The organism is Caproicibacter sp., from assembly GCF_046707225.1.
Lineage (GTDB): Bacteria > Bacillota > Clostridia > Oscillospirales > Acutalibacteraceae > Caproicibacter.
Map to the genome: position 1 here is coordinate 114,587 of NZ_JBJKOP010000008.1, position 51,819 is coordinate 166,405.

The following is a 51,819-nucleotide window of genomic DNA, read 5'->3' on the forward strand; positions in this document are numbered from 1 at the left end:
GAAGCAAAAAAGCGTGACCACCGCAAGCTGGGCCGCGACCTTGATCTGTTCGACATTTACGACGAGGGCCCCGGCTTCCCGTTCTTTCTGCCGAAGGGCATGGTCCTGCGCAATCTGCTTGAAAACTTCTGGCGCGAGGAGCACGCGAAGCACGGCTATCAGGAGATTCGCACCCCGATCATCCTGAGCAAAGACCTCTGGCTTCGCTCCGGGCACTGGGATCATTATAAGGACAACATGTACACGACAAAGATCGACGACGGGGATTACTGCATTAAGCCGATGAACTGCCCCGGCGGAATGCTGGTTTATAAGCGCAAGCTGCATTCCTACCGCGACCTTCCGGAGCGCGTGGCGGAGCTGGGGCTGGTGCATCGGCACGAGCTTTCCGGCGCTTTGCACGGCCTGATGCGCGTTCGCTGCTTTACCCAGGACGACGCTCACATCTTTATGACGCCGGAACAGATTGAAAGTGAAATCCTCGGCGTGATGGACCTGATCGACAGCTTTTACAAAGTGTTCGGTTTTGAATACAATCTGGAACTTTCCACGCGCCCGAAAGATTCCATGGGAACCGACGAACAGTGGAATATGGCGACGGACGCGCTGATTCACGCCTTGAAAGCGAACGGAAAGCCCTATGTTGTCAACGAGGGCGACGGCGCGTTTTACGGCCCGAAGATCGATTTCCATCTGCGTGACTCCATCGGAAGAACCTGGCAGTGCGGTACGATTCAGCTTGATTTTCAGATGCCAGAGCGGTTCGACCTGACCTATACCGGCGCCGACGGCGAAAAGCACCGCCCGGTTATGATTCACCGCGTTATTTTCGGAAGTATCGAGCGGTTTATCGGAATTTTGACGGAGCATTACGCAGGAGCGTTCCCGCTGTGGCTGGCTCCGGTTCAGGTCAAGGTGCTTCCGATTTCGGACGGCACGCAGGAATATGCCCGGAAGGTGGCCGATGAGCTGGCCGCGGCGGGCCTGCGGATGGAACTTGACACGCGCAATGAAAAAATCGGCTACAAGATTCGCGAGGCGCAGCTTCAAAAGATTCCTTACATGCTCGTAATCGGTGAAAAGGAAGCTCAGAACGGGGAAATTTCCGTTCGCAGCCGCAAGGGCGGCGACCTGGGCGCCATGAGCCTCTCGGAATTCGTGAAAAAGGCTTCAGAAGAAGTTGCGACAAAAGCAAAAGACTGATTTCCAGAATAATGCAGCGAGAGGGCCGTATCCGCATAAACGGATACGGCCCTCCTTTTGCAGCCTTAACCTTAGCTTTTCCTCTTTGATTTAATCCACTCAGCGAAAAGATATATCAAAAAACATGCGGCGTAAGCGAAACTGAAATTTAATAATGCATGAATCCACAGGGGCGGATAGGTGTTGTTGTAAAACCATGGGCGCAAAAGCCTGGGCAGAACGGTGCCGCCAATCGCTACCCCAAGGCTGACGCCGATGGCGGATTTCAGGGCTCTTTTGACCACCAAATCCCTCCTCAGTAAAATTGACCGTTTCGGTTGTTATCAGCAAGTTTTGGCTGTCCGTCTTGACGACGAGATTAAAACCTCGCGAGGCTTTCTCATTTGGCCGGATGTAATTCACGATGATGTTGATCATTGGGTCGTCGTTACAGTTTGCGTCAGTTACTTATGTTCCTCCCCGCCGTCGGCGGGGGAGGAACATGTCCATATTCGCAATCTTAGATGATATCATACCATAAATTTTGTTTCACAGCGTTAAGTTTTCGCAGATTTTAGGCAAAGGGCCGGCAGGATGGACCGGAGCCCTTGGGCTTATACGGCAGAATGTCAAACTATATATAGATTTACTATTGACGATTCAGTCAATATATTGTATGATATGAAAACAGATTAAGAAAGAAGGCTGTTTGAAGATGCAGACGAATGTAACGGTTACCGGAAATGGATTGGCAGAATCAGAGGTCAATAACTATATTCAGTATGTCAATCAGAAGAATCCGGGCAGAGTCATCAAATCTCTACAGATTGAGCCGGACGGCGAGTATGTGAACCTGTCCTATGAGCTGGAGCCGGTTCCGTTTGAGAGGATCCGCCGGATCACAGGGTATCTGGTCGGAACAATGGACCGCTGGAACAACGCAAAACGCGCTGAGGAGCGGGATCGCGTCAAGCACGGCATGTAATACTTTCATTTTAGGAGGGCGATTGCTCCGATTTATGGTTTTTCTCTGAAGAAAGGGAAATGCTAATCGACGGGGTGATCGTGTTTATGACTGAAATTGACCCAAAAATGAAAGATCGATTTAATTCTCTGTCTGAGGGTTTGAAATCGGAGATCATGAAGCAGAATGTTCAGATCCGCAGCCTTCAGGACCTGATTCACTGCCTTGAGAAAATCGTAAAAGAAGGCTGACGAAGAGAACGCCGCGCGGCTGTAGCCGCGCGGCGCCTCCTTGTTATATGGAAATTTAGAGTTCGTCCCTGTTTTTCAGCATGTTGTCCAGCTCATCCGCTAGATGGACGATCTGCTGAACCGCGTTGGAGACGTCCTCAAGTGCTTTTGCCTGCTCGTGAGATGTGCTCAGGGTCACTTCGGAGTGGGTTACCGTCTCGCTGATGGATTTTTTAATTTTTTCCGTCAGCAGAGAAATTTCATTGGCTGTTTCTTTGGAATTATCCGAAAGGTTTTTAATCTCTCTGGCTACGACCGCAAAGCCTACGCCCGATTCGCCCGCGTGGGCCGCCTCGATGGAAGAGTTAATGCCGAGGATTTTCGTATTCATCGCTATTTTATTGATCAGCGCAAGAATATTTCCGATTTCGGTATTAAATTTCCCAATCTGTGTAATTTCCTGATTTAAATCTTCCTGCTCGCCCATAATACTCTGTGAAGACGACGCGAGTTCTTCCAAAGTGGCGGAGATTTCAACAAATTTGCCGGCAAGCCTTTTTGCGATCGCTTCCAACTGCAGTCTTGCGTATCCGCTTTGCGCGAGGGAATTTACGACAATAAAGAGAACTTCTGCCGCCGCCGAGATGCGTTCGGATTTGGTTGCTTCAATTTCATGAACGGCTTCCACCAGCCCGGATTCGCTAACTCCGATTTCCTGGGCGGTCTTTCGGTATATTTCTTCCTCCGGGCTGCCGGCAAGGCACTGCCCTCCGAGCACGGTGCCGACAAGCTCGCCGCCCACCATGATGGGAGCCGCGAAATCAATCAGTCCGGCGTGGCAGTTGCCGATAAAGGGCCGTCCGGTTCTGGCGGCTTCTAAGCCCATTCGATGATGCGATTCCGCACACCGGCTGTCTCCGATTGTGGATTTATGTATAAATTCGGTGCAGAACTTTGTGTAAGAGCTGGGCTGGGTGACCGGATTCCCGTTGCGGTCAACCGTGACGCTCGCGCAATTCATTCCTTTGGCAAAATTATCCTGAAATTTTTGCAACAGGACAAGATCCACAATATCTGTGATTTCCAATGCCTTTAAATCTATTTTTTCATGGTCCAGAAGCTTAATCACAAGTCCATCCCCTTTTTAAACTATTTTATCATTTAATGGAAAATGTTATCAGTTGAAAGGAATTATAAGGAATTAATCGGAATGGTAATAATTTCCTGACTTTTAATTAAAGGGATTTTTATGGAACAATTTAAAAGAATACCCGCTCACATCGGTATCATTCCCGACGGAAACAGAAGATGGGCCCAAAGAAACGGATTTAAGAAAGAAGACGGGTATCGGTACGGCATTCAGCCGGGGTTTGAGCTTTATCGTCAGCTGCTGGAATGCGGTGTGAAAGAAGCGACTTTTTACGGCTTCACCAAAGACAATAATAAAAGGGCAAAAGAGCAGCGCGACTCATTTACGAAGGCCTGTGTGGATGCTGTCGAACTATTAAGCGGCAAAGACGCCAATTTGCTGGTCGTGGGAAATGCGGAATCGCCTGCTTTCCCAACGGAACTGAAAAAATATGCAAACCGAAGGGTTTGCTTTGGCAAGGGAACAATCAATTTGAATTTTCTGGTGAATTATGACTGGGAGTGGGATATAAACGGCCTTGCACAGAACGGGCGGATCAAATCGTCCGGAATTCCAAGAATGGATCTGATCATCAGGTGGGGCGGGTGCAGGCGTTTAAGCGGTTTTTTGCCTGCCCAGTCGGTTTATGCGGATTTTTACATCATAGACGACTTCTGGCCTGATTTCAAACCTTCACATTTTTATGAGGCGCTGCGGTGGTATCAGAGCTGTGATGTAACGCTGGGCGGTTAGCTCTTCAAATGTTCATAAAAAATTCATAATTTTATGTTATTATGTAAACAATACTTTAAGATGAAATTGAATTACGGGAGGTCTAAAATGAAAGTGAACTCTAAGATTGCGCTGCAAAGCAAGTTAAGGGTGTTCCTGGCTTATTACCATACGGCCGAAAAAGAAAATGATCAGGAACGCAAGGACAAGCTGGAGCCATATATTGAAGACCTCCGGGAAGAAATTAAAAATACGGAATAAGCAGGCAGAGGCTCCGTTTGGGAAAACCCAAACGGAGCCTCTGTTTTTTTGATCAGGAGTTGTCATTTCGGCCGTAACCTGCGCCGAAGCATCCCCGTCCGCCGGCGTAGCCGCCGCCGAAACCTGTCCCCGTGCCGCCGCAGGATTCCTGCCGCTCTTCCATTTCATTCAGAATTTCGTCGGCTCTTTCCTGCGTGATGGTTCCGTTTTCAACCTGCTGGTCGAGAATATCTTTTCTATTATGCAGCCGGTCGTCCTTGAATTCATCCAAAACCCCCGCTTCGCTTGCAATCGCTCCATAGGTTTTGCCGGTATTCAGTCTTTCCTCGGTTACGCTCCCAGAGGTTCTTCCGGTTAATGCTGCAACGGTCTCGGCAGGAGATTGGTGATTCGACGCGGCGTACGCGGAAATCGAAACGGTACCCGCCATAAGTGCCGTCACGCCAATCACAACAGCTTTCTTCCAACTTTTCATTGAAGTCTTCCTTTCTGCATTTCAATTTTTACTGCATTGACATGATACCGCTGCTCTGTGGCGAAAATATGTTTTTTCTTTTTTATTTGTCGAACATTTTCAATTTGAATTTTACAAACACGATCAGATATTATAAAATCAATTAACAATGAAATTGTAAAAAGGGTGATTCTTTTGCAGACCCTGTTAATTGCAGACGACAACCGCCAAATTACGTCTATTTTGGAAGAATACGCAAAAAAAGAAGGCTTTTTGCCTTCGGTTGCTCTGGACGGACAGCAGGCGCTGGAATTATTTCACAAGCTGCAGCCTGACCTTGTACTTCTCGACGTAATGATGCCGAAAATCGACGGGTTTGAAGTATGCAGGGAGATTCGGAAGACCTCGAACATCCCGGTCATCATGATCACCGCGAGAGGTGAGGACTTTGAGAAGATCATGGGTTTGGATATCGGCGCGGACGATTATATTGTAAAGCCGTTTTCCCCAGCGGAGGTAATGGCCAGAGTGCGGGCAGTGATGCGGCGGATTTCAAATGCCGACGGGCAAAAACAGCAGGCGGTTTTTGTTTTTGATAACCTGAGTGTCAATCTGGAGCAATATGCCGTTACAATCGGCGGGCAGGATGTTTCGCTGACGAAAAAGGAAACAGAATTGCTTTGGACTCTTGCAACCAATCCGGGAAAAGTGTTTTCACGGGATAACCTCCTGAACAGTCTTTGGGGGTATGACTACTACGGTGACAGCAGGACGGTCGATTCCCACATCAAACGGCTCCGTGCCAAATTGGACGCATTTGCTCATGAAAACTGGGAAATTAAAACGATCTGGGGCGTTGGTTATAAGTTTGAGGGAAAATCATGAAGAATAAAATTACACGCAAGCTGACTCTTTATTTTTCGTCGGTTTTGCTCCTGTTCTCCGTGATTATCGGCAGCGTTTTTTTTATACTGTTTCAGAATCACACGATGACGCTGCAAAAGTCGGAATTGCAGAAACGTGCTGAAACAATGGCGGGGACGATTTCTAAGTATTTGAGCGGTTCCGGTGGAGCAGGCGGAGGAATGATGGGGGGAGGGCAGATGGGGTACGGCGCTTACCTGCATTTTCTCGACGATATTGCCATGACCGATGTCTGGGTTGTCGATGAAAATCTGAATTTGCTGACCAGCGGAACGATGGGAGAAGGAAACTATCAGTATTCCGATCTGCCGCCCGACGCCGAGGCCGTGGTAAAAGAAGTATTCCAAAACCGGATAACCTTCAGCGAGGGCTTCAGCGGCCTTCTGAACAAACCGACTCTTACGGTGGGGACTCCGATTCGTTCCGGGGGCAGGGTAGTCGGCGCGCTTCTGCTCCATTCTCCGGTGGAGGGGATTAACGAAGCGGTTTCACAGGGATTTCTGATTCTTGCTGCCAGCATACTCACCGCGCTGCTGCTGTCCCTGCTGCTGTCGGGAATCCTCGCGGTAAGTTTTACAAAGCCGCTCAGAAAAATGAAGGATACGGCTCTGAGCCTTGCAAACGGGGATTACAGCGCCAAAACGGAAGTGCGCCAGAAAGACGAAATCGGCGAGCTGGCGGGCGTGATCGACGTGCTGAGCGAACGGCTTGAGGCGGCCAGACGGGAAAGCCAGAAACTGTATCGCCTCAGGCAGGATTTCACGGCGAATATTTCCCACGAGCTGCGAACTCCCGTTACCGTGATCCGGGGATCGCTGGAAGCTCTTTGCGACGGTGTGGTGACGGACCCGGAACAGATCGGCAGCTATCACCGTCAAATGCTCAGCGAAAGCATGTTTCTGCAAAGGCTTGTAAACGACCTTCTGGATCTGTCGCGCCTGCAGAATACGGATTTTCAGATTGAAATGCAGTCGGTAAATTTATGCGATGTTCTCAATGATGTGGTGCGAAGCGTGCAGCATTTGGCGGAGCCGAAAAATATTGAAATTATTTTGCAGGAAAGCTCGCCGATCTGTACCGTGACGGGTGATTACGGCCGGCTGCGTCAGATGCTTTTGATCATTTTGGATAATGCGGTCAAATTTTCTCCCAACGGCAGTGCCGTGACGGTAAAATCAGAGGATCAGTCCGTTTCCATCCGCGACTGCGGAATCGGAATTGCGCCGGAAGATCTTCCTTATATCTTCGACCGTTTCTACAAGACAAGGTCGGAAGAAAATAAAAGCGGTTCGGGCCTTGGGCTTGCGATTGCCAAACAGATTGCGGACAGACACGGCATTCAGGTTTTTGTCGAAAGCGAACAGAGGAAAGGAACCGAGTTTCGGTTTCAGTTTCCGCAGAATTACGGCAGGAGCCGTCGTTAACCTCTTTTTCTTTGCGTTCGGATGTCTCGGCGGGGTTACGCCCATCAGTTTTTTAATAAACCGGTTTTATGTGATCTCCTTTCGCATATATTTTGAAACAGAAAGGGGAAATAGACTATGCGTGTCATTACCGTAACCCGTAAAAGGATTCTCACCGTTCTGTTCTGCGCTTTGGCCGTAGTAGTGGCAGCCGCCGTAGGAGTTCGCAGCGTGCAGGCCGTACAGGCCTCGTCTACCAAGCGGCTGCTTCCGATTTACAATGTAAAGACGGAGGAAAAGAAAATCGCCATTTCTTTTGACGCGGCGTGGGGAAATGAGGAAACACAGACCCTGATTGATATTTTAAAGGAATACAATGTGAAAACGACCTTTTTTGTTGTCGGTGCATGGGTCGATAAATATCCGGACTCTGTAAAAGCTCTGGCGGCGGCGGGGCATGAAGTCTGCAACCACTCCAATACGCATCCCCATATGCCGAAGCTGTCGGAAACCGATATGAAAAATCAGATTGTTTCCTGTAACGATAAAATTAAAGCGGTTACAGGCGTCAGCCCGATTCTTTTCAGGCCTCCATACGGCGATTACAATAATGCAGTGGTAAAATCCACCCAGGATTTAAATATGTATCCGATTCAATGGGACGTTGAAACATAAGATGTTAAATTAATGTGGCTTATGCATTGCCGTGCTGCCCTAAAATATAACATCAGCCGCCCGTTAGGGCGGCTGATCAGTCGGAATCGATACATTCTGTAGTTTCACTTTCCGGTGAGTCATTTTTGAGTTGCTCTTGCCATTCAGCAGCGAGCGCTTCCTGAATTTTTTTAAAGTCAGGCGTGTCCTTTTTATAACTTTTGATTTTCACGGAGATATTTCCCTTTCAGCTAAAGCTAAAGCATAAATAAACAAGGCTCCTACTGCAACAGTAGAAGCCGAAGGTTTACTCTTCCAAAATTCCAATCTCATTTTGGAGGTCGCTTATGATAGGGGCAAGAAGAATCATACGTTTTAGGTCTTTGGTTCTTTTAGCTTCTTGATAACAGACCGTATACACGGTAAGTTTGCTTTTAAGAACCACTATATTGTTTCGATCCATGTTCGACCTCCGTTAAGATTCTCTGTTTACATCCTAGTAAAACAGCAAACAGTTTGGTGAAAATTAAACGACCTAAAATAAGAAAAGAACCGCCCATATAGGGCGGAACGAAGGTTTACGCGATACGTACATTTGACGCGCGCAGTTTTCCGTTGCGGGAATCTGTTTCAGTATCGTAAACTACTTTCTGGCCTTCTTCTAATGATTTATAACCGTCAGACTGGATAGCAGAGAAATGAACGAAAACATCCTCGCCGCCATCATCGTTGGAAATAAAGCCATAGCCTTTATCTGCGTTAAACCATTTTACTGTACCGTTATTCATAAACAGGTACCTCCATTAAATTAATTTGTATCCGCCGCGTAAAAAAAACTCACATTTTGTGTAAATCTTCACAATGTGAATGACTTACAAAAAATGTGAGACATTTCGTACATTTTAGAATACTCATAGAGTATACCACAGCTTTGTAAAAAAATCAATGACATTATATGGAAATAATAAGCTTTTGTTGGGCAGCTGAGTGCCCGCCCGGGCCAGAACCGGATGGAGGCGGTGTGTTATAAAAGGAAAAAGAGCAAAAAAATACCCGTAACGTTATCGTCACGGTTTCTTGTGTTATTTGCCGGCCCCTACTTTTGGACTCTTGATTTTTTCAGGATTAAATTTTTTAAATGCCTCCTGATTGATGATCCCTTCAAGAAATTTTTTCTTATCTTTTTCCGGAAGTTTCATAACTTCATAGATAACGCCCATGGTTTTTCTCCTTTCTGTAGTCCATCATATGCTGAAACACGTGCAAGTGCAAGCAAGGTTATGTAAATTTTAAGTTGATTTTTGTTAAAATGCAAATTTTAATGCCACTCTTTCCTATCCACAATTTCAACCGAGTTATCAACATATAGCATTCAAAGATTGAAATGGATCAATATCATGTGGACAGCCTTCGTCCGTTTCTTTTTTTATTTGACAAAAGCAATGAATCGTGCTACACTACAAAAGTTGGAAATATTCAACAAGCCTAACTTTTCATGCCAAACCGAAGGCTTTAATTTCGGCGTTGGAGTCATTTTAAACTGTTTTAAGGACTAAACAACAAAAGCAAGGATAGCAGTCGATAACCCGGGCGTAACACGGGACAAAAAATTATAGGGCATCCGTTTTGAACGGGTGCCTTTTTCGCGCCTGTTTTTAGGGAGAAAATGGTTGTACTTACTATTTAAATACAACTTTCACATGCTCAGGTCCCGCCTCTACACGGGAGACAAGCATGTGCGCAATAGCCTTTTTCGCGTCAAAGTCCAGCTCCGCGAACGGCACATCCGGAACATTCGGACGGGGACGGTTCGGGGCGGAATTGATGATGCTCAGCAGCTCGCTTCTCCGGGAGTCCAGAGTCGCGATACGCTGGTTCAGATAATGCATGGTAATTTTATTTGACTCTTCCAAACGGTCGATCAGGCTTTCAATCTGGCTGTCGATTTTGGCGACTTCTATTTTTTCAGCGTTGTGGCGGTCGAGCGGCTCATCCTTTTCCGGTGCGTCTGCAAGGCGGTCCAGTTCCGCCTGAATTTGTGCAGCGGCTTCATTTTCGACTTCCCGGACGCTCTCCGTGTGCTTTGCATCGCATATGTGCAAATTGGATTTGCCGGAGCAATAAAAATATAAATATCCGCGCGCATGGATCACCCTGAGCGAATAGCCGCATTGGTCGCATTTGACCAGACCGGAAAGCCAGGTGTATTTCCCGCTTCCGGTTCGTTTCAGCTGCCGATTGCTGTCCAGCTTCTGCTGGCAGGCGAGGAAGGTTTGGGAATCAATGATTCCGTCATGCGCGGTTAGGGCAATGAGCTGCTCGTTCAGATTTGCGTACTTGTTAGCGCCGCGGCTCCGTTTGCCCCATAGGAACAGGGCCTTCTCACCAGTGAATTCGTCGATTTCATTAAAGAGGACAAGGCCCTTTTCACGGTAAAAGTAATACACGTCGGCGTCAGCCTTGACGTAAACGGGATTGTGAAGAATCCTGCTGATGGACACATTGTCCCATGCTTTTCGTCCGATTCCGGTGATTCTCTGCTTGACCAGCCAGGCGGCGATGCTGCCAAGCGAAACCCCGGAATAGGCGTAACGTTCAAAGACTTCTTTCACCGTTTCAATGTGTTCGTCGGGAACGAGGACAGAGGCAGCCTTTTCATCCAATACGGTGCGTTTTACAGAGAATCCAAACGGAGCCGGTCCTCCGGGGTATACACCGCGTTTTGCGCGCTGGTAGTAATTATCCTTGATTCGCTCCGCGATCGTTTCACGCTCAAGCTGGGCGAATACCATGATGATATAAACCATTGCCCGGCCGACGGGGGTGGAAGTATCGAATTTTTCGTTAACCGACACAAATTCCGTTCCGTGTTCTTTCAGCATATCCCATACTGCCCCAAAGTCGGTGATGGAACGGCTGATCCGGTCCAGGCGGTAAACGATGATTTTGTCAACTTCTCCCCGCTTGACGGCTTTCATCATTTTTTGGAACGCCGGTCTGTCCGTGTTCTTGCCGGAATATCCGCGGTCGGCGAAAACCTTCGGCTCTTCACTGCATTCTTTGCGGCATAGCTCGATCTGGCCGTCAATGCTCAGCGAATCTTTTTTGTCAACGGACTGGCGGGCGTAAATGGCGATCATAAGCAATCTCAATCCTTTTTTATCTTGAAATTTGCAGGAGTGAATGATATACTTTACGAACAAGGCGGTGTTATAATGCTGGACAAAAATGATTTGCAGGCAATTGCCCAATTGATGGACTTGAAATTGCAGCCTATTAATGGGCAACTGGATTCTATGGGAAAACGTTTCGATTTTATGGGGAATCGTTTGGATTCGATGGGAACACGTTTGGACTCCATGGAAAAACAGTTGGGTTCCATAGACGATCGCCTTTCCAGCGTGGAAGTAGACACGAAAGTTACCCGCAACGCGGTAAATAACCTGATTGAATGGGCCGATGATGCCAGCATTCAAATTGTTCCGTTGTTCAAGAAGAGCAAATAATCTGAGCAGTAATCCACCGCGCCGGGTTTGCGGCGCGGGTTTTTTATCGCCCTCTCAGGCGGCCGCTAAAGGGTGGGGCCCTGGTTTATACATAGTAACGGTTTAAGACGCTGTTTCGGAAGGTTTCCCTTGATGCTCGACCAGATAGCGAATGGAGTCGGGCACCTGCTTTTTCTGTCCATCGGCAACTTTTTAAAAATCTCTATGTTATCTTTCAACAGCCTGTCACGATCTGTGACGGGCTCTTTTTTGCTCATTTTCTCACAGGGAATCAACTCTAACAAAAGCTGCGATTTCGCACAGACTTTTAATGGCTTTTATCTTATCATTAACGGCATGGGTAAACGAGAATATTTTGCGATTTTTTTAATTAATTTTTTAATGGCAGTACTCTTCGGCATCAATCATGGCGTCGAACTGTGCCAAAGCAAAGCCGGATTAAATTTATTGGAAAGATGTACAACCAGATAGGCATAAAAATAATTCGGGGGTGATAGGATTGCCGCTGAAATGTGAGGTTGTACATAATCCGAACCGAACGCCGGAAGACGACCGGATCGCGTACCGGCGGATCTGCGAAATTTACAAGGAGTTTCACGAAAGGGAGGCGGCCCGCAAGGTGGCGGAACAGCAGGAAAAGCAATAGGTTAAAACGCAGGACGTTGAATTCTGGAAAACAGGGACAGGACAATGACAGCCGTGTCTGCGGATTCGCACAAAATCAAAGAGCCCAAATGTTACTTTTATATCTTTTGCTGATTCTCTTGATTGGAAAAATCCCACTCCGCAGCAGATTATTGACCGCGTAACAAAAAAAGTAAAACCCGGTTCCATTGTCCTGTTTCATAACGGAGCAAAAAACACGCCCGCGGCGCTGCCGACTGTTTTAAAAACGCTGCAGTCGGAGGGATATACCATTGTTCCGGTTTCTCAGTTAATTGCAAAGGATCATTACACGATTGATTCGGCCGGAATGCAGATTCCAAATTCACCGTCAAAAAAATAAATACTTCCAAGAACATATGGGGGCAATTACCTTACATATTTCAGCGGAGCAGGTAAATACTGTTTTCAGAATTTTGAAAACAGGGGCGTATGATTCATGGTAAACATTTTTTTATGCGGGGACCTGAACGACACGTCCGTATCACAGGCGCTGATTTCTGCACTTCCACAGTACGGAGGTGTAAGATATTCCGGCCCGAACCGTGTTTCAGAATACGGTTCTTCCCCGGAATATTTTTTATATGAATATGAAAAATTACCTGAAATCGGCCTGAAAAGAGGGATGGTACTTTTCAAAAATGGATTTCCACCCCAAAAACCGCTTCCGTGTCCTCCGGGCTTCCTTTATGTTTTAGAATCAAAAAACGTCAATGCGGCCACACTGCTGAAAGGATCCGAAGCTACCGCGGTTACGTGCGGCACAAGCCCAAAGGACACCCTCAGCATTGCGGGGCTGGAAGACGGCACAGCGACTCTGAGTCTTCAGAGAACACTGAACACACTGGACGGGCAGGTGCTGGAACCGCACGATTTTAACGCAAAATTCAATACGCTCATCAGTCCCCATCAGCTGCTTATGGTGTGCGCCGCTTTGCTGATTGCGGGCGTGGATTCATTCAAGGAATACAAACTTTAAATATTGAAAAAATTTACATTCATAAAAAAGACATCACAACGCAAAATAGTAAAGCAAACGCAAGGGAAATGAAATAAGATTTGAATGAAGGAGTGTTGCTTTTATGTCCAGTAACAAAAATGTTGTTCCGGAAGCTCGTGAAGCTTTGGATAAGTTTAAGATGGAAGCTGCGTCCGAAGTCGGTGTGAACCTGAAACAGGGTTACAACGGAGATCTTTCCACGAAGGAAGCCGGTTCTGTCGGCGGCCAGATGGTTAAGAACATGATCAAGAAATACGAGGAAAGCATGAAATAACTTTTCGCAATTCTTCATCCCGTACTTTGATCGTCACCCATTGGGGCTGACGTTGTAATTTTCAAGGGCCGTCTCAAAATAGCTGGTAAGGCTATGGCGAGGCGGCTTCTTTTTATGGATTTTTAAAAGCCGGTTCCGTTTTTGGCGGGACCGGCTTGGAAATTTCGACTTAGGTTTTATTTCCGCCGATTTTATGGTGGCGAAGAGGCTTCTTTCTGATTTCCGGGTCGTCTATTTGCCTTGGCGTGGGGACTGAATAGATATTGGAATAGTTTTCGGCTTCGTCTTCCGTCGCGGGAAGAGACGGCATCAGGCCGGTACACTCCATGGAGGAGGCAACCGGCTGTTCATTCATGAAAGAAACATCGTCTTCCAGCTTCAGCCTTGGTTCTTCGTTTTCTTTGGTCAATTTATTCTGTTCCATTTCATACTCCTTTCTTTTTCGTTAGTTTCTCCGGCTTGCGGCACATTAAACGGAATTTTTAATTAAGATTCAGTTTGACAAAGAACGGGTTCTATGTTAAAATAATTACCGTCTTCTAAATGTGCCAATGGAACTCACATCTTTATGTAAGTCATTGAACGTTTAATGATTTGCGCCGGATGTGAGTTTTTAGTTTCACATTAGGACATACTAATATCGGAGGTGCTTTTCGAAATGAATAAAGGCACAGTAAAATGGTTTAATGCGGAAAAGGGCTATGGATTTATTTCCAACGACGACGGCGGCGAAGATGTGTTTGTACATTTTTCCGCTATCCAGGCTGACGGATATAAAACTCTTTCCGAAGGTCAGAAGGTTTCCTATGACACTGAAACGGATTCCCGTAACGGCAAGCTGCGCGCTGCTAATGTCCAGGTGATCGAGTAAGACCGAACATCAAAAAAGCCGCCTCCTTCGGGAGACGGCTTTTTTGACGTTTTCGGGCCGTCAGGAGCGATTTTCATGATTCGTTTTGAGGTGCTTCATACGGCGGATTTCGTGAAATTCATTCAATCGGAGTTCAAAGTCCTGGCGGTTTTGCTGGGCCAGAACGTCCAGTATCGCCCCGCAGAAAATGGAAAGCAGCGCCCCCAGCGTCAGAAAACCGCTGACAATCAGGGTGGGAATCCGCGGGACCAGGCTTGTTCTGACATATTCGATGAAAACGGGCGTGATCAGAATGACGCCGAGCAGAAACATCAGGCCGCCGAGGAATCCGAAGAATTGAAACGGACGGCAGTTTTTATACAGCCGCACCACGGTTCGCAGCACTTTGATCCCGTCGGAATACGTGTTCAGCTTGGATTCGCTGCCCGCCGGACGGTCCCGGTAGGGCACGACGACATTTTCAATTCCCAAATTTTTATCCAGAGCGTGAATGGTCATTTCCGTTTCGATCTCGAATCCCTTAGACAAAACCGGAAACGTTTTGACGAACTCATAACCGAAGGCGCGGTACCCGGTCAAAATGTCGCTGATGTCCGTGTGGAACAGGAAATTAATGGTTTTTTTCACCATCGTATTGCCAATACTGTGGAACGGCCTTGAATTTTCCTCAAAGTAGGTAGCGGAGAGCCGGTCCCCGATTACCATATCCGCTTTTTCATTTAAAATGATGTTTGCCATCTGCCGGGCACATTCGGCAGGATAGGTGTCGTCCCCGTCGGCGATAATATAACACTCGGCGTCGATGTCGCGGAACATGCTGCGGATCACCTGGCCCTTTCCCTGGCGATATTCGTACCGCACGACCGCGCCCGCCTCTCTGGCGGCAAGGTCCGTTCCGTCCGTCGAGTTGTTGTCGTAAACGTAAATAACGGCCTGCGGCAGTGTGCGCCGGAAATCCGAGATCACCTTCGCCACGGTCCGTACTTCGTTGTAACAGGGGATCAATACTGCAATTCTGTCCATGTGCAACCTCCAATTCGCGATACCATTTCCCGAAAAACGGGAGCATTCAAATGTTTCATCAGTCATTCATTCTTACTTTCTTCACAGATATTTCTTATTTCATTTATATTCGATTCACTTCACGGACATATTGGGGCCTTATACTAAAATTATTCCGAAAGGGAAGAGAACATAAGACCGATACGGATTATAAGTTTCCCCGCGAAGGGGATGAACCAATTTTTTTCATAATACTTCCTCTCCATTTGCCGCCCCGAAAGGGGCGGTATTATTTTTGGGGATAGGGCTTGCCAAAAAGGCTAAACTATGAGAGGTTAAGCCGGCAGAATCTGTCCGGAAAAACAAGTGAAAGGATTGATGATTTTGGCAGAGATCAAAAGCACCTATCAGAATGCCCCGGCGGCGACGCCGACGGATTTTCCGGCCCAGCATCAGGGCAAACAGCCGGGCTGCCAGCAGCAGATGAATCCGCAGCCGGTCACCGATAACCCCGCCTACCGGGGCTGCCAGAAGCTGCAGAACCGCGTCGCCGTCATTACGGGCGGAGACAGCGGAATCGGGCAGGCGGTGGCGGTCGCCTTTGCAAAGGAGGGCGCGGACATTGTATTCGCCTTTCTGGACGAGCAGGAGGACGCGGACAAGACTTTCCAAATGGTAAAGGCGGCGGGAAGACAATGCACCGCGGTGAAATGCGATCTTCGCAAGGAATCCGGCGCGAATCAGGTCATTGAAAAAGCCATGGCTGTTTTTGGAAAAATAGATGTTCTTGTCAATAACATTGCGGTGCAGTTTCCGCAGAACGGCATAGAGCAGATTCCCTGCGAACAGCTCTACAACACCTTTGAAACAAATGTGTTCAGCTGCTTTTATATGACGAAGGCCGCCTTGCCTCATATGAACCAGGGCGGTTCCATCATCAGCACCGCTTCCGTCACCGCGTATCAGGGAAGCCCGTCTCTGATTGACTACTCCGCGACCAAAGGCGCGATCGTTTCATTTACAAGGTCGCTGTCCCAGTCAATTGCGTCCAAAGGCATCCGCGTCAATGCCGTGGCGCCGGGGCCGGTATGGACTCCGCTGATTCCATCCAGCTTCGATGAGCAGAGGGTTTCAGCCTTTGGCAAGGATGTGCCGCTCGGTCGGGCGGCGCAGCCGTTTGAGCTTGCGCCGGCTTACGTCTATCTGGCCTGCGAAGACTCAGCCTGCGTAACCGGTCAGGTCATTCACGTGAACGGCGGCGTGATTACGGAAAGCTGAACAGAAAAGGGACGGGCTAAATGCCTGTCCCTTTTCTGTTGTCGGGTTCACGAAAACATTACTCAATTCCAAGCTCGTTCATTTTATCCCGCAGCTTTAGAAAATCCTCGAAGGTGCCCGGCTTGTTGTTAGGGTTACGCAAAAGCGCCGCGGGGTGGAGCGTCGCGGTCATCAAGACTCCGTTTTTTTCGGTGAACAGTCCGTGCTCCTTCGTGATTTTAAAATCCGGACGAATCAGCTTCATCGCGGCGATACGCCCCAGACAGACGATGATTTTCGGCCTCATCAGCGCAACCTGGTTCCGGAGCCAGCCGATGCACTGCTCCTGCTCCTCCGGCAGCGGGTCGCGGTTTTTCGGCGGCCTGCATTTGACGATGTTGCCGATATAAATGTTTTTGTCACGGCTGAGGTCCACCGCGTCCAGCATTTTGTCAAGAAGCTGTCCGCTGCGCCCGACGAACGGCCTGCCCTGCAGGTCCTCCTGCTCGCCCGGTCCCTCGCCGACAAACAGGACTTTCGCTTCCCGGTTTCCCATTCCGAATACGACGTTGGTACGCCCTTCGCACAGCCCGCATTTGGTGCAGTTCAGACACGCGTGCTCCAGTTCTTCCCATGTTTGATACAACTGTAATCGCCGCCCTTTTTGTCGTTTCCTGTCTCTATTATAACATACGAAAAGGCCTTGGAAAAGGGCAGATCATGCGCTTTCGTCTGTCAATTCTTTCTTCTGAAACGCCGGACGCATTTGAAATACAAGCCACAGGCCGGCCGCGCCGACAATGCCGACGGCAAATTCGCCGGCCCATGCAGTTCCGTATTTCATGAGAAGCGGGATGACCGAATCCGTCAGGGTATGAGCGGCGAGCGCATACAGCCAGAAGCGGAATTTTCCTTCTCTGACGCCGAGAAACACCAGGACGGATGCGAAAACATGAAACAGGACGGTAAAGATACGTTCCCAGACAGCCATGTAAGCGGTGTACGGCGCAACGGCCAAAAGCGCGTCGGCAGCCGGCTTTAGAGCCGGGGCGGATGCGGGAAGAGTGCCGTTGTTCAGCATCAGACAGAAAATCAGGTTGGAAACTTCCGTCAGACCGACCAGCAGCACGGTTTCGCACAGACCATGGCCCAACCCGAACGCGACCGCGTCCCGGAAGGCCCGCTGCTTTTTCAAAAGATAACGAGCGCCGAGATAACGCGCGCCCTCTTCAAACAGCCCGGCGGTGAATGCGAGCGCAATCACATAGGGGATAAAATTGTTTTTCGCAAAGGCTTGAAACCACCCCTGTTTGCCCAGTGCGGACAGAATCGGCAGGCGCAGGCAGATTTGAGAGACAAAAAACGCCGCAGCGCCGATCCACATGGGCTTTTGGCTGATTTTGCGCTTCAGGCAGAGCACGAAAAGCAGGATTGCGGGAACAATCAGCGTGCAGACCGCCGCAAAGGCAAACGCCAATAAAACGGACAAAGAAATCATGAATATCATCTCTGGTTCTTTAAAATTTTCAATCCTCTCAGTTTCCGCGCCTGAAAATCGCGTAGGAATAAATCATCGGCACAACAACCATGATAATGAGTGAGAGATAAGACAGCCACATCCGACTGAAAATACCGGAAAGCGCAATCAGTACACCGCCCGCCACCCAGATGGGCCCCGCCATGCGGTGCGTTTTTTCCCAGTTGCTTTCGCTGGCAAGCGTCCACGGGACCCGGATCCCCATCGTATAATTGAACTTGCATTTCGGAAGGTAATTTCCGATGACGGCGATGCCGATTCCAACCAGGGCAGTGACGATCATGTTCATGTTAAAGCGAACGTCCAGAGCACTTAGGATAACAAAAATATCCATTGCGTTTGCGAGGATGACGACGAACCACAGGGAGATGCCTCTCATTTGCGGAGAGCGATCAATATTTTGGCTTCGCGGGTCAATCTTCAGCATGATTTTGACAAGCACGGCAGCCGCGAGAATGATCGCCGGAAGGGCGAACAGCCCGAATGCTTTGGAGGCATAGCCGTCCGCAGCGCCGGCGCTGTTCCAGTGGACCGCGATTTGATCCGGAACACGGGAGTAAAACGCAGCTGAAATCAAAAATGGCAGAACGGCGAAAAACCAGTAAAACAAATCACTTTTTTTCAGCTTCTTCATGGGAATCTCCTTTTTGATCCAAAAATGTTTGAAACCAGTTCAAGACTTCTTCAAAGACGGAGAGGTTCAGCTCATAAAAAATATACTTTCCCTCGTGCCGGTCGAAAACAAGTCCCGCGTCTTTCAAAATTGCCAGGTGATGGGAAACCGTTGCCCCCGTCATGGAGAAATGAGCGCCGATTTCCCCGGCGGACAGCGGCCGCGCCCGCAAAAGATTCAGAATTTCGCGCCGCGTTGGATCTGAAAGTGCTTTGAAGGTGTTTGCAAGAGCCAAGCGGTCACTTCCTCTCGTTTAGATGCTCATCTAAATGAAACAATACCATGTACTTATCAGCTTGTCAAGGTTCATATACTGCCATGATTTCACGACCTTCCGCGCGGACTTGCCGGTTGGATTTCAATGTGGTATGACAGCGGAAAGCAGTACGAATCACTGCGGGAACCTAGGAAAAGCTCCTTGAAGCGGATTGTGGCCGGAGCTTCGACAGACTTGAAAACATAAAATACGGGTTGTCTTTTCAGGAAGGATAGGGTATAATAGCAACGTGATCTTTAACACACGCAGGAGAAAGCAAGGCAGAAATGCGTGCGATGGGATATGCGGCCGGGCGGGCTCTGTGCGGCGGGGCGCCGTGAACCATGTCAGACGGGGAACCGAGCAGCATTAAGCGGAGTTGCTCCGTGCGACGCAGTTAAGTCTGTTCGTCCGCATATCCAATCGCATGAGCGCCGCGGCATCGCGGCCTGTCTTGCTTTCCGTTTTGGAGGGCGGTGATTTGGCATGTATCAGGTGCTTTACAGAAAATGGAGGCCGAAGTCCTTTTCCGACGTAGTCGGCCAGCCGCAGGTCACTGAGACGCTGAAAAACGAACTGACGTCCGGCCGTGTCGCTCACGCGTATCTTTTTACCGGTTCCCGCGGAACCGGTAAAACCACCTGCGCGAAAATTCTGGCAAAGGCAGTCAACTGCCTGGACCCGAAGGACGGGGATCCCTGCGGGGAATGTGAAATCTGCCGCGGGATCGACGACGGGTCGGTCATGGATATCGTCGAAATCGACGCGGCTTCCAATAACGGAGTCGACAGCATCCGCACCCTGCGCGAAGAAGCAAATTTTACGCCTGCCGCGGCGAAATACCGGGTTTATATTATTGACGAGGTGCACATGCTCTCCGTCGGCGCGTTTAACGCGTTGCTCAAAACGCTGGAGGAACCGCCGGCACATGTGATTTTTATCCTCGCCACCACCGAGGTTCACAAGCTGCCGGCGACGATTCTGTCAAGGTGTCAGCGGTTTGATTTTCACAGAATACCGCCGCAGGAGATTGCCGAACGGCTTACCTATGTCGCGGAGCACGAGGAAGCTTCCATTGAACCGCAGGCGGCGCTTCTGATTGCCCGTCTGGCCGACGGCGCGCTTCGCGATGCGCTTTCAATTTTGGATCAGTGCTTCGGCCGCGCCAAAACGGTGACAGAGGACGTTGTGGTGGAAACGGCCGGACTCGTCGGCCGGAATCATCTGTTTGAGCTGGCCGACGCGGTGCGCCGTCAGGATTCCGCCGCCGCGCTTGAGATGATCGACCGCCTGCACGCTTCTTCTAAGGATATGGCGAGATTGTGTGAGGAACTGTCCTCCCATTTTCGCAGCCTGATGCTGATTAAAACGATGAGAGAGCCCCGGTCGCTTCTCGCGGTGACTGATTCCGAATACGGTGAGCTGACGGAGCAGTCCAGGGCAATTTCGATTGAAACGACATTGCACGCGATTGACGCGCTGCAGGCGACACTTGAAAAAATGTTTCACGGCGGAGACCGGCGGGTTGAGTTCGAGCTTGCGATGATGCGTCTTTGTTCGCCGCAGCTGGATACTTCTGCGCAGGCGCTGCTGCGGCGGATTGAGGCGCTGGAGCATGGAGTGCCCACGCAGCGGACAGCGGCGATGCCGTCCCGGCGCGCGGCGGCACCGGCACCGGCAGCTCAAAGAGAAGAGCCGGAACCGCCCGACGCGAGCGGATGCCCTGAAGCACCGGTGCCGGGGGACATGGAAACGCCCCAAAAACGGCCTGTCTCTTCGGCGGAGCCGGAGCAGGTTATCGGTGAACTGAAAGCGGGCGCGGAACAGCTGGCCGAATGGCCGGAAATCGTACAGGCCCTGAAAAGCTATTCTCACACGGTCGCGGCGGCGTTCACCGGTTCCACCGCTTATCTCAGCGGGGAGTACGTTCTGATCGACGCCCCGAATGAAATTGCATTTAAATTACTTCGGAAACCCGAACAGCGCGAAAATATGCGTAAGGCGATTCAGCAGGTGACAGGCCGGACTTACAATCTCGGTCCATACCGGAAGCCGAAGAAGGACAGCCCGGAGGACGACCCGCTCGCACAACTGGCGCAGAAAGCGGAGAATCAGGGGATTCCGGTTGAAACGAAATAACAGGAGGAGATCACAATGAAAGCAAGATTGCCACAGGGATACGGCGGAGGCGGCGCGTCCAATCTGCAGCAGATTGCGCGTCAGGCGCAAAAGCTGCAGGAGCAAATGGCACAGACGACCCAGGAACTAGAAGAAAAGGAATACACGGCCTCTTCCGGCGGGGATGCGGTGCGCGCGACCGTGACGGGGAAGATGGAAGTGAAATCGGTTGAGATCAAACCGGAGGTTGTGGACCCGGAAGATGTTGAAATGCTTTCCGACCTGATTCTTGCCGCGGTGAACGAAGCGCTGCGTTCCGCTGCGAACGACAAAACGGAACAAATGGAAAAAATCTCGGGCGGGCTGAATGTTCCGGGGTTCTTTTAAGCGATGCCGGCCTATCATATTCCGCCCCTGTCACGTCTGATCGACCAGTTTGAGCGGCTGCCGGGCATCGGCGGCAAAAGCGCGCAGCGGCTTGCCTACTATGTGCTCGGCCTTTCCGACGACGGCGTCAAGGAATTGTCGGACGCGATTCTGGAAGCGCACAAAAAAATCCATTACTGTAAAGTATGCTGCAATCTGACGGATGAGGAGCTTTGCCCGATTTGCCGCAATCCCGCGCGCGATCATTCCGTGATCTGTGTTGTGGAGGATCCCCGCGACGTGATCGCTCTGGAGCGCACCCACGAGTTTAACGCGGTCTACCATGTCCTTCACGGCGTCATCTCCCCGCTGAACGGAATCGGACCCGATCAGTTGTGTGTGAAAGAACTGCTGGCCAGAATCGGGAAGACAGACCCGAAAGTCACAGAGGTTATCATGGCGACCAATCCGACCGTTGAAGGCGAGGCAACCGCCATGTACATTTCACGGCTTTTAAAGCCGCTCGGCGTGAAGGTTACGCGCCTTGCCTACGGAATTCCCGTCGGGGGAGACCTGGAATACGCGGACGAATTTACGCTGACCCGCGCGCTGGAGGGCCGAAGCGAAATCTGAATCCCGCCGGTTTACATAACTCTTGACAACCGGCGGGAAATATGATATTCTCTAATTCCCGGGGAAAAGGGGCTTTTTATGCAGAAGGATTCTTTCAAAACGATTGCGAAAAATAAAAAAGCCTATCATGACTACTTTGTAGAGGAGAGCATGGAGGCCGGCATCGAGCTTTGCGGGACAGAGGTGAAATCCATGCGCAATGGTCAGGTGAATCTGAAGGATGCCTGGTGCGCGGTCGACAACGGGGAACTGCAGCTCAGGGGAATGCATATCAGCCCGTATGAACACGGAAATATCTTCAACCAGGATCCGATGCGGGTTCGCCGTCTGCTGATGCATAAAAAGGAAATCCTGAGACTGTTCGGACTGGTCAAGCAGGACGGATACGCGCTGATTCCTTTGTCCGTCTATCTGAAGGGCTCGATGGTCAAGGTACAGGTTGGCCTTTGCAAGGGCAAAAAGCTGTATGATAAACGTGCCGATATGGCGGCAAGAGCGGCCAAACGCGATATGGAGCGCGCCATCAAGGACCGTAACCGTTAATCTTCATAACATGGGGATGTAAAGGCTTCGACGGGGATTGTCAACCAGGGTAAGCGAGTAGCGACGCGGAATGCTTTATTTTCGCAAAGCAATAATAAATGACAAAACTGAAAACGCTAACTATAACTACAATTATGGGATGGCGTACGCAGCCTAATTAGACTGCCGTTCTTACCGGGAGCACCGCGGCCCGGATAAGAGCGTCGATTAGCGGTGAACGTGAACCGGGGAACGCCTTTACCCCGGTCACGGCTCAAAGGCTACCAAAGCGCGAAGCCTGCCGTTGGGCGCCGCGCTGAGGGAATGTTAAATCACCGGCTACACTCGTAGAAGGCCCTGGCAAGCAATTCTCGGACACGAGTTCGACTCTCGTCATCTCCACCATAGAAATAAATAGCACAGATTCCTTTGTTTGGAATCTGTGCTATTTCTATGCAATACCGCTATGCGTTGCATAGTCACTGTAGCGGTCTCTAGACATCCCGTAGCTAGTATGGAAGAGTATACCAGGGGGCCCTCTGTTCCAAAAGTGCGTTCAACGGAAGCTTCCCTTCCGCCGTGTTTTTCGTATGTTTTTCTTTCCAATCTAGGTTTCGGAGCTCTGCTTCCGCTCCGTTTTATTTTTGAACTTTGAATCCGTCTTCGGCTTCCTGACCGCCAGATGGATTAGAAGAATCCCGGAAGCGACCATCACGATGCCTCCGAAGATGGGATTCAGCGCGAAACAGATGAAAGTGACGAGGAGCGCCACTAAGATACTGCTCAGCACACGGAGCGCACTGACCGGCGACTGGCCCTTGACCTCTCCCGACTGGCCGTTGATCATGAACTTATACGTTTTGTTTTTGAATTGATAGGAAGAGACCCAGGCGGAAGCAAGACGCTCTTAAATGTCACGTTGCTGAAAGCCGTCTGATAGCTGAGGTTCCTCACCTCGTCCGCATGGAGCGACCGCGTAATCCTCGTCCTCAGTTCTCGGTCGATCTCGCCCTGAGCGGTTTTCCAGCAATCTTCCTTACTGATGCTGTTGTTCTCCGCCAGAAAGGAGTAGAGGTATTCCTTTTGATAAGGGACAAGCTCCGTCAGATTGTACTTCAGTTTGATCAGCTTATCGTCGATGTTTTTGGAGGCGGGAATCAGGACGTCATCGAAGCTGTCGTCATAATGCCCGCTGACGGGGATCCAGCGCGTCTTCATTACCTGGCGCTCCTCCATCACCTGTTTCCCGTCGCGGTTGACCGAAACCATCTCCGTCACGAAATAATGTTTCCCGGCCTCAGCGGTGTAGTTTGAGCCTGTCGTACAGTCGTATGTAAAATGCGGGACGTAGACGCCGTAGATTCGCTGAAGGCGGTTCTGAACTCGCAGTGCCTTAGGAGCGTAGAACCGGCTTTTCACCCAATCTTTGAAATATTGCTTCGCGGTATCCGAGGAGATTTTGAACGGAAGCACGGCTTCTGGTGCCACCTCGTCGGGATTTTCGCTCTCCGTCACCAACGGGGAGCCGCAGTAAGCGCAGACCTGTGAAGTGGCATTCGCCTCCGCGACCATACTGGAACCGCAGTTGCCGCAGTGAATGACCTTGGTCGCGACTCCCCAGTCCTTTCCGCTGCTGTGGGAAGCCAGAAAGATGCGCTCCTCAACGGTTGCGCCGGCTTTCCTCACGATTTCCTGATGCGCGCCACAGTAGGGGCACACCAGCATATTATCCTCCGGGCTGAAGACCATCTCTCCTCCGCAGGAGGGACATTTGATGTGCTCTCCGCTCACATCAGCCCCGTTGTTCGTTATGTCCATATATGATATCACTCCACCTTATTCCCGCATGCCGGGCAGAATTTCGCTCCGCTTTCCAACTTTGCGCCGCAGTTCTTGCAAAATATCTCCGCCGCCTGGGGCGCACCGCACTCAGGGCAGAACTTCGCCTTTGCGGCGATCGCCGCCCCGCATTTTACGCATTTTCCCCCGGTCGGCTGGGCCTGCTTTCCGCACACGGGGCAAAATTTAGACCCTGCGGGAGTCTGCGCGCCGCAGTGAGGACACACCGAGCCCTGCTGCTGCGGCTGGGCGAAGGCCTGCGTGAAGACGGAGCCCATCGCTGCGCCGGCGCCAAGGCCGACTCCCGCGCCGGCGAGCCCACCCGGATTTTTCGCGGCGTCTTTGATGGAATCCGCAGCCTGAAACTGGGCATACTGCTGTACGTTCCCGAACATGTTCACCGCCGTCCTCTTGTCCAGCATAGCCTCCACTTCCTGTGGAAGTGAGATGTTTTCAACGTAGAAGGAGACGAGTGTCAGTCCAAACTCACTGAATTTGTCGGCCAGCTTCTGCTGCGCTTTTTCGCTGATCTCGTCGTAGTTCGCTGCGAGATCCAGCGCCGGGATCCTCAGCTCGCCCAGAAGATCCGTTAGGCCCGAGACGATCAGGCGCTTCAACTGTCCGGTGATACCCTGCGTCTCTGCCAGCCCGGAGGTGCCGGACACCTGCTTCATATAGTTCAGCGGATCACTTACCTTAAACGAATAGATCCCGTAAGCCCGCAGGCGCAGCATCCCAAATTCCGCGTCCCGAAGCATAATCGGGTTTTCGGTTCCCCACTTCTGGTCGGTAAACTGCTTTGCGTTAAAAAAGTAGACCTCAGCTTTGAACGGGGAATTGCAGCCGTAAGGCCAAGACCTCAGCTTCGTAAGAACCGGCAGATTTTCCGTGGAAAGAGTGTAAAGACCAGGGCCGAACACGTCGGCGGCTTTTCCCTCGTTGATGAACACGGCTGTCTGAGATTCCCGTACTGTCAGCTTCGCACCCATCTTGATCTCTTTGCCTTGGACTGGGAACCGATACACCATTGTGTCTTCCGAGTCGTCGACCCACTCGATCACCTCGATGAACTGGCTCTTTATAAAGTTCAGAATTCCCACACCATCATCTCCCAACAAAATTCACGCAAACATCCTTTTTATTTCGATTGCTATTATAATCCTTTTCCATTTTTCTGTAAACTCGATTTTGCTTTTTCACTGCCCGGCGAGCCCCGGAGCCGCTTTCCATAGTACAAAACAGGGGAGATAAGCACCGGTAATAATTTGCGATAGATCCTGCTCCTTCCATTGTGTCATCCTGCAATGCCAACATCTACCGGTTGTTTTCATGCAAGCCGGTCAACTATAATAAATGGGTATTCTGCCTAATTATTGAAGGAGCGTTACCATGGCTTGCATAAAATGCGGCGGCCCCACGGAAAACAACAGGACGCTATGTGAAAAGTGTTCTGCGGAAAAGGAAAATAGAAATCGGAAAAGCCCTAAATGGAGGCCAGCGATCATTGCCCTCGCATCGGTTTTTGTTGTTCTGATCGGTGCTGCCGCGGTCGGCAGATTCTTTTTTGCCCGCGACGTTATGGAACTGATTCAAGGCAAGACCAGATATGCCCAAAACATTGAACTGGCAACGGCAAAGTCAAGCGTCGGGCAAATCGTTTCCGGCCTGGACAAAGGCGTCGGTCTGTTTAAGAGCTACAGCAAGCCAAAAACAATGGATTCCGATTTACAGCTTAAGATGAAAGCTGAAGATCAGCTTTTGAAAGGTATGAATCTGCCGGAGAAAAATTTTGCACCGGTTCAACAGGCACTGAGCTATCTCAACAGCCTAAAAGTGAACGTGAGAACCATTGTCGATGAAAAGGGCACGCAAACCAGCTTCACCGTGACCGACCCCTCCGCGCTGAAACTGACCGTGGATTCTCTGACGTACAGTGATGGGAAAATGTATCTCCATATGCCGGAACTTCTGGGAAAATACATACAGGTCGGGAATCAGCAGGGCTCCGGCATCAGTCCGTACAGTTTCTCCACGATAAAATACGACCCGGCAAAGCTGCGCGCTAGTCTGGAAAAGCTTGCCGCCGTCTATGTGGATTCCCTTTCCGCGGCGAAAATGAAGGCGGAAAACAATCAGAGCGTCACCGTTGACGGCGTAACGGTTCAGGGACAGAAGCTGACGGCTTCCCTGACGGCGGAACAGACAGCGAAGATGGCAAAGGCAATCGCTCAGGCGGCCAAAAACGACGGTGACCTTTATGCTTTTGTATCCGATAATTACAGCCTGTTTTCGGCGGTTGCCGGAAATCCGGAGCCTTCGCAAAAGCTAACCAAAGATGGTTACGGCAAGCTGATTGACGAGCTTTTGTCAAAATTGGATCTGGAAAAGGACGGCTCAGCTTTTTCGGCGGTTGCCTATCTTTCCCAGAACGGGGATCTCCTGGCCCATTCCTATGAATTCCAGACGACAACAGACAAAGCGCAGCTGAATTATCTGATTAGCGACAAAAAATATGCAATTGAGTTTCTTGTGAATCAGAAAGAAGGCTTTGCTTTTACAAATACACAAACAGGCGACGGGGCCGGGAAAATGCAACTGAAGATCAAAAACGAGCAGGAACCGAAAAACATCGGTGTTACCGTGAATTATTCCGGCTGTAAAACGGTATCGTTCCTGGGCTCCGATACGATGGCCGGAAAATTAGTCGTTTCGCTTTACGACCCGGATCACGAAATAGGGAAGTACATACAGCAGGCGGGTCTGCCGGAAGCCTTCAATCAACTGGATCAGTCAACTCTGACGTTGGAAAGCGTCCCGGATGGAGATAAACTCAACAGTACGGTTCAGCTTTCCATGCCCGGCCTTCTGTCGTTCTCTCTGACCGGAAAAACGAGCGGAGTTTCCGGCGGCGCATCCGTACAGACCCGGCCGGAACCGAATCAGGTAATTGACCCCGCCAAGGATGAATCCGGTGAGGCAATGAACGAGCTTCCCATAAACGGAATTAAATTTCTGGCTCAAACACTGAAAAAGGACCCGGAACTTGCCGCGGTGCTGTCCGGATTCGGAATTTCCGAGGAGCAGATCGAACTGCTTGCCGCATTCGCTCAGGGGTAATGCCGCACCACGCGCAATAACGAATAGACATAGAAGGACGGAATTATGAAAAGAATTAAAAAATTGGGTTCTCTGCTGATGGCGCTTCTGATTCTTGTGAACCTCTTTAACGGCATGCCGGTTTTCGCTGCATCCGGAGATTTTACCATTGACGGCAGCGGCGTACTTGTAAAATACACCGGAACAGACTTCGACGTCGTCATTCCGGACGGCGTTACCTCCATAGCGGCCAACGCATTTGCTTACAATCGCACTTTGACTTCCGTAACACTGCCGGACAGCGTTACCACCATAGCGGCCGGCGCATTCCGGCAATGCAACAATCTGACCCGCGCCGCGCTCGGCAGTGGGCTGAAGAGCATCGGTGACAACGCCTTTACCGACTGTGCCTCCCTTTCGGACCTCACTTTTCCCCCGACGCTCACGGACTTTGGGCGGGAGGTATTCGACCGTACCAAATGGCTTCAGGATTACCCCTCTGAGCTCGTTGCCATAAACGGAGTTTTAGTCGCTTACAAGGGGACCGGAGGAGACGTTACCATCCCGGGCGAAATACATACGATCGGCGCTTACACGTTTTCCAGCAACCTCAGTCTGACGCACGTCACTCTCTCCGAAGGGGTAACGGAAATCGGGAACAACGCATTTGAGCGCAACCCCAACCTCACCGGGGTTACTTTCCCGGAAAGCCTGACCAAAATCGATAGCAGCGCCTTTTCAGACTGCGGCCTGACCGCCGTTACGCTGCCGAATCGCCTCACAAGTCTTGGGAGCCATGCTTTTGAGTACTGTGACGCCGTCGAAACCTTATCCATTCCCGCAAGTCTGAAGCAAATTCCAGAAAATGCTTTCAACGGCTGCTCCGCCCTGCAAACCGTGACGGTTCCCAAAGGGGTGGAAAGGCTAGGAAATTACGCGTTCGGAGCCTGTGCCGCCCTAAAAACGGTAACACTGCCGGACAGCCTGCAAACCGTGGGCGAAAATGCGTTTTCCACCTGCGGCAGCCTGACGGAGATTACCCTCCCGAATTCGGTGACCACTCTGGGGCAAAACGCTTTTCTCAAATGCTCCCAACTGAACAGCGTGACACTTTCTTCCGGGTTGACTTCCATCAATACCTGGACCTTTTTAAACTGTATCGCCCTGCATACGATTGTGATCCCGAACGGTGTGAAGCGGCTGGAATCCTGCGCTTTTCAGAACAGCGGACTGGAGAGCATCACAATTCCGGCAAGCGTTACCTACATTGACGCCGACGCGTTTGACAGCGGATTGGCGCTTACTGTTTCCGGCTATGACAACACTGCGGCACAGTCCTTTTCCGCCGCGCGTAATCTCCGCTTCATTTCTCTCGGTCCGGTGCTGAACCCGGCGGCAAGCTTCAGCCTTGACACCACCGGAACCTATCATTTCGGCAGCGGAAGCACCTACTGCTACCTGGTACGAACAACCTCCGCGACGGTGCCGACCGCGTATTCCAGCGATCCGTCGGCAGTTTCCGTCAGCAATGCGCAGAAAACCGCCGGCGGCTATCTGTTCCGCATCACGCGGCTAAAGCAGGGAACCGCCGTCATCACAACGCGAATCGGCAGCGAAGGGGCTTCCTTTACGGCGGTGGCCGGTCCGTCGGTTCGTTTAGACACGACGATTCCATTTGCGCTGAAAGAAGGCGCTTCCTATACTTTCAAGCTTACCGTGCTCGGCGCCAGCGCCGCCGCGCCGCGGTTTTCGGTGGAAAACGGCAGCGTTCTCAAAGCTCAGTACGTCGGAAAAAGCGGCCGTGACTACTTTTACAAAATTACGGCAATTGGCGGAACCGGCGATTCCTCGCGGATTTACGCATCCCTTCCCGGGGAAGAAAACGTTTCCTGCATCGTCACGGTCGCCCCTACAAACGAATTTGTCATTGACGGCAACGGGGTCCTAAAAAAGTACAAAGGTCTCAGCAACGCCGTTGTTGTACCGAAGGGCGTTACAGCCATCGGCAGCGAAGCGTTTGAAAGCACGGCGGTCACCAGCGTGGTGATCCCTTCCACAGTCACCCGGATTGAAGATCATGCTTTCGCTGACACCAAACTCCAGAGCATCACGATCCCGGACAGCGTAACCAGCATCGGCCCATTCTCCCTTTGCAGCGAGAGCCTGACCCAGGTGACGCTGCCCAAAAATATGACCGAGATTTCGGATTACGTGTTTTACCACTCCGGGGTCAAAAACCTTGTCATTCCGGAATCCGTCACGAAAATCGGCGCACACGCGTTCGACGGCTGCACCGCGTTGACCGCCGTCACGCTGCCAAGCCACCTGACGTCTGTTGGGGACAATGCCTTCGCGGGCTCCGGGCTGACCGCGGTTTCTCTGCCGGGCACTGTAACTTCCCTGGGGAACGGCACGTTCAGCGGCTGCTCTAAACTCTCGCAGGCCGTTCTTCCGAATCAGCTCAAAGAAATCGGCAGCAAGATGTTCTTCGGCGACCCGATTACGGAAATCGTCATTCCGGACGGAGTGCGGAAAATCGGCGACGAAGCGTTCCACTCCACCCAAATAAAAAGCGTCGATCTTCCAGATAGTGTAACCGACCTTGGCGAGGGAGTGTTTTCCGATTGTAAATCCCTTTTCAAAGCGGTTCTGTCAAAGCAGCTCCGGGAAATCCCGGACAATGCCTTTTTCGGCGCGGCCCTGACTCAGATCTCGATTCCGGACGGCGTGGAGAAAATCGGCGTCGAAGCATGGAAGGGAAATATGCTTCAGACGGTCTCTATACCGGACAGCGTGACGGAGCTGGGCGACAGCGCGTTCGATTCCTGTTCGAACCTGACCGAGGCGGTTCTGCCCAAACACCTCACCCGGATTGGAAACGGGCTGTTTCAAAACACGAAGCTTGCCGCAGTAACCATCCCCGACGACGTTACGGAAATTGGTTTCAATGCGTTCAGCGGCACCCCGCTGACCAGTCTCACGGTGCCCGACTGTGTGACCAAGATCGGCGAACGGGCTTTCAGCGGCTGCTCCAAGCTGACCTCCGTAACGCTCGGCAGCGGACTGACCGATATCGGGAACGGGGCCTTCCAGGGCTGCACCTCCCTGCCTGAAATTGTTCTGCCGGACGGCGTCACCAGCCTTGGCACGCAGGTTTTCCGAGGCTGCGCCAGCCTGACCTCCGCGGTGCTTCCTAAGCATCTGACGGAAATTCCGGATTTCACTTTCAACGGCACCAAGATTGCCGGCTGCACGGTTCCGGATGGCGTTGTGCGAATCGGGGCCTACGCCTTTTCTTGCAATTCGTTAAAGGAAATATCTCTGCCGGACAGTCTGGAAGAGATTGGTGATTATGCGTTTTTAGATGATCCTCTGACGGAGATTCATCTTCCGAAGAATCTGAAAAAAATTGGGGACAACGCATTTTTTGGTTCCGGTCTGAGTTCGGTAACCCTGCCGGGCAGTCTGCGCGAAATCGGCGATTACGCGTTCTACGCCTGCAGGGGGCTGAATTCCGTCACCTTCGAGCCCGGGGTTTCGGGGCTGGGCAGATTCCTCTTTGATCTTACCCCGTGGTACCAGAATCTTTCCGGAGATATGGTCATTGTAAACGATATTCTTCTGGTTTACCGCGGAAACGCTTCTTCCGTAACCGTTCCCACCGGAGTCACGCAAATCGCCTCGCAGGCCTTCAACTGCAACCGGTCACTTTCGCGGGTCACTCTGCCGAACGGGCTGACGGAAATCGGGAGGGAGGCCTTCAGCTCCTGCGAAAACCTCTCAAACATCAATTTTCCCTCCAGCCTGAAAAAGATCGGAGACAATGCCTTTGAGAGAACCGCTCTTTCGATTGTCCAGCTTCCCGAAGGTTTCACAGACCTGGGGAACGGTGCGTTTACGTTCTGCGATTCGCTCAAAACGGTCTCGATTCCCTCCAGCCTTGAGCAGTTCGGGAACGGGGCGTTTGAAAACTGCAAGAATTTAACTGCGGTTTCGCTTGCAGACGGGATCAGAAGCATCGGCGATAGCGCGTTCGGTGTGTGTCATAAACTGGACGAAATCAATCTTCCGGACAGCATTATGAAAATCGGCGGTTCTGCCTTCTTCGGCTGCGAGAGCCTGAAAAGCGTTCATGTCCCGAACCGACTGCCATGGATTGAGGATTCCACCTTTGCCGGCTGCCATTCTCTTTCCTCCGTAACGATTCCGGACACCGTGACCAGCATCGGTGAAATGGCGTTCAGCGAGTGCTATTCTTTGGGAACCATCACCATTCCAAAAACCGTTGCCTCGATCGCCGACACCGCGTTCCTGGCTTCCTTTGTCCCGAATCCGGGTGAGTTCGGCCGCGGCCTTTTCATTCAGGGATACGAGGGCACCGCGGCCCAATATTATGCCAACAACAACGGACTCCCGTTCGTCACCCTCGGCGTTGTCGGTCATCCCCTAAAACATTTCACACTGGATACCACCGGGACTTATAATTTCGGTGACCGAAGCACCTACTGCTACATGGTGCGGACCGCCTCCCCCAACGAGCCGCTGGTGCGCTCCAGCGACCCGGACGTCGTATCCGTGAAATTGGAAAAGAAGGTGTCCGGGGGATATATTTTCCGTATCAACCGTCTGGCACAGGGAACCGCCGCGATTACCACGACGGTCGACTACTTTGAAAGCCTTGCCTTCCTCGCAAAGGCGGGACCTTCGGTCCGGGCGGATACCACAATGCCGTTTTCACTGAAGCAGGGCGCAGGCTACACCTTCCGGATCACCGTGCTGACGGCGGGCGCCCCCAATCCGCAGTTTTCGGTAGGCAACGGCTCGGTATTTCAGACGCAGATGGTGAAACAGAACGGCAGGGATTATTACTTTAAAATTACAGCCATTGGAATCTCCGGGCAGGAGACCGGAATCTACACAAAAATGCCCGGAGAGGATGCGGTCCGGCACTGCATCGTGAAAATTGCTTAAAATTTGAGACGGTGAAGCCGGACATTTTCCGGAAAGTAAATCACGCGGTACCTGAATGGCAAAAGGATGTCGATTATCCACTCGACATCCTGATTGCTTGTTTCGGACGGGAAAACCACCGCAGTCAGAAGACGGGTTTTCCTCCAAGAAAGCCGCCGAAAGGCAAAAGGCGCCGGTCACGGCGCCTTCTGCGGACGCACGGTATTTTTCGGTCGAATCGGGGCCGGAAGATACCGTGCGTTTGGCCGGAAGGACAACCTCAAGGACCTTGAATGGATTCATATGGAACACATCGCGGAACGGCCAGTTCCACGCGGCGGCCGGGGCTATCTATTTTGTTTCCTGTGTGCTATAATGACGGAGAAATATCAGGGAAAAAGGAGGCGCTTCTCGTGGCGGTGGAAACGGAAAGATTGATTTTAATTCCTTTATCGGCGCGCCGGTTAAGGCTTTGGCTGGAGGATTTATCCGCGCTGGAAAAAGAACTTGGCTGTGTTTATGATGCTGAACCGCTGAAGGATCATCTTTATGAGATTGTGAAAGGGCAGCTGCCGATTACCGAACAAGACGAACCGAATTATCCCTATCACAGCTTTTGGCTTCTTGTCCGCAGGGAAGACCGCGTTGTGGTAGGTTCCGCCGATTTTAAAGCGCCCCCCGATCAAAATGGGGAAGTGGAAATCGGGTACGGGTTGGGAAACAAATACGAACACCACGGCTATATGACGGAAGCGGTTCAGGCGATGTGCGAATGGGCTTTCAAACAGGAAGCGGTAAAGCATGTAACGGCTGAGACGGAAATCGGCAACCTTCCGTCCCAAAAAGTCCTGACCCGCTGTGGATTCAAACTGATTAAGCAGGGTGATACTTACTGGTGGAAACGGTAAATACGGCGATTGTATTTAGGAGGATGAGCAATGAAAGAAGCATTTTGTACGGACGGCAACTGGTACAAAGGAAATTTACATATGCATACGCTTCGTTCCGACGGGCACCTTTCTCCGGAGCAGGCCGTGAAACGCTATCAAAAGGCCGGGTATGATTTTGCCGCCCTGACGGATCACTGGATTCAAAACGAATGTGAAACGACGAAACGCTTTCTGCTTTTAAACGGGTGCGAATGGGATACGGGAGATATGGTAACAACGCCGGTGTTTCATATTGTCGGAGTGGGAATGGACTCTAAAGTTTCTTTGGAACGGTCGCTTCCGCCGCAGAAAATCATTGATGCGATCAATGCGGCGAACGGAATCGCGATTCTTGCGCACCCCGCGTGGTCGGTTACCAATCCCGCGGACTGCCTTGGCCTGACCGGTCTTGGCGGAGTGGAAATCTACAATTCCGTCTCCGGCCTGCCATGGAACGGCGAACGCGCGGACTCCGGCGTTTATATCGACATCTGGGCTTCCATGGGGAAGTTCTTTCCCTGCATGGCCGCGGACGACAGCCATTTTTATCAGGGCGAGGAAACCCGTTCCTACATTATGGTGAACGCGCGGGAGCTCACGCCGGATTCCATAAAAAGCTCCATCAGAAACGGAAACTTCTATGCTAGCCAGGGCCCGGAGTTTCATTCCTTAAGATTCAGCGGCGACACGGTGAGCGTCGAATCCTCCCGTGTGGATACAATCATCTTTAACAGCAATACCGTATGGTGTCAGGACAGGGTCTTTACCGGGGGCGTAACCGGCGCGGCCTACCGGATGAAACCCACCGACAAATACGTGCGCGTCATCCTGATCGATTCACAGGGCAGAAAAGCCTGGTCTTCCCCGATTCCGGTCAACGGAGAAGCTCATTGATTCCGGATTTTTCTCGGCGCGGCGATCAATTCCCGGTCGACAAACACGGACCCGTCGTCCTTGGTTTTCAGCCCCCATTTCATCAGTGAAATTTCAGAGTGAACGATTTCGATGCAGGTAATGCAGTCCGGATGGATACAGCTGCCCGTGTTGAAGTAGGGAACCTCGTCCTCATCCGGGCAGGTCGGCCTGTGGGTGTGGCCCGCAATTACAATCTGATGACGGTCGGCGGCCCAGTCGATGATCTTCCTCTCCACTTTCTTTTTCTTGTCATAATTTTTCGCGGCGCTGGTTGGGTCCTTTAAACCGAAGAATTCGAGACGTCTCCAAACATATCGGGAAAGAAATCTCCCGACTCGCCAAAAGATGTCGCTGACGATGTCGCCCTGATGACCGTGGACCAGAAACAGCTTTACCTGGTTGTCGATGTCCTTTAAAATCAGGCCCTCGTGAATTTCAGCATTTTCAAAAAGGCCTTCAAAGGTGTCCGTGTTCGTGTTGTAGTATCGGTCCAGATTGTTTTTGCGAAAGGCAGGATACCTTTTCACAATATCGTGGTTTCCGTAAATCATGTAGTACCGGTTTTCGGAGTAGAACTGATGCAGCAGTTCAAAAATATCCGCGTAGATCGTACAGATGCCGGAAAAATGACGGTTTTTCCACAATTCGTCGCTGTCCCCAAGATCAATATAGGTAAAACCGTTCCGGTAATAATATTTGATCGCGCAGTAGTAAAGGCTCTGGTTGTGGCTGAAGTCGTCAACCCAGCTTCCGTCGCCGCGATGGCAGTCGCTGATCAGAACGATTTTTGAAGTCCGGTCAAACGGCAGCTCCGTCGCTTTTTGATATACTTCCGTTAATCGGTGATAAGTTGAAAAAGATGACATTCCCATTTCCTTATATGAAATATTTTAAATGGATTGATTCCTTTCTTTTTATGGTATCCTAATTTCAGAAAATTTTGCGCGCATCCCCACGAAACTTACAGAATCAGGAGGAAACAGGAATGGCTTTTTGCTGGACTTCACTGCATGTAAAGGATTTAGAGGAATCTTTGAAATTTTATCGGGAGATTGTCGGACTTCGGGAAAACAGGAGGTTCGAGGCCGGGCCGGATACCGAGCTTGCCTTTTTGGGAGAGGGAGAAACAAAGGTCGAATTGATCTGCAACCGGGAGAATCGCGAAATCAACATGGGAGCGGATATTTCTCTGGGGTTTACGGTTCCGTCCGTTGATGAAATGATGAATTTTGTGAAAAGCAAAGGAATCAAGATTCAAAGCGGACCGTTTCAGCCGAATCCTCATACCAGATTTTTCTTTGTCCTTGACCCGGACGGCTTGAAAATTCAGTTTGTGGAGAATTTGTAAAAGTTTTCAGGTTGAATAAGAATAAAACGCAGCTGCTGATTTTGAATCAACAGCTGCGTTTTTATTTTGTCCCGAAGCCATCGGCGGTGCACTTTTATGTGTGCAGGATGGGGGGCAGGGGTGAGCATTCATTTTCAGGAATCCGAATTTTTTCCAGAACCTCCCCAATGCTGCCTTTCAGAGTGAGGTCGGCTTTCGCATCCATCGGGGTGGTCGTTTTGTTAATCAGCACCAGACGATTGCCGCTGTAGTAGTCGATCAGTCCTGCGGCAGGGTAGACCGAGAGCGACGTTCCGCCGATGATCAGCATATCCGCGTTTTGAATGGCTTTTACCGCGCCGTAAATCGTGTCCTGGTTCAGCCCTTCCTCATACAGAACAACATCGGGCTTGATAACGCCTCCGCATTCGCAGATGGGAATCCCCGTGCTTTGCCGGATAAATTCCGCATCGTATTGTTTGTGGCACCGCTGACAGTAATTGCGGTGAACGGAACCGTGAAGCTCATAAACCGTTTTACTCCCGGCTTTTTGGTGCAGTCCGTCGATGTTCTGCGTTACCACGGCGGAAAGCCGCCCCGCCTGTTCCAACTGCGCCAGCTTTTTGTGCGCCGGATTTGGCTCCGCTACCAGATAAAGCATTTTATTCCGGTAGAACTCAAAAAACTCCTTTGTGTGGGACCGGTAAAAACTGTGGCTCAGCATGACTTCGGGCGGATACGAATAGTGCTGATTGTATAATCCGTCCACACTTCGAAAATCGGGAATACCGCTTTCCGTGGAAACACCCGCGCCGCCGAAAAAAACAATGCGGCTGCTTTCGTCGATCATCCGCTGAAACTTTTCCGTGTCTGTCATAAACCGTCCCTCCCCATAAATAGCCCGCGCTTTTCTTTTATCTTAGCCTCAAATCAGAAAAAATGCAAGAATTCGCGGCAAGAAAAAAGCATCAAAGGTTCGGCAAAGCCCCCGGCGGCGGCCGGGGGCTGAAAGTGTGACGGATTAGATTAGCCGATAAACTGCTGGGTCCAGTAATAGCGGCCGCTTGAGTTCTGGGCGACTCCGATGCCGATCTTTGTAAAGGAAGAATTCAGAATGTTGGCTCTGTGGCCTTCGGAATTCATCCAGCCGTTCATGACCTGCGTCGGGGAGGTCTGTCCCATGGCGATATTTTCACCCGCGGTACGGTAGCTGATTCCAAACTGTTTCATCATATCGAACGGAGAACCGTAGGTGGGAGAGGTGTGGTCAAAATAGCCGAGTTTTGCCATATCCTGTGACTTCAGCGTGGCGGTCTTGTTCAGCGCGCTGTCCATGGAAAGCGCGTTCAGGCCGCGGCTGGTGCGTTCCTTGTTTACAAGCTGCAATACCTGATTCTGAAAATCCGCGTATGTTCCGGTTGCCGTGCTTCCCGAAGATGCAGGGGTGCCGGAAGAACTGCTCTTGGAAGGAGCGGACGTTGCCGGCTTGGAGGAGGCGCTGCCGGACGGGGTCTGATTGCAGCTTTTGCCGGTGAGACGGCTGATCACATCGTTCAAATAGCTACTGTAGTTTGTACCCGTCTGACCGCAGTTGTAGTTCGGTGTGCAATACTGGTAAGTACCCGGGGCGCAGGAATTCTGTACACAACCGCTTTGCGTGGACGCACAGGTGGAGTTTGTGTTGCAATAAGTGTTCTGGTTGCAGGTGCTGCCGGAAGCTGTCGAGCTTTTCTGGGATGAAGCCGCGGAAGAAGAAGCCTTCGAAGAGGTATCCGCTTTGGTTGCCGGGCTGTAGGAAGTCGGGCAGGAAGAATTCTGTGTGGAAACGATAGTGCTGCCCGACTGAACAGCAGACGATTCCTGAGAGGAGGGCGCAGAAGCTGCTTCGCTCTGCGGGGATACCGCTGTCACCGCTGAACTGGCGGCCGGTGCTGATTGATCGGATGTTTGCGCGGCATTTTTTGCATAAAGGCCGGCTGTACCGCTGACGATCAGGCTTAAAAGCAGAGCTAATAATCTACCTTTCATAAACTACTCCTTTGAAAACAAATTTAAAAATGTTACAAATATGTAATTAAGGCGGTCAAGTATTACAAATTTGTAACTTTTCTTGTCCATATCGTAACACTCACCTGAGAAAAAGACAATCCCTCAAATTCTTCCAGTATTTCAAAGAAACGCCTTTTTCTCCGACTATCCACATGAAAAATTGAATATAGATTTACAAGAACAGTAAGAAAGGGCGATTGCCATGAACAACCATTATCCGTTTGAATTGCCTCCGCTCCCCTATTCGTACAATGCTCTGGAGCCATATCTCGATTCCGAAACTCTGAAATTTCATCATGACAAACATTTCAAAGCATATGTAGACAACCTGAATCAGGCGCTTGAAAAACTGCCGGCTTATCAGAACTGGACCCTTGAGCGGCTGATCCGCGAAAATTACCGACTGCCGTTTCAAGTACAGACGGCGGTATGGAACAATGCGGGCGGCGTTTATAACCACAACCTGTACTTTAATTTGATGGAACGCCCGGGCAATCAGGAACCCGAGGGGAAACTTAACTCCGCCATTCAGTCGGTATTCGGCTCAATGGACAAATTCTATCAAAAATTCAAAACCTGTGCGCTAAGCCAGTTTGGCTCCGGCTACGGATGGCTTGTGGCGGACTGCCGGGGGAGGCTGAAAGTTTTGAATACGCTGAATCAGGATACCCCGCTGCCCCGCGGATTCTGCCCGGTGCTGCTGGTTGATGTGTGGGAGCACGCCTATTATCTTCAATACCAGAACCGAAGGGGCGAGTATCTGGACGCATTTATGCGTCTGATTAACTGGGCGGCAGCGGAAGAAAATTACCTGCGCTGTTTTGGGCGGCCGATGCAGCGCCCGGGCAGAAAGTAATTGCTCACTCATTGTTTTGAAACAAAAAGAGTAAAAAAACCGCATAAATTCGGAAAAATGTTCCACCTTTTCTTCCATATTTCTTGAAATCATTTCCCGCCCAAGGTATAATTTAGAAAACGGGGACAAATGGAATTCATAGTTCCAGAATATACCGGACCCGAAATCATCAGGGGGGAAGACGATGAAGAAATGGACGGCCGCACTGCTGTCGTTATCACTTTTGATCATGTCCTTGCCGCCCGCGTTTGCGGAGGCGTCGTCATCGGCGGCAGTCATCGATATGCACGGCACAAAGACATATCTGGGCCTCGCTTCCGATTGGGGTAAGACATGGGACAAGGACAATTTTGAAGATGTAACAAGGGAAGACGTTACCTATGACGGAAGCCTGACGGTGAAAAGCGGCGAAGTAGCCGACATCACCGTAAGCGGAAGCAGCTCGAAGCTCACGGTTCAGGGCGGCGTGATGGATTCAGTTTCCTGCGACGGCTCCGCCGTGATTAAGGACGGGGATATGAAATCCGTTGACGCGGGCGGAGATTTGAGGATTTCCGGGGGAAACATCCGCCATGACGTGCGCTGCGACGAAGAGGCGTCCCTGAGCAGCACCGTAAAGATCGGCGGCAGTTTGGACGCAAACGAAATCACCTTATCTTCAGGGGCCAAGATAAACGTCGCAGGGACGATGACTGCCGAAAGCAATCTTAACCTGAACAATTGCACACTGAAAACCAGAGGATTCGACGGCGACGATACGGCGACCCTGAGTATCAACCAATATACGGTAACGCTGCCGCCGCTGGAAAACATGAAGGAAATCGTTGTGAAAAACAAGACCAATGCAACGGCGGATGAAAAGATTCAAGCGGGGGAGCTTTATATTACGGACGGCGCTGAATTTTCGACCAGCTCTTCGCTGGAGCTGAATCAGCTGACGGGGCCCGGCACCCTGTATTTCCATTCGGGAAAGCTGACCGTACATGACTCCATCGAGGGCAAACCGCTGCTGATCTTCAGCGACCATGTCGGCAAAGGGGATACGGCGTTTTACGCGGACAGCGACTCCGTCTCCGACGACGACGTGCGTCTTTATGACTACGGCGTTGAAGCGAAGGACGACAGCGGCCCCGAGGACAGGTTCGTGCTGACCAATGCGGTTTCGGACGGAATTACGCTCAGCAACCAGAGCCTTTCGATAAATCCCGGGGAATCCGCGACCGTAAAGGCCCATGTGAAGCCGGACTTTTCCAAGTTTGCGACCGGCACCAAACTGGTATGGGAACTGTATGGAGATACCTCCGCGTTTTCCAAATCGGTAGATTCCGGCGGGCTGTCCTGTAAAGTATCGGTTTCTTCTTCGGTCAAAGGAATGTATAAAGGAACGCTGATCGCCTACCTGGTGGACTCGCATGGAACCCGCCTCAATGATTACAAGTCGGACTCCTGCGTCCTTTCAACCGGGTACTCCGGCGATCCCGGCAACAGCGATTCCGGGAACGGCACGCTGGACACTTCCACGGTTTCCATTCTGACGGGGGACCGGTATTGGGTGCTCGCACGGATATCCTCATCCGCTGCTCCGCATGCCATGTCTTATAACTCCGCCGTCGCAACCGTCGGCGAAGGAAAAGCAGTAAAGGACAGCAGCGGAAATCCGGCCTGGATTTATCCAATTACCGGAACGGGCAAAGGTCAGGTAACGATTGAGATTGACGGACAGAAAGTGATTGCCAAGGTTTCCTCCGGGATCACGATCGATACCTCGTCTTATACCATGGCACCCGGCGGGAAATATGTTATCGGTGTGACCACAAAAGGGGTAGAAGCGAATTCAATCTGGGCGTCTTCCGATCAGTCCGGCGTTTCGGTTCAGTACGTTGGAAAAAGCGGAAGCATGTTCCTTTATCGAATTTCCGGCCAGAGTGCCGGAAACGCGACCGTTACCTTTTCTATTACGGGGGGCGAAAGCGTGTGCACCGCCGTCTCGGTGAGAAACGGCGCGAGGGCCGGCGGCGTCAGTGCCAGACTCGTTGCATTGGCATAAAGTTACGAAAACAAAAAACTCCTGCTGATTTCGGTCACGCAGGAGTTTCTTGCTGTAATAATGCCGCTTTCGGTGTACCTTCCGGAGGAGGAAACGGCTCCAGACCGGAAAATGGAGGCAAGAGATTTACTGACTTTGACGGGAGAAACCAAAACAATTACGATTTCGGATGAGAGTATTTTGTCGACGCAGCAGATGATGGGAGGGCAGGCTTCCCGGTCGGCCTCTTCCGGGGACACTGTATCGCAGCAGACTGAATCGGGCGGAGCATCGGCGGCGCTGTCTGACATTCAGGACGGTACCGTATGAAAAGTAACCTATCAGTCCGATGGAGAAACCCTGTCCTCCGTGGTGATTCTTGGAGGCAAAAAAACGAACTGACGGAAAGTCTTGCGCCGGAGCCTGTTCCGCGGTAAAATAAACAAGAGGTGATTGCATTGTCGAAGGGACTCAGTATATCCGGGCTTGTGATCGGAATTGTGGTTACCATTTGCGGAATCGGGACAATCGTCCTGAACGCGGTCGGTTTGAACAAGAGTCATTGAACGCGGCAGATCTTCGGCCCCGTCTTGAAAGACGGGGCCGTTTCCCGCTGTGGACGAACCACCGGCGGTGCCGATGGGAGCAAAGCTAAGGGAAAAAGCAAAAAGCAGCTTCCATAAATGGGAGGAACTTTGGGAAGGGGAGGGCGCAGCCTTCTCCCGCCTCGGTTCCCCTTCCGCATTGGGATTGTTTTCTGTTCTTGCCTGGGTGAAGGGGCAGGGGGTGAATATGCCCTGCAATGGAAGAAACCTATTTGCCTTTTAATGTCGCGCCTTTGGCGCCGCGGAAGTACCGCCGGCTTGTCGGTTGGTATCCATTCGGCGCTTGTGGAAAAAAATAAAACGGTGTATCATAGGGCAAAGGAGGTAGATCATGGAACTGTTTTCCAAATGGTTTTCCGGGATTCACCGCCCAAGGCTGACCGCAATCGATTTCATCCGGTATATCGGGCCGGGAATGCTTGTTACGGTCGGCTTTATCGATCCCGGAAACTGGGCGTCCAATATCGCGGCGGGGTCGGGGTACGGATACGCCCTGCTGTGGATGGTTACGCTGTCGACCCTGATGCTGATTCTGCTGCAGCACAATGCGGCGCACCTCGGCATTGTAACCGGAAAATGCCTGTCGGAGGCCGCGACGGAATACCTTCCGCCGAAGCTGAAAAACGTGATTCTGATCAGCGCGATGGGCGCCGCGGTTTCTACGGCAATGGCCGAACTGCTGGGCGGGGCGATTGCGCTTCAAATGCTGTTCGGATTGCCGATAAAATTAGGGACCGTTTTGGTCCTCCTGCTTGTTCTTTGGCTTCAGGTTACGAATTCCTACCGGAAAATTGAAAAAATCATTATCGGGTTTGTTTCTCTGATCGGCCTTGCCTTTCTCTACGAATTGCATATGGTGCAAATCGATTGGGGCGCGGCCGGGGCAGGGTGGGTTACCCCGGTCTTTCCGAAGGGAGCTCTGCCGGTCATTATGAGCGTGCTGGGTGCGGTCGTGATGCCGCACAACCTGTTTCTTCATTCCGAGGTGATCCAAAGCCGCCAGTGGAACCTGCAGGACGAAACCGTCATCCGCAGGCAGCTGAAATATGAATTCGGCGACACGCTGTTTTCCATGCTGATCGGCTGGGCGATCAACAGCGCGATGATCCTGACGGCGGCCGCGGCCTTTTTTCAGCATTCAAAGAAGGTGGACGAGCTTAATCAGGCGCAGGAAATGCTTCGCCCTCTTCTGGGGGATGCGGCCTCCGCCGTATTCGCTCTGGCTCTTTTGTTTGCCGGAATTTCCTCCAGCATTACGGCGGGCATGGCGGGAGGAAGCATTTTCGCCGGGATGTTTTCGGAGCCGTACGATATTTCGGACAGCCATTCCAAAGCCGGAGTGCTGCTGACTATGGTTCCCGCGGCCGCGGTGGTGTTCCTGATTTCTTCCCCGTTTCAGGGGCTGATTTATTCCCAGATGCTTTTGAGCGTGCAGCTTCCGATTACGATTTTCACGCAGATTTACCTGACCTCGTCCAAACGGGTGATGGGGAAATACGCGAATTCTATTTTGGACCGTATCCTGCTCTGGATCACCGGAGGAATCGTGACGGCTTTAAATCTGGCTCTTCTCATCAGTGCGTTCTAGCCGCGCAATATTTTACGGAAAGTATATTGAAAAATAAAATAACAGCTTGTATCTAAAATGGTTCGATACAAGCTGCTTTTTTTATTGCCCTGCCGTTCCGTTTTCAACGGAGGCCGCAAGGGAGTGACTGTAATCCTCATCCCACCGTTCCGCCAATTCCGCGTCGCTCCTGCGGTCGGGCAGGGTGTAATTCTGTTTGAGATAATTGCCGAAATAGGAACTGGTCTTGTACGCCCCCCAGACGTTAAGGTGGCCGGCGTTGTTCATGTCCTGTGCGAAATCAAGTCCGACTTCGTCCATCCGGTCGTCAAAATCCAGAAAAGGAACGTTTTCCTGCTGGCAAAGGTCCGCAACTGTGTTGAACATTGCTTCACAGTCGTTGACCCAGCCGTCGGACTGGTTGGACTCCGTATAATCGCAGGGCATATTGACGAAGACCAGCTGAAATCCCTTTTCTTTTGACAGCTCTATAAATTTATAAAAATAGGAAAGAGTCTTTGCGGGAATATCGGCTTTTTTGTCCGTGGCCGCATAGGAAGCATCCGCTTTTCCATATCTTTGCGTGCCGGCGTCGAAGCCTTTTAAGTAGTAGATGGAAGAACTGTCATATGTAAAATCGGCCGCGGTCAGGGAGGACCATCGGAAATGGTATTTCAGCGCAGGAAGTAGAAAGTTGATCCACTCTTCCGGCGGCGTACAGTTTTGAATGGCTTCCAGCTTGTTTTTGGAAAAACGCATGTTGTCAACCGCGTTGCTGATAAAGCCGGTCGCACCGTAGGGGGTTGTCATGCCGAGATAGTATAGGTCGACGACAACGACGGACGGCGTATGCTTTTTCAGAACTTCCTGCAGCAGGTAATAGGTAACGTCGATCGGCTGGCCTCCGGTGGCGTAATTGAAGCTTGTAATTCCGTACTGCTTCCATAGAACGTTTGGGTCGATGCCGCCGTTCATATGGCTCGACCCCATGAAAACGACGTCGTAGGGGTCGTCCGAATGATAAAGACCCTCGAGCAGTTTGCCGCGGTGGTCGATCTTGTAAATGAACACACTGGAGATGGAGGCGAGGATCAGCGCCAAAACGGTCAGAAACAGGATTCCTTTGCCAATCAGCTTTTTCAAAATCGGTCCCTTTCTAAAATTGGAAATAGATAAACTGCTGCGCCGTGTACTGGGATCCGTAAATTCCAAGAATCAAAATAACCAGAGCAGCCGAAAAATAAGCGGTCCAGCGGACGGCAGTCCTTTTTTTAAGCAGGAGTGCGCGCAGGTCGGTTTTCCGGCTCAGCACATCCACGGCCAGAACGACGGCAATCCCAAGAATTCCGGCGAAAAATTCTGGCGCCGTCAGCCCGAGACGGAAAAGGGCACCGCCCGAGAGGTCCGCTGGGCGAAACAGGCTGCCGATCAGCGTAAAAGCGTCCTGTACCGTCCCGGCGCGGAAAAAGATCCAGGCGAAATCCACAAGGACGAAGGTAAAAGAAGCCCGCAGAAAACGATTCAGGCGGGAATCCGGGTCAATTCTCAAGGCTGTCGCGGCTTTCCGGCGGGCCGGCTTCAGCAGCAGGCCGAAAATCTGGTAGAGTCCGTGCAGTGTGCCCCAAATGACAAAGGTGAAAGACGCGCCGTGCCAAAGGCCGCAGACGGCAAACACAAGAAAAAGATTCAGGCATTGTCTGAAGAGAGAACACCGGTTCCCGCCCAGCGGGATGTAGAGGTAATCCCGGAACCAGGCCCCGAGGGTGATATGCCATCTTCGCCAGAACTCCTTAATGGACAGGGAAAAATACGGTCTGCTGAAATTTGTCGTCAGAGAAAAGCCCAGAACCTGTGCGGCGCCGATCGCAATATTGGAGTATCCCCCGAAATCGCAGTAAATCTGGAACGCGAAGAAAACGCTCGCGACGGCGACCTCCGCGCCGGAATATTTTCCGGGACTGCCGTAAACCGTATTAACCAGCTGTCCCAGTCGGTCGGCAACGACCATTTTCTGAAAATACCCCCACAGCATCAGGAGAAAGCCCCGGCGGGCACGGTCATAATCAAACCGGTGAATCTCGCTGAACTGGTGCAGAAGGTCTTTGGATTTTTCGATCGGCCCGGCGACAAGCTGGGGAAAGAATGAAACGAACAGGGCGTATTTCCCGAAATGCCGTTCCGGCTTCAGGTCTCCCCGGTAGACGTCCACCGTGTAGCTGAGTGCCTGAAAGGTATAAAAAGATATGCCGACCGGCAGCAGAAGATCGAATTTCATCACTCCTGCGGACATTCCCATGGAGGAAATAACGTCGGTATAGATTTCATCAAAAAAATTCAGATATTTAAAAACGACCAGAATCCCGAGGTTCAGGACAAAGCTTACGGCGACCCACAGCTTTTTCCTCTTTACGGCTTGCGCAGCGTCCGGCAGGGCGCCGGCTTTTTCAATCAGAAGTCCGCTGAAATACGTAATCACGGTGGAAACAGCCAGCAGAATGCCGTACTGGGGGCTCCAGCTCATGTAAAAAAAATAACTTGCAATCAAAAGCCAGAACCAGCGGAGCTTTTGAGGAAGGGCAAAGTAGACAATGGTGACAACAGGGAAGAACAACAGAAAAGAAACGGATATAAACGACAAGAAGGAGGCCTCCCAAAACCGGTGCTTCCATTTTACAGGAGCATATCCTTTATTGAACTATTTAACCATGTAATTATAAATCAAATGTTACAAAATTTCGTCTTTCTTCGAATTTAACATGAAAATTCCGTGAGAAATTTATAGCTGAATGAAAACGGACCGGAAAAAAAGCCGTCCCCCAAAGGGACAGCCTTTTAGGCCGCGCGGTGAGAATACGGTCAATCCTCATCTTCCTGGGGGGCGGTTGGCAACGTCCTCGCCGCAACCGCCTGTTTTCCAAACGAAGGCTCCGGCAGGAAAGTGAGAAACGATCCGATGACAATCAGCGCGATTCCAACGGCCATTGACGGCGTAATTGCTTCCCCAAGGATCGCGAGGGAAAGCAGGGGGGCCAGCACGGGCTTACAGAAAAAAACCAGGGCTGCTTTCGCCGCGCCGGCGGTTTCAATCGCGAGAAAATAAAAGGCGAAGCCGCAGCCGGTCACAAATACGCCCACATAAACAAGGCTGGGAAGAGCGCCCGGACCGATACCGGAAAAAATCGGAACCTCCGCGAACTGTGCCAGGCCCGCGCCGCGCAGCAGGCCGGCGACAGGACGCAGATGACCCAGAAGAATCAAAATCAGCATTTCGGCACACCCGAACAGAAAGCTGAAGCAGGTCATTGCCACTCCGCCGTAACGGCCGCTCCGGGTGCGGCCGACCGCATTGTAAAGGGCAAAGGTCACGGCGGCGGCCAGAGAAAGAACGGTTCCCGCCGCGCTGCCCGCAAAATGGAACGGATTGATCATGACCGCCATCCCGAACAGGCTTAGAACGATCGAGACCGCTGTATTGAGCCGTATTTTTTCATCCAGCATGAAAAACGCGAATAGAACCAGAAAAACGGAATTGCAGCTGAACAGGACGGCGACGGTGGAAGCCGGCGAATACAGAACAGCCATCTGGTACAGAATCATGCTGACGTTCACACAGATCAGCCCGGTCAGCGCGAAAAATGCAAGATCGCCCAAACGCGGAGAAAAATTCTTTCGCCGGAGTTGTTTCACTGCCAGCGGCATCAGAATCAGGGAACCGATCAGGAAGCGGAGAAACGTGAGCTGAATGGCGTTGAAGCTTCCGGCGCTCAGTTTTAAGGCGATTTCCATAGTGCTGAAAAGGAATGTTGCAAAGATGATGTAAATATAACCTTTTTTCAATGATCAGACCTCGCATTTCAAAACTACTGCGTAACAGTATAGCACGGTGTGCAAAGTCTGTAAACGTATGTTGTCCGGGAATGCTCCTTGACAGCGTCCTTTTCAGGCGATACAATCAAAATAAAAAGACCGGGCGGGCTTTCAGCCCGCCCTAACAGGAAAAATATCCACGCATAAAGCATGTTTTGAAAATCAAAATGATATTTTCTCTGCCGTCACTAGCGTATCCAGTCTTGCGCTGTATTATCATTGCCAATTTTATGAATATTTAATTTAAGGCGTGATTAGAATGAAAACGTTAATCGCATATTCCAGCACGCACGGATCGGCTGCCGAGTGCGCCCGTTTTCTTGCGGGAATTCTGGGGGACACCGATGTCGTCGACCTGAAAAAGGGCGATGCGAATCCGGCCGGCTTTGATGCCGTGATTCTGGGCAGCTCCGTCTACGGCGGGCAAATCCAAAAGGAAGTAAAGGATTTTTGCAAAAAATACCTTGGCATTCTCCTGCAAAAGCCGATTGGCATTTACCTGACCTGCCTTACGGAGGAGCGGGACGAAATCCGGCAGTTCCTTGAAAACGGATTTCCATCCGAAATTGTTGGGCGGCTGACCGCTTTCTGCACGCCGGGCGGCGCCATTTACTTTACCAAAATGAATTTTTTGGAACGAAACGCATCAAAAATATTGTTAAACGGCATTTCGAAATCAAAAGGCGCGGGAAAAATCACCGATGGGAAAACGGATTATGTAACTCTTTCCAAAGAGAAGCTGGAGGCGTTTGCCCGAAGGATGGCGGGAAATCAGGAAAGGAATCCTTCATGAATTTTCAGTTGATCGCCCTCGATATGGACGGCACGGTTTTAAAGGACGATAAAACCGTATCGAAACGAACCATGGAAGCGTTGGGAAAGGCGGCGGCCCGCGGGATTCAAATCGTACCCGCGACGGGGCGGGTCGCCAAGACGGTGCCGGAAGAGATGCTGCGCCTGCCGGGCGTGCGCTACCTGCTGACCTCCAACGGAGCAAGCGTCGTTGATTTGACGGATCGGTCCGTGCTGTACTCCCATCCCATGACGATGGAAGCCTCCCTGCGGATCGTCCGCTTTTTTGTGTCCCACGGTTATTTTATGGAAGCATACTGCGGCGGCGTTTCCTATGCAAACGAAGGAGAACTGCCGCCTTTGCGCAAGGCTGGATTGCCGGAGGAGTTTTTTCGCTATATCGACGCTTCCCAGACTTTTGTCAGCGACCTTCCGGGTTTTTTGGAGCGGAACGGAATCCCTCTGGAGAAGGTCAATCTTCCTTATGTCCCCGCCTCGGAGCGGGGCCGTCTGCGCCGCGAAATTCTGGCAATGGGTCCGTATTCCGTCACCTCCTCCGGGACGATCAATCTTGAGATCAATGATCGCTCGGCAAGCAAAGGCGACGGCCTGCGGCACCTCTGTGAAACCCTGGGGGTCGACCGAAAGCGTGTCGCGGCGTTCGGGGACGGCGACAACGACAGGAGCATGCTGGAGTTTGCGGGACTGGGCGTTGCGATGGGGAACGCGGAACCGGATCTTTTCCGGGACGCCGATTATGTAACCGGCACAAATGAAGAAGACGGCGTGGCATCGGCCATTGAGAAATTCATTTTATCGGAAGAGAGTTAATGCTTTCGGGGCGGGAATGCTGTAACGGATGAGGATGGACGGAATACGGAAGGGGGAAAAGAATGCGCCGGCTTGACCGACTGAAAAGTCAAATCTGGTTTTGCGCCGCGGCGGGAGCTGTTCTGACTTCTCTGGCCTTCGGCGTGTTCAACATCTGGTACCGGCATTGGCTGCCGTGGCTGCTCGCCGCGGCGGGAGCTGCCGCCTGTATTAGATATACCGCGGGTTACGGGAACCGCAGGACGCTGCTTTCTTCCGGAGTTTTCGGGGCGGCGATGTCGGCCATGTTCTTGGTCGGGCAACGGATCACCATTCAACCGCCTTCTTTCGCCGGGGTCGGAAGGGAGGACGTTCTGCCGTTTGCAGGCCTTGCGCTCCTGCTTTGGGCGGCGACTCTTGCCCTGTTCCGCCTGTCGGAGCGCCATCCGTTTCCAAAGTCCCGCCGCGCGTTACCCGAAAGCCCGCGCAGCCGTTTCTTTTCCTGGGCGCTGTGGGCCTCGGTTTTTGCCGCGTGCTGGCTTCCGTATTTTCTGACTTATTATCCCGGACTGATGACGGGGGATTCCTTTGCCTGCCTGGTTCGGGCCGCTGGGTGGGCGCCGGTCAACAACCAGCAGCCGGTCGTTTACCAGCTTTTTCTGAGAATCTTTTATTTGGCGGGAAATTTGCTTGGCAGCATGAATCGAGGCGTCGCGCTCTATTCTTTCACACAGCTTCTGCTGATGGCGTCCGTGCTGGGGTACGCGCTGTACTGGTGCCGCATGCGCGGATGCCCACTGCCGTATCTTTGGGGAACCGCGCTCTTTTTTGCCTTAAACCCCATTTACGGAAAGTATGCGGTTACCATGTGGAAAGACGTGCTCTTCGGCGGCGCGATGCTTTTGCTGACGCTTCTCCTTGCCGATACGGCGGCGACCCGGGGCGCAAATTTGCGGTCGGTCGGCGGAATCGCGCATCTGGCGCTGACTTCATTTGCCGTTGCGTTCCTTCGGAATAACGGTGTCTATGTTCTGGCGTTTTCGTTTTTGTGGCTGGCCTTTTTTTGCCGGGTTCACATCAGAAAAGCTGCGCCCGTTCTGCTTGCGGTTTTGGCCGCCGCCGCGGTGATTCAGGGCCCGGTTTACCGGCTGGCCGGAATTCCGAAAAACCGCTTTGACGAATCCGTCGGCGTTCCGCTTCAGCAAATGGCTCGCGTTGCCGCAAAGGACGGAAAAATGTCGGAAGAGGACAGAAATTTTCTGAATCGGGTGCTGCCGATCAAAACGATCAAGGAAACCTATGATCCGTTTACCGTGGACCGGATTAAGTTCAATCATAAATTTGACTATACTTATCTGGCGCGGAATAAAGCGGAGTTTCTGAAAGTCTGGGCGGATTTGTTTGTGAAGAATCCCAAGGAATGCCTGATTGCCCACATGATGCTTACCCTTGGGTATTGGCACGTCGGGACCGGAAACTGGGTTACCGCGACCGGCGTGGCTTCGTGGGGGGACGATACCTACGGAGTGGTTCCCTATAATCTGTTTGGAACGTTGACCGGAATCAATTCGAAACCCTATCTCGAAAAGTGGTCCGCGTTCCTGGAGCATTTTGCGCCGACGGGAATGGGCAATAACATCGGTGCGGCCGTCTGGATGACGGCGTTTCTGGCAATTTACGCGCTGTTGAAGCGGCGGTACGGCCGATTGCTTTCGATGGCGCCCGTCATTGGATTGTGGCTGACTACCATGCTGGCGGCTCCGACCTACTGCGAATTCCGCTATGTTTTTTCGCTGTTTCTGTGCGCGCCTTTTCTTTTCTTTCAGATATATCGCGAGGGGAGAAGCGAATCGGCGCCCTGAATTTCAGGCATGGCTGGTTCGGCCTTGGCACAAAAAACGCCGGGGGAATTTGTCCCTCGGCGTTACGGTTGATCTTATGATTTATTTGAGCGAATTATGATAAATCTGTTCCAGGTCTTCGTACTGGGGGGATACGATCAGTGCCGCGAAATTACCGTCGCGTTCCACTTTGCATTTTTCCAGCATCGCGTATTCCTCCGGCAGATAGTCCTTCATTTCGATTTCCTTCTGATGATAGCGGTCGTTCAGTTTTTCTTCAATCTTTCCGGCGGCGCTGTCGTCGGAAGCTTCAAAAAGCAGGATTTCATCGCCTTTGGTTCCGGTGGAGTCCACATAAGCCGCAAACTGCTTCACGTCATTGGGGTCGATGCCGTAATTCGGCATCAGGTCTTCGGAAGAAAGATCCATCATCTGAGTGTTTGTAATTTTTTGCTTCATGTTTTCCATTACCATGGTCAGGTCCGCTTCTTTTGCGGCCGCTTTGGAGCACCCGGTCCAAAGAAACAGGGCCGCGGCAAGCGTCAGGAGGAAAAGAAAAGTCCGTTTCATGCGGTTCAACCTCCGGTATGTGTCAAAATATAATGAATCCAGACCTCGCAGGCCGTGTCTGTGAAATGCAGCCCTAGATCATCCGGGTCGCTGCAGTAATTCCGTTTCAACGCGCCGGTATCGTCCCTCATAACGGAGGCGATGTCCAGAAAATACCATCCGTCCTTTTCACAGATTTCGGAGACCAGTTTGTTGTAACGTTCCAGGTTCGGATTGTTCAGCGTTTTCTTCTGCTTGTCCGCAAGCATCGGTGTCGCGGACTGAATATAGATTTTTACACCGGGGATTTTATCACAGAATCGTTTTGTCAGCGTTTCAAGATTTTCAGCCGCGCTCTCCACACCGTAGGGAGCCACGTCGTTGATGCCGAGCATCAGGTAGACTTTATCCGCTCCCATTTTTGCGGCGCTGTCTTCCAACAGCGATTTTTCGCCGTTATAATAGGGATGGATGGAATCTTTGCCGAGCGGCTGCAGGGCGTTTCCGCTGCCCATGCTGCCCGCGGCGAGAAAAGCGGCGGTGCCGAAAAATCCCGCGTCGGATTTTCTCTTTTTCAAAACATAGTTTTTCAGCTTCAGTGTGACGGAGTCTCCGACAAAAACCGCATGATCCAAAAAGGATGGGTCTGCCTCCGCGCTTTCCGCGACGCTGTTCAAAACCGGTGGGGTATAGGCAACGGAAGAAGCCGTCCGGCTTAAAACCGCGGAGGAATCGCTTGAAGATTCCTTGACTGATTTGGTGACGGCCGGCGAGGACGCGCTTTCTGAGGAAACGAGCCCGGAGCTCTCCTGATGAACAGTCGTCGAAGACGGCGAGGCGGAGGCAACCGGCGCCATGGTCTGCTTACTTCCGCACCCTGACAGCAATACTGCGCATATTAGGACGGAAACGGCCAAATGTCGTAACTTCATCCTTTTTTCCCTCCCGGATTAATCTGCAATTAAGTATACCATACACAGGATTCCAGTTTCAACCATTGTATCATAATCGTAACTAATTCATGGTTGGGAATAATTGCCGTACTGCCGAAACTAAGACCAAAAAAAGAAGGGGCTGTTGCAAAACGAAAGTTTTGGGGCAGCTCCTTTTTCTGTTGAAAAGTCAGCGATTTCGATATTTTTGTTGAAAATTCTGCGAGATAAACGGTCAAACAGACACGGCAGTGCTAA

The 51,819-nt window shown here is 51.3% G+C and carries 55 protein-coding genes and 2 other RNA genes (1 of these 57 running past the window's edge); 33 read left to right on the forward strand and 24 right to left on the reverse strand.

Annotated features, from left to right (window positions below):
• On the forward strand, positions 1–1,203 hold the 3' portion of the coding sequence (gene thrS / locus ACLQ3M_RS01360) for a threonine--tRNA ligase (protein ID WP_411675912.1). The gene continues 708 nt to the left of window position 1, outside the view; 1,203 of the gene's 1,911 nt are visible here — the last part of the coding sequence; its start codon lies off the left edge, out of view; it ends in the stop codon at positions 1,201–1,203.
• Between the two features lie 99 nt (positions 1,204–1,302).
• On the opposite strand, the gene ACLQ3M_RS01365 is transcribed toward thrS, so the two are convergent.
• Complete coding sequence (locus ACLQ3M_RS01365) at positions 1,303–1,620, reverse strand: hypothetical protein (RefSeq protein ID WP_411675913.1); 318 nt, start codon at positions 1,618–1,620, stop codon at positions 1,303–1,305.
• Between the two features lie 277 nt (positions 1,621–1,897).
• Between ACLQ3M_RS01365 and nrdD the strand changes: the two genes are divergently transcribed.
• The gene (gene nrdD, locus ACLQ3M_RS01370; RefSeq protein ID WP_411675914.1) at positions 1,898–2,167 is read left to right on the forward strand and encodes an anaerobic ribonucleoside-triphosphate reductase; all 270 of its coding nucleotides are present in this window, start codon (positions 1,898–1,900) and stop codon (positions 2,165–2,167) included.
• A 59-nt stretch (positions 2,168–2,226) separates the two neighbouring features.
• On the forward strand, positions 2,227–2,397 hold the full coding sequence (locus tag ACLQ3M_RS01375) for a molecular chaperone GroEL (RefSeq protein WP_411675915.1): 171 nt from the start codon (positions 2,227–2,229) through the stop codon (positions 2,395–2,397).
• Positions 2,398–2,452: 55 nt separating this feature from the next.
• Here ACLQ3M_RS01375 and ACLQ3M_RS01380 read toward each other — a convergent pair whose 3' ends face one another.
• Entirely contained in the window at positions 2,453–3,505 is a 1,053-nt protein-coding gene (locus ACLQ3M_RS01380; protein WP_411675916.1) for a PocR ligand-binding domain-containing protein, read from the reverse strand.
• 120 nt (positions 3,506–3,625) lie between these two features.
• Between ACLQ3M_RS01380 and ACLQ3M_RS01385 the strand changes: the two genes are divergently transcribed.
• Both ACLQ3M_RS01385 and ACLQ3M_RS01390 read left to right on the forward strand, forming a co-directional pair.
• The gene (locus tag ACLQ3M_RS01385; RefSeq protein WP_411675917.1) at positions 3,626–4,258 is read left to right on the forward strand and encodes an undecaprenyl diphosphate synthase family protein; all 633 of its coding nucleotides are present in this window, start codon (positions 3,626–3,628) and stop codon (positions 4,256–4,258) included.
• An 87-nt stretch (positions 4,259–4,345) separates the two neighbouring features.
• Positions 4,346–4,498, forward strand: coding sequence for a hypothetical protein (locus ACLQ3M_RS01390; protein WP_156990576.1), 153 nt, complete (start codon positions 4,346–4,348; stop codon positions 4,496–4,498).
• A 52-nt stretch (positions 4,499–4,550) separates the two neighbouring features.
• Here the strand turns inward: ACLQ3M_RS01390 and ACLQ3M_RS01395 are convergent, their stop codons facing one another.
• Positions 4,551–4,973 carry a DUF2680 domain-containing protein gene (locus ACLQ3M_RS01395; RefSeq protein WP_411675918.1) on the reverse strand — a complete coding sequence of 141 codons (423 nt, stop codon included), beginning with the start codon at positions 4,971–4,973 and terminating at the stop codon, positions 4,551–4,553.
• 174 nt (positions 4,974–5,147) lie between these two features.
• Here ACLQ3M_RS01395 and ACLQ3M_RS01400 point away from each other — a divergent pair, with 174 nt between their 5' ends.
• The 3 genes from ACLQ3M_RS01400 to ACLQ3M_RS01410 all read left to right on the forward strand — a co-directional run bounded on the left by ACLQ3M_RS01400 (position 5,148) and on the right by ACLQ3M_RS01410 (position 7,954).
• Positions 5,148–5,837, forward strand: a complete 690-nt coding sequence (locus tag ACLQ3M_RS01400) for a response regulator transcription factor (protein WP_411675919.1) — start codon at positions 5,148–5,150, stop codon at positions 5,835–5,837.
• Positions 5,834–7,300: an ATP-binding protein gene (locus tag ACLQ3M_RS01405; RefSeq protein ID WP_411675920.1), complete on the forward strand. Its 1,467-nt coding sequence runs from the start codon at positions 5,834–5,836 to the stop codon at positions 7,298–7,300. Before ACLQ3M_RS01400 ends, ACLQ3M_RS01405 begins: the two co-directional genes overlap by 4 nt.
• Positions 7,301–7,417: 117 nt before the next feature.
• Positions 7,418–7,954, forward strand: a complete 537-nt coding sequence (locus tag ACLQ3M_RS01410) for a polysaccharide deacetylase family protein (RefSeq protein WP_411675921.1) — start codon at positions 7,418–7,420, stop codon at positions 7,952–7,954.
• A 76-nt stretch (positions 7,955–8,030) separates the two neighbouring features.
• Here ACLQ3M_RS01410 and ACLQ3M_RS01415 read toward each other — a convergent pair whose 3' ends face one another.
• The 4 genes from ACLQ3M_RS01415 to ACLQ3M_RS01430 form a co-directional block, all read right to left on the reverse strand.
• Positions 8,031–8,165, reverse strand: a complete 135-nt coding sequence (locus ACLQ3M_RS01415) for a hypothetical protein (RefSeq protein ID WP_411675922.1) — start codon at positions 8,163–8,165, stop codon at positions 8,031–8,033.
• A gap of 346 nt (positions 8,166–8,511) precedes the next feature.
• Positions 8,512–8,721, reverse strand: coding sequence for a cold-shock protein (locus tag ACLQ3M_RS01420; RefSeq protein WP_066649973.1), 210 nt, complete (start codon positions 8,719–8,721; stop codon positions 8,512–8,514).
• 294 nt (positions 8,722–9,015) lie between these two features.
• A complete protein-coding gene (locus ACLQ3M_RS01425) occupies positions 9,016–9,153 on the reverse strand; it encodes a hypothetical protein (RefSeq protein WP_411675923.1) in 138 nt (45 codons plus the stop codon).
• 459 nt (positions 9,154–9,612) lie between these two features.
• Positions 9,613–11,073: a recombinase family protein gene (locus tag ACLQ3M_RS01430; RefSeq protein ID WP_411675924.1), complete on the reverse strand. Its 1,461-nt coding sequence runs from the start codon at positions 11,071–11,073 to the stop codon at positions 9,613–9,615.
• 75 nt (positions 11,074–11,148) lie between these two features.
• Here ACLQ3M_RS01430 and ACLQ3M_RS01435 point away from each other — a divergent pair, with 75 nt between their 5' ends.
• From ACLQ3M_RS01435 to ACLQ3M_RS01455, 5 genes are all read left to right on the forward strand, one after another.
• Positions 11,149–11,439, forward strand: a complete 291-nt coding sequence (locus ACLQ3M_RS01435; protein ID WP_411675925.1) for a hypothetical protein — start codon at positions 11,149–11,151, stop codon at positions 11,437–11,439.
• A gap of 132 nt (positions 11,440–11,571) precedes the next feature.
• Positions 11,572–11,910 carry a hypothetical protein gene (locus ACLQ3M_RS01440; protein WP_411675926.1) on the forward strand — a complete coding sequence of 113 codons (339 nt, stop codon included), beginning with the start codon at positions 11,572–11,574 and terminating at the stop codon, positions 11,908–11,910.
• 28 nt (positions 11,911–11,938) lie between these two features.
• Entirely contained in the window at positions 11,939–12,085 is a 147-nt protein-coding gene (locus tag ACLQ3M_RS01445; protein ID WP_411675927.1) for a hypothetical protein, read from the forward strand.
• A gap of 456 nt (positions 12,086–12,541) precedes the next feature.
• Positions 12,542–13,081 (forward strand): hypothetical protein, encoded by a 540-nt coding sequence (locus ACLQ3M_RS01450; RefSeq protein WP_411675928.1) that lies wholly within the window; start codon positions 12,542–12,544, stop codon positions 13,079–13,081.
• A 103-nt stretch (positions 13,082–13,184) separates the two neighbouring features.
• Complete coding sequence (locus ACLQ3M_RS01455) at positions 13,185–13,376, forward strand: small, acid-soluble spore protein, alpha/beta type (protein ID WP_411675929.1); 192 nt, start codon at positions 13,185–13,187, stop codon at positions 13,374–13,376.
• A 169-nt stretch (positions 13,377–13,545) separates the two neighbouring features.
• Here ACLQ3M_RS01455 and ACLQ3M_RS01460 read toward each other — a convergent pair whose 3' ends face one another.
• Entirely contained in the window at positions 13,546–13,800 is a 255-nt protein-coding gene (locus tag ACLQ3M_RS01460; protein ID WP_411675930.1) for a hypothetical protein, read from the reverse strand.
• Between the two features lie 234 nt (positions 13,801–14,034).
• On the opposite strand from ACLQ3M_RS01460, the gene ACLQ3M_RS01465 reads away from it, so the two are divergent.
• Positions 14,035–14,247 (forward strand): cold-shock protein, encoded by a 213-nt coding sequence (locus tag ACLQ3M_RS01465; protein ID WP_066649990.1) that lies wholly within the window; start codon positions 14,035–14,037, stop codon positions 14,245–14,247.
• A 60-nt stretch (positions 14,248–14,307) separates the two neighbouring features.
• Here ACLQ3M_RS01465 and ACLQ3M_RS01470 read toward each other — a convergent pair whose 3' ends face one another.
• Positions 14,308–15,270, reverse strand: coding sequence for a glycosyltransferase (locus tag ACLQ3M_RS01470; RefSeq protein ID WP_411675931.1), 963 nt, complete (start codon positions 15,268–15,270; stop codon positions 14,308–14,310).
• Between the two features lie 363 nt (positions 15,271–15,633).
• Between ACLQ3M_RS01470 and ACLQ3M_RS01475 the strand changes: the two genes are divergently transcribed.
• Positions 15,634–16,527 (forward strand): SDR family oxidoreductase, encoded by an 894-nt coding sequence (locus ACLQ3M_RS01475; protein ID WP_411675932.1) that lies wholly within the window; start codon positions 15,634–15,636, stop codon positions 16,525–16,527.
• Between the two features lie 58 nt (positions 16,528–16,585).
• On the opposite strand, the gene ACLQ3M_RS01480 is transcribed toward ACLQ3M_RS01475, so the two are convergent.
• From ACLQ3M_RS01480 to ACLQ3M_RS01495, 4 genes are all read right to left on the reverse strand, one after another.
• Complete coding sequence (locus ACLQ3M_RS01480; RefSeq protein ID WP_411675933.1) at positions 16,586–17,152, reverse strand: uracil-DNA glycosylase; 567 nt, start codon at positions 17,150–17,152, stop codon at positions 16,586–16,588.
• A gap of 72 nt (positions 17,153–17,224) precedes the next feature.
• The gene (locus ACLQ3M_RS01485; protein WP_411675934.1) at positions 17,225–18,004 is read right to left on the reverse strand and encodes a YhfC family intramembrane metalloprotease; all 780 of its coding nucleotides are present in this window, start codon (positions 18,002–18,004) and stop codon (positions 17,225–17,227) included.
• Between the two features lie 37 nt (positions 18,005–18,041).
• Positions 18,042–18,677, reverse strand: a complete 636-nt coding sequence (locus ACLQ3M_RS01490; protein ID WP_411675935.1) for an SdpI family protein — start codon at positions 18,675–18,677, stop codon at positions 18,042–18,044.
• A complete protein-coding gene (locus ACLQ3M_RS01495; RefSeq protein ID WP_411675936.1) occupies positions 18,655–18,951 on the reverse strand; it encodes an autorepressor SdpR family transcription factor in 297 nt (98 codons plus the stop codon). The genes ACLQ3M_RS01490 and ACLQ3M_RS01495 overlap by 23 nt, the downstream gene beginning before the upstream one ends.
• Positions 18,952–19,283: 332 nt before the next feature.
• Between ACLQ3M_RS01495 and ffs the strand changes: the two genes are divergently transcribed.
• The 6 genes from ffs (at position 19,284) to ssrA (ending at position 23,016) form a co-directional block, all read left to right on the forward strand.
• An RNA gene (gene ffs, locus ACLQ3M_RS01500) (signal recognition particle sRNA small type) lies at positions 19,284–19,384 on the forward strand.
• 74 nt (positions 19,385–19,458) lie between these two features.
• Positions 19,459–21,111 carry a DNA polymerase III subunit gamma/tau gene (gene dnaX / locus ACLQ3M_RS01505; protein WP_411675937.1) on the forward strand — a complete coding sequence of 551 codons (1,653 nt, stop codon included), beginning with the start codon at positions 19,459–19,461 and terminating at the stop codon, positions 21,109–21,111.
• A 15-nt stretch (positions 21,112–21,126) separates the two neighbouring features.
• Complete coding sequence (locus ACLQ3M_RS01510; protein ID WP_066650029.1) at positions 21,127–21,477, forward strand: YbaB/EbfC family nucleoid-associated protein; 351 nt, start codon at positions 21,127–21,129, stop codon at positions 21,475–21,477.
• A gap of 3 nt (positions 21,478–21,480) precedes the next feature.
• Entirely contained in the window at positions 21,481–22,089 is a 609-nt protein-coding gene (gene recR / locus ACLQ3M_RS01515) for a recombination mediator RecR (protein WP_411675938.1), read from the forward strand.
• Between the two features lie 78 nt (positions 22,090–22,167).
• Positions 22,168–22,632 (forward strand): SsrA-binding protein SmpB, encoded by a 465-nt coding sequence (gene smpB / locus ACLQ3M_RS01520; protein WP_411675939.1) that lies wholly within the window; start codon positions 22,168–22,170, stop codon positions 22,630–22,632.
• A gap of 12 nt (positions 22,633–22,644) precedes the next feature.
• Positions 22,645–23,016: a transfer-messenger RNA gene (ssrA, locus tag ACLQ3M_RS01525) on the forward strand.
• Between the two features lie 202 nt (positions 23,017–23,218).
• Here ssrA and ACLQ3M_RS01530 read toward each other — a convergent pair.
• Genes ACLQ3M_RS01530 through ACLQ3M_RS01540 form a run of 3 tightly spaced genes read right to left on the reverse strand, consistent with a single transcriptional unit; the run spans position 23,219 to position 25,550 of the window.
• Positions 23,219–23,458 carry a hypothetical protein gene (locus tag ACLQ3M_RS01530; RefSeq protein ID WP_411675940.1) on the reverse strand — a complete coding sequence of 80 codons (240 nt, stop codon included), beginning with the start codon at positions 23,456–23,458 and terminating at the stop codon, positions 23,219–23,221.
• A complete protein-coding gene (locus ACLQ3M_RS01535) occupies positions 23,455–24,429 on the reverse strand; it encodes a hypothetical protein (RefSeq protein WP_411675941.1) in 975 nt (324 codons plus the stop codon). The genes ACLQ3M_RS01530 and ACLQ3M_RS01535 overlap by 4 nt, the downstream gene beginning before the upstream one ends.
• 8 nt (positions 24,430–24,437) lie before the next feature.
• Entirely contained in the window at positions 24,438–25,550 is a 1,113-nt protein-coding gene (locus tag ACLQ3M_RS01540) for an SPFH domain-containing protein (protein WP_411675942.1), read from the reverse strand.
• Between the two features lie 289 nt (positions 25,551–25,839).
• On the opposite strand from ACLQ3M_RS01540, the gene ACLQ3M_RS01545 reads away from it, so the two are divergent.
• The 4 genes from ACLQ3M_RS01545 (at position 25,840) to ACLQ3M_RS01560 (ending at position 34,319) form a co-directional block, all read left to right on the forward strand.
• Positions 25,840–27,567 carry a hypothetical protein gene (locus tag ACLQ3M_RS01545; RefSeq protein ID WP_411675943.1) on the forward strand — a complete coding sequence of 576 codons (1,728 nt, stop codon included), beginning with the start codon at positions 25,840–25,842 and terminating at the stop codon, positions 27,565–27,567.
• Positions 27,568–27,612: 45 nt separating this feature from the next.
• Positions 27,613–32,517 carry a leucine-rich repeat domain-containing protein gene (locus tag ACLQ3M_RS01550; RefSeq protein WP_411675944.1) on the forward strand — a complete coding sequence of 1,635 codons (4,905 nt, stop codon included), beginning with the start codon at positions 27,613–27,615 and terminating at the stop codon, positions 32,515–32,517.
• Between the two features lie 392 nt (positions 32,518–32,909).
• Complete coding sequence (locus tag ACLQ3M_RS01555; RefSeq protein ID WP_411675945.1) at positions 32,910–33,404, forward strand: GNAT family N-acetyltransferase; 495 nt, start codon at positions 32,910–32,912, stop codon at positions 33,402–33,404.
• Positions 33,405–33,434: 30 nt separating this feature from the next.
• Positions 33,435–34,319: a PHP domain-containing protein gene (locus tag ACLQ3M_RS01560; RefSeq protein ID WP_411675946.1), complete on the forward strand. Its 885-nt coding sequence runs from the start codon at positions 33,435–33,437 to the stop codon at positions 34,317–34,319.
• On the opposite strand, the gene ACLQ3M_RS01565 is transcribed toward ACLQ3M_RS01560, so the two are convergent.
• The gene (locus tag ACLQ3M_RS01565) at positions 34,313–35,206 is read right to left on the reverse strand and encodes a metallophosphoesterase (RefSeq protein WP_411675947.1); all 894 of its coding nucleotides are present in this window, start codon (positions 35,204–35,206) and stop codon (positions 34,313–34,315) included. The two genes, ACLQ3M_RS01560 and ACLQ3M_RS01565, sit on opposite strands and share 7 nt — an antisense overlap.
• Before the next feature lie 119 nt (positions 35,207–35,325).
• On the opposite strand from ACLQ3M_RS01565, the gene ACLQ3M_RS01570 reads away from it, so the two are divergent.
• Positions 35,326–35,688 (forward strand): VOC family protein, encoded by a 363-nt coding sequence (locus tag ACLQ3M_RS01570; RefSeq protein WP_411675948.1) that lies wholly within the window; start codon positions 35,326–35,328, stop codon positions 35,686–35,688.
• Positions 35,689–35,782: 94 nt separating this feature from the next.
• Here the strand turns inward: ACLQ3M_RS01570 and ACLQ3M_RS01575 are convergent, their stop codons facing one another.
• Together ACLQ3M_RS01575 and ACLQ3M_RS01580 are read right to left on the reverse strand one after the other, a co-directional pair.
• Positions 35,783–36,544 (reverse strand): NAD-dependent protein deacylase, encoded by a 762-nt coding sequence (locus ACLQ3M_RS01575; protein WP_411675949.1) that lies wholly within the window; start codon positions 36,542–36,544, stop codon positions 35,783–35,785.
• Positions 36,545–36,693: 149 nt separating this feature from the next.
• Positions 36,694–37,695, reverse strand: a complete 1,002-nt coding sequence (locus tag ACLQ3M_RS01580; protein WP_411675950.1) for a CAP domain-containing protein — start codon at positions 37,693–37,695, stop codon at positions 36,694–36,696.
• A gap of 223 nt (positions 37,696–37,918) precedes the next feature.
• Here ACLQ3M_RS01580 and ACLQ3M_RS01585 point away from each other — a divergent pair, with 223 nt between their 5' ends.
• From ACLQ3M_RS01585 to ACLQ3M_RS01600, 4 genes are all read left to right on the forward strand, one after another.
• Positions 37,919–38,572 carry a superoxide dismutase gene (locus ACLQ3M_RS01585; RefSeq protein ID WP_411675951.1) on the forward strand — a complete coding sequence of 218 codons (654 nt, stop codon included), beginning with the start codon at positions 37,919–37,921 and terminating at the stop codon, positions 38,570–38,572.
• 184 nt (positions 38,573–38,756) lie between these two features.
• Positions 38,757–40,619 carry a hypothetical protein gene (locus ACLQ3M_RS01590; protein WP_411675952.1) on the forward strand — a complete coding sequence of 621 codons (1,863 nt, stop codon included), beginning with the start codon at positions 38,757–38,759 and terminating at the stop codon, positions 40,617–40,619.
• Between the two features lie 60 nt (positions 40,620–40,679).
• On the forward strand, positions 40,680–40,928 hold the full coding sequence (locus ACLQ3M_RS01595) for a hypothetical protein (RefSeq protein WP_411675953.1): 249 nt from the start codon (positions 40,680–40,682) through the stop codon (positions 40,926–40,928).
• A gap of 606 nt (positions 40,929–41,534) precedes the next feature.
• A complete protein-coding gene (locus tag ACLQ3M_RS01600; protein WP_411675954.1) occupies positions 41,535–42,791 on the forward strand; it encodes an Nramp family divalent metal transporter in 1,257 nt (418 codons plus the stop codon).
• An 81-nt stretch (positions 42,792–42,872) separates the two neighbouring features.
• Here the strand turns inward: ACLQ3M_RS01600 and ACLQ3M_RS01605 are convergent, their stop codons facing one another.
• From ACLQ3M_RS01605 to ACLQ3M_RS01615, 3 genes are all read right to left on the reverse strand, one after another.
• On the reverse strand, positions 42,873–43,913 hold the full coding sequence (locus tag ACLQ3M_RS01605; protein ID WP_411675955.1) for a hypothetical protein: 1,041 nt from the start codon (positions 43,911–43,913) through the stop codon (positions 42,873–42,875).
• Between the two features lie 13 nt (positions 43,914–43,926).
• Positions 43,927–45,408: an MBOAT family O-acyltransferase gene (locus tag ACLQ3M_RS01610; RefSeq protein ID WP_411675956.1), complete on the reverse strand. Its 1,482-nt coding sequence runs from the start codon at positions 45,406–45,408 to the stop codon at positions 43,927–43,929.
• A 218-nt stretch (positions 45,409–45,626) separates the two neighbouring features.
• Complete coding sequence (locus tag ACLQ3M_RS01615; protein ID WP_411675957.1) at positions 45,627–46,607, reverse strand: DMT family transporter; 981 nt, start codon at positions 46,605–46,607, stop codon at positions 45,627–45,629.
• A gap of 289 nt (positions 46,608–46,896) precedes the next feature.
• Here ACLQ3M_RS01615 and ACLQ3M_RS01620 point away from each other — a divergent pair, with 289 nt between their 5' ends.
• The 3 genes from ACLQ3M_RS01620 (at position 46,897) to ACLQ3M_RS01630 (ending at position 50,101) form a co-directional block, all read left to right on the forward strand.
• Entirely contained in the window at positions 46,897–47,430 is a 534-nt protein-coding gene (locus ACLQ3M_RS01620; protein WP_411675958.1) for a flavodoxin domain-containing protein, read from the forward strand.
• Positions 47,427–48,260: a Cof-type HAD-IIB family hydrolase gene (locus tag ACLQ3M_RS01625; protein ID WP_411675959.1), complete on the forward strand. Its 834-nt coding sequence runs from the start codon at positions 47,427–47,429 to the stop codon at positions 48,258–48,260. Before ACLQ3M_RS01620 ends, ACLQ3M_RS01625 begins: the two co-directional genes overlap by 4 nt.
• A gap of 62 nt (positions 48,261–48,322) precedes the next feature.
• A complete protein-coding gene (locus ACLQ3M_RS01630) occupies positions 48,323–50,101 on the forward strand; it encodes a DUF6020 family protein (protein WP_411675960.1) in 1,779 nt (592 codons plus the stop codon).
• Between the two features lie 81 nt (positions 50,102–50,182).
• Here ACLQ3M_RS01630 and ACLQ3M_RS01635 read toward each other — a convergent pair whose 3' ends face one another.
• Both ACLQ3M_RS01635 and ACLQ3M_RS01640 read right to left on the reverse strand, forming a co-directional pair.
• Positions 50,183–50,650: a DUF4358 domain-containing protein gene (locus ACLQ3M_RS01635; RefSeq protein ID WP_411675961.1), complete on the reverse strand. Its 468-nt coding sequence runs from the start codon at positions 50,648–50,650 to the stop codon at positions 50,183–50,185.
• A 5-nt stretch (positions 50,651–50,655) separates the two neighbouring features.
• Positions 50,656–51,561, reverse strand: coding sequence for a GDSL-type esterase/lipase family protein (locus tag ACLQ3M_RS01640; RefSeq protein WP_411675962.1), 906 nt, complete (start codon positions 51,559–51,561; stop codon positions 50,656–50,658).
• Between the last annotated feature and the right edge of the window lie 258 nt (positions 51,562–51,819).

Coding starts and splice junctions, on each gene's coding strand:
- ACLQ3M_RS01490 (WP_411675935.1), bottom strand. CDS start 18,677: ATGAAGAAGCTGAAAAAAAGTGATTTGTTTTACTGGTTTTTCGCCGTT.
- ACLQ3M_RS01405 (WP_411675920.1), top strand. CDS start 5,834: ATGAAGAATAAAATTACACGCAAGCTGACTCTTTATTTTTCGTCGGTT.
- ACLQ3M_RS01450 (WP_411675928.1), top strand. CDS start 12,542: ATGGTAAACATTTTTTTATGCGGGGACCTGAACGACACGTCCGTATCA.
- ACLQ3M_RS01410 (WP_411675921.1), top strand. CDS start 7,418: ATGCGTGTCATTACCGTAACCCGTAAAAGGATTCTCACCGTTCTGTTC.
- ACLQ3M_RS01435 (WP_411675925.1), top strand. CDS start 11,149: ATGCTGGACAAAAATGATTTGCAGGCAATTGCCCAATTGATGGACTTG.
- ACLQ3M_RS01465 (WP_066649990.1), top strand. CDS start 14,035: ATGAATAAAGGCACAGTAAAATGGTTTAATGCGGAAAAGGGCTATGGA.
- ACLQ3M_RS01560 (WP_411675946.1), top strand. CDS start 33,435: ATGAAAGAAGCATTTTGTACGGACGGCAACTGGTACAAAGGAAATTTA.
- ACLQ3M_RS01620 (WP_411675958.1), top strand. CDS start 46,897: ATGAAAACGTTAATCGCATATTCCAGCACGCACGGATCGGCTGCCGAG.
- ACLQ3M_RS01570 (WP_411675948.1), top strand. CDS start 35,326: ATGGCTTTTTGCTGGACTTCACTGCATGTAAAGGATTTAGAGGAATCT.
- ACLQ3M_RS01635 (WP_411675961.1), bottom strand. CDS start 50,650: ATGAAACGGACTTTTCTTTTCCTCCTGACGCTTGCCGCGGCCCTGTTT.
- ACLQ3M_RS01600 (WP_411675954.1), top strand. CDS start 41,535: ATGGAACTGTTTTCCAAATGGTTTTCCGGGATTCACCGCCCAAGGCTG.
- ACLQ3M_RS01385 (WP_411675917.1), top strand. CDS start 3,626: ATGGAACAATTTAAAAGAATACCCGCTCACATCGGTATCATTCCCGAC.
- ACLQ3M_RS01470 (WP_411675931.1), bottom strand. CDS start 15,270: ATGGACAGAATTGCAGTATTGATCCCCTGTTACAACGAAGTACGGACC.
- ACLQ3M_RS01485 (WP_411675934.1), bottom strand. CDS start 18,004: ATGATTTCTTTGTCCGTTTTATTGGCGTTTGCCTTTGCGGCGGTCTGC.
- ACLQ3M_RS01625 (WP_411675959.1), top strand. CDS start 47,427: ATGAATTTTCAGTTGATCGCCCTCGATATGGACGGCACGGTTTTAAAG.
- ACLQ3M_RS01430 (WP_411675924.1), bottom strand. CDS start 11,073: ATGATCGCCATTTACGCCCGCCAGTCCGTTGACAAAAAAGATTCGCTG.
- ACLQ3M_RS01535 (WP_411675941.1), bottom strand. CDS start 24,429: ATGGACATAACGAACAACGGGGCTGATGTGAGCGGAGAGCACATCAAA.
- ACLQ3M_RS01640 (WP_411675962.1), bottom strand. CDS start 51,561: ATGAAGTTACGACATTTGGCCGTTTCCGTCCTAATATGCGCAGTATTG.
- smpB (WP_411675939.1), top strand. CDS start 22,168: ATGCAGAAGGATTCTTTCAAAACGATTGCGAAAAATAAAAAAGCCTAT.
- ACLQ3M_RS01550 (WP_411675944.1), top strand. CDS start 27,613: ATGAAAAGAATTAAAAAATTGGGTTCTCTGCTGATGGCGCTTCTGATT.
- ACLQ3M_RS01565 (WP_411675947.1), bottom strand. CDS start 35,206: ATGTCATCTTTTTCAACTTATCACCGATTAACGGAAGTATATCAAAAA.
- ACLQ3M_RS01585 (WP_411675951.1), top strand. CDS start 37,919: ATGAACAACCATTATCCGTTTGAATTGCCTCCGCTCCCCTATTCGTAC.
- ACLQ3M_RS01595 (WP_411675953.1), top strand. CDS start 40,680: ATGCCGCTTTCGGTGTACCTTCCGGAGGAGGAAACGGCTCCAGACCGG.
- ACLQ3M_RS01580 (WP_411675950.1), bottom strand. CDS start 37,695: ATGAAAGGTAGATTATTAGCTCTGCTTTTAAGCCTGATCGTCAGCGGT.
- ACLQ3M_RS01510 (WP_066650029.1), top strand. CDS start 21,127: ATGAAAGCAAGATTGCCACAGGGATACGGCGGAGGCGGCGCGTCCAAT.
- ACLQ3M_RS01455 (WP_411675929.1), top strand. CDS start 13,185: ATGTCCAGTAACAAAAATGTTGTTCCGGAAGCTCGTGAAGCTTTGGAT.
- ACLQ3M_RS01420 (WP_066649973.1), bottom strand. CDS start 8,721: ATGAATAACGGTACAGTAAAATGGTTTAACGCAGATAAAGGCTATGGC.
- ACLQ3M_RS01425 (WP_411675923.1), bottom strand. CDS start 9,153: ATGGGCGTTATCTATGAAGTTATGAAACTTCCGGAAAAAGATAAGAAA.
- ACLQ3M_RS01630 (WP_411675960.1), top strand. CDS start 48,323: ATGCGCCGGCTTGACCGACTGAAAAGTCAAATCTGGTTTTGCGCCGCG.
- ACLQ3M_RS01365 (WP_411675913.1), bottom strand. CDS start 1,620: ATGATCAACATCATCGTGAATTACATCCGGCCAAATGAGAAAGCCTCG.
- dnaX (WP_411675937.1), top strand. CDS start 19,459: ATGTATCAGGTGCTTTACAGAAAATGGAGGCCGAAGTCCTTTTCCGAC.
- ACLQ3M_RS01460 (WP_411675930.1), bottom strand. CDS start 13,800: ATGGAACAGAATAAATTGACCAAAGAAAACGAAGAACCAAGGCTGAAG.
- ACLQ3M_RS01530 (WP_411675940.1), bottom strand. CDS start 23,458: ATGATCAACGGCCAGTCGGGAGAGGTCAAGGGCCAGTCGCCGGTCAGT.
- ACLQ3M_RS01375 (WP_411675915.1), top strand. CDS start 2,227: ATGCTAATCGACGGGGTGATCGTGTTTATGACTGAAATTGACCCAAAA.
- recR (WP_411675938.1), top strand. CDS start 21,481: ATGCCGGCCTATCATATTCCGCCCCTGTCACGTCTGATCGACCAGTTT.
- ACLQ3M_RS01395 (WP_411675918.1), bottom strand. CDS start 4,973: ATGAAAAGTTGGAAGAAAGCTGTTGTGATTGGCGTGACGGCACTTATG.
- nrdD (WP_411675914.1), top strand. CDS start 1,898: ATGCAGACGAATGTAACGGTTACCGGAAATGGATTGGCAGAATCAGAG.
- ACLQ3M_RS01545 (WP_411675943.1), top strand. CDS start 25,840: ATGGCTTGCATAAAATGCGGCGGCCCCACGGAAAACAACAGGACGCTA.
- ACLQ3M_RS01440 (WP_411675926.1), top strand. CDS start 11,572: ATGCTCGACCAGATAGCGAATGGAGTCGGGCACCTGCTTTTTCTGTCC.
- ACLQ3M_RS01390 (WP_156990576.1), top strand. CDS start 4,346: ATGAAAGTGAACTCTAAGATTGCGCTGCAAAGCAAGTTAAGGGTGTTC.
- ACLQ3M_RS01575 (WP_411675949.1), bottom strand. CDS start 36,544: ATGACAGACACGGAAAAGTTTCAGCGGATGATCGACGAAAGCAGCCGC.
- ACLQ3M_RS01590 (WP_411675952.1), top strand. CDS start 38,757: ATGAAGAAATGGACGGCCGCACTGCTGTCGTTATCACTTTTGATCATG.